The sequence below is a fragment of the Streptomyces tsukubensis genome, from assembly GCF_003932715.1.
GTDB lineage: Bacteria > Actinomycetota > Actinomycetes > Streptomycetales > Streptomycetaceae > Streptomyces > Streptomyces tsukubensis.
Map to the genome: position 1 here is coordinate 6,036,166 of NZ_CP020700.1, position 57,671 is coordinate 6,093,836.

The 57,671-nt window shown below is 68.8% G+C and carries 35 protein-coding genes, 1 tRNA gene and 3 rRNA genes (2 of these 39 only partly in view); 24 read left to right on the forward strand and 15 right to left on the reverse strand.

What is annotated here, in order from left to right; translation table 11 throughout:
* From B7R87_RS25140 to eccE, 8 genes are all read right to left on the reverse strand, one after another.
* Window positions 1-228: the 5' portion of an ABC transporter ATP-binding protein gene (locus B7R87_RS25140; protein ID WP_130585170.1), read on the reverse strand. The gene continues 807 nt to the left of window position 1, outside the view; 228 of the gene's 1,035 nt are visible here — the first part of the coding sequence; the start codon lies at window positions 226-228; its stop codon lies off the left edge, out of view.
* Window positions 225-1,112, reverse strand: a complete 888-nt coding sequence (locus tag B7R87_RS25145) for an ABC transporter permease (protein WP_006346232.1) — start codon at window positions 1,110-1,112, stop codon at window positions 225-227. Before B7R87_RS25145 ends, B7R87_RS25140 begins: the two co-directional genes overlap by 4 nt.
* Entirely contained in the window at window positions 1,109-2,188 is a 1,080-nt protein-coding gene (locus B7R87_RS25150) for an ABC transporter permease (RefSeq protein ID WP_006346231.1), read from the reverse strand. The genes B7R87_RS25145 and B7R87_RS25150 overlap by 4 nt, the downstream gene beginning before the upstream one ends.
* Before the next feature lie 3 nt (window positions 2,189-2,191).
* Entirely contained in the window at window positions 2,192-4,048 is a 1,857-nt protein-coding gene (locus tag B7R87_RS25155; RefSeq protein WP_006346230.1) for an ABC transporter substrate-binding protein, read from the reverse strand.
* A gap of 204 nt (window positions 4,049-4,252) precedes the next feature.
* Window positions 4,253-7,282 carry an SCO5717 family growth-regulating ATPase gene (locus B7R87_RS25160; RefSeq protein WP_130585169.1) on the reverse strand — a complete coding sequence of 1,010 codons (3,030 nt, stop codon included), beginning with the start codon at window positions 7,280-7,282 and terminating at the stop codon, window positions 4,253-4,255.
* 375 nt (window positions 7,283-7,657) lie between these two features.
* Window positions 7,658-7,891 carry a DUF397 domain-containing protein gene (locus B7R87_RS25165; RefSeq protein ID WP_006346227.1) on the reverse strand — a complete coding sequence of 78 codons (234 nt, stop codon included), beginning with the start codon at window positions 7,889-7,891 and terminating at the stop codon, window positions 7,658-7,660.
* 275 nt (window positions 7,892-8,166) lie between these two features.
* Window positions 8,167-8,817, reverse strand: coding sequence for a hypothetical protein (locus tag B7R87_RS25170; protein WP_187144609.1), 651 nt, complete (start codon window positions 8,815-8,817; stop codon window positions 8,167-8,169).
* Window positions 8,818-8,873: 56 nt separating this feature from the next.
* Window positions 8,874-10,235, reverse strand: a complete 1,362-nt coding sequence (gene eccE, locus B7R87_RS25175; protein ID WP_187144530.1) for a type VII secretion protein EccE — start codon at window positions 10,233-10,235, stop codon at window positions 8,874-8,876.
* Between the two features lie 196 nt (window positions 10,236-10,431).
* Between eccE and eccB the strand changes: the two genes are divergently transcribed.
* The 7 genes from eccB to B7R87_RS25210 all read left to right on the forward strand — a co-directional run bounded on the left by eccB (window position 10,432) and on the right by B7R87_RS25210 (window position 17,845).
* The gene (gene eccB / locus B7R87_RS25180) at window positions 10,432-11,952 is read left to right on the forward strand and encodes a type VII secretion protein EccB (protein WP_006346224.1); all 1,521 of its coding nucleotides are present in this window, start codon (window positions 10,432-10,434) and stop codon (window positions 11,950-11,952) included.
* A 14-nt stretch (window positions 11,953-11,966) separates the two neighbouring features.
* Window positions 11,967-13,202 (forward strand): type VII secretion-associated serine protease mycosin, encoded by a 1,236-nt coding sequence (mycP, locus tag B7R87_RS25185; RefSeq protein ID WP_006346223.1) that lies wholly within the window; start codon window positions 11,967-11,969, stop codon window positions 13,200-13,202.
* A gap of 401 nt (window positions 13,203-13,603) precedes the next feature.
* Window positions 13,604-13,984, forward strand: coding sequence for a hypothetical protein (locus B7R87_RS25190; protein WP_233168921.1), 381 nt, complete (start codon window positions 13,604-13,606; stop codon window positions 13,982-13,984).
* Window positions 13,985-13,987: 3 nt separating this feature from the next.
* On the forward strand, window positions 13,988-15,763 hold the full coding sequence (locus tag B7R87_RS25195) for a WXG100 family type VII secretion target (RefSeq protein ID WP_078902104.1): 1,776 nt from the start codon (window positions 13,988-13,990) through the stop codon (window positions 15,761-15,763).
* A gap of 27 nt (window positions 15,764-15,790) precedes the next feature.
* Complete coding sequence (locus tag B7R87_RS25200) at window positions 15,791-17,047, forward strand: S8 family serine peptidase (protein ID WP_006346221.1); 1,257 nt, start codon at window positions 15,791-15,793, stop codon at window positions 17,045-17,047.
* Window positions 17,048-17,114: 67 nt separating this feature from the next.
* Window positions 17,115-17,480, forward strand: a complete 366-nt coding sequence (locus B7R87_RS25205) for a WXG100 family type VII secretion target (RefSeq protein WP_006346220.1) — start codon at window positions 17,115-17,117, stop codon at window positions 17,478-17,480.
* Between the two features lie 65 nt (window positions 17,481-17,545).
* The gene (locus B7R87_RS25210) at window positions 17,546-17,845 is read left to right on the forward strand and encodes a WXG100 family type VII secretion target (protein WP_006346219.1); all 300 of its coding nucleotides are present in this window, start codon (window positions 17,546-17,548) and stop codon (window positions 17,843-17,845) included.
* A 153-nt stretch (window positions 17,846-17,998) separates the two neighbouring features.
* Here the strand turns inward: B7R87_RS25210 and B7R87_RS25215 are convergent, their stop codons facing one another.
* From B7R87_RS25215 to eccCa, 4 genes are all read right to left on the reverse strand, one after another.
* Window positions 17,999-18,667 (reverse strand): hypothetical protein, encoded by a 669-nt coding sequence (locus tag B7R87_RS25215; protein WP_130585168.1) that lies wholly within the window; start codon window positions 18,665-18,667, stop codon window positions 17,999-18,001.
* 6 nt (window positions 18,668-18,673) lie between these two features.
* Window positions 18,674-20,971 carry a DUF6571 family protein gene (locus B7R87_RS25220; RefSeq protein ID WP_006346218.1) on the reverse strand — a complete coding sequence of 766 codons (2,298 nt, stop codon included), beginning with the start codon at window positions 20,969-20,971 and terminating at the stop codon, window positions 18,674-18,676.
* Window positions 20,971-21,540, reverse strand: coding sequence for a hypothetical protein (locus tag B7R87_RS25225; RefSeq protein WP_233168923.1), 570 nt, complete (start codon window positions 21,538-21,540; stop codon window positions 20,971-20,973). The genes B7R87_RS25220 and B7R87_RS25225 overlap by 1 nt, the downstream gene beginning before the upstream one ends.
* Window positions 21,541-21,620: 80 nt before the next feature.
* Window positions 21,621-25,595 (reverse strand): type VII secretion protein EccCa, encoded by a 3,975-nt coding sequence (gene eccCa / locus B7R87_RS25230; protein ID WP_078902103.1) that lies wholly within the window; start codon window positions 25,593-25,595, stop codon window positions 21,621-21,623.
* 601 nt (window positions 25,596-26,196) lie between these two features.
* Between eccCa and eccD the strand changes: the two genes are divergently transcribed.
* From eccD to B7R87_RS25260, 6 genes are all read left to right on the forward strand, one after another.
* Window positions 26,197-27,699, forward strand: a complete 1,503-nt coding sequence (eccD, locus tag B7R87_RS25235) for a type VII secretion integral membrane protein EccD (RefSeq protein WP_040913919.1) — start codon at window positions 26,197-26,199, stop codon at window positions 27,697-27,699.
* A 258-nt stretch (window positions 27,700-27,957) separates the two neighbouring features.
* A complete protein-coding gene (rpsO, locus tag B7R87_RS25240; RefSeq protein ID WP_006346214.1) occupies window positions 27,958-28,248 on the forward strand; it encodes a 30S ribosomal protein S15 in 291 nt (96 codons plus the stop codon).
* Window positions 28,249-28,620: 372 nt separating this feature from the next.
* A complete protein-coding gene (locus B7R87_RS25245; protein ID WP_006346213.1) occupies window positions 28,621-30,846 on the forward strand; it encodes a polyribonucleotide nucleotidyltransferase in 2,226 nt (741 codons plus the stop codon).
* Window positions 30,843-32,222: a M16 family metallopeptidase gene (locus B7R87_RS25250; protein WP_157997802.1), complete on the forward strand. Its 1,380-nt coding sequence runs from the start codon at window positions 30,843-30,845 to the stop codon at window positions 32,220-32,222. The genes B7R87_RS25245 and B7R87_RS25250 overlap by 4 nt, the downstream gene beginning before the upstream one ends.
* 87 nt (window positions 32,223-32,309) lie before the next feature.
* Window positions 32,310-33,083, forward strand: a complete 774-nt coding sequence (gene dapB, locus B7R87_RS25255; RefSeq protein WP_006346211.1) for a 4-hydroxy-tetrahydrodipicolinate reductase — start codon at window positions 32,310-32,312, stop codon at window positions 33,081-33,083.
* A 22-nt stretch (window positions 33,084-33,105) separates the two neighbouring features.
* Window positions 33,106-33,552: a hypothetical protein gene (locus B7R87_RS25260; RefSeq protein WP_006346210.1), complete on the forward strand. Its 447-nt coding sequence runs from the start codon at window positions 33,106-33,108 to the stop codon at window positions 33,550-33,552.
* Window positions 33,553-33,714: 162 nt separating this feature from the next.
* On the opposite strand, the gene B7R87_RS25265 is transcribed toward B7R87_RS25260, so the two are convergent.
* Window positions 33,715-34,278: a hypothetical protein gene (locus B7R87_RS25265; RefSeq protein ID WP_006346209.1), complete on the reverse strand. Its 564-nt coding sequence runs from the start codon at window positions 34,276-34,278 to the stop codon at window positions 33,715-33,717.
* 99 nt (window positions 34,279-34,377) lie between these two features.
* A complete protein-coding gene (locus B7R87_RS25270) occupies window positions 34,378-34,638 on the reverse strand; it encodes a hypothetical protein (RefSeq protein ID WP_006346208.1) in 261 nt (86 codons plus the stop codon).
* 198 nt (window positions 34,639-34,836) lie between these two features.
* Between B7R87_RS25270 and thyX the strand changes: the two genes are divergently transcribed.
* The 7 genes from thyX (at window position 34,837) to B7R87_RS25305 (ending at window position 44,538) form a co-directional block, all read left to right on the forward strand.
* Window positions 34,837-35,577: an FAD-dependent thymidylate synthase gene (gene thyX, locus B7R87_RS25275; RefSeq protein ID WP_006346207.1), complete on the forward strand. Its 741-nt coding sequence runs from the start codon at window positions 34,837-34,839 to the stop codon at window positions 35,575-35,577.
* Window positions 35,578-35,821: 244 nt separating this feature from the next.
* Complete coding sequence (gene dapA / locus B7R87_RS25280) at window positions 35,822-36,721, forward strand: 4-hydroxy-tetrahydrodipicolinate synthase (protein ID WP_006346206.1); 900 nt, start codon at window positions 35,822-35,824, stop codon at window positions 36,719-36,721.
* A 115-nt stretch (window positions 36,722-36,836) separates the two neighbouring features.
* Window positions 36,837-38,522 carry a ribonuclease J gene (locus tag B7R87_RS25285; protein WP_006346205.1) on the forward strand — a complete coding sequence of 562 codons (1,686 nt, stop codon included), beginning with the start codon at window positions 36,837-36,839 and terminating at the stop codon, window positions 38,520-38,522.
* 540 nt (window positions 38,523-39,062) lie between these two features.
* Window positions 39,063-40,593 (forward strand): 16S ribosomal RNA (locus tag B7R87_RS25290).
* A gap of 310 nt (window positions 40,594-40,903) precedes the next feature.
* A 23S ribosomal RNA gene (locus B7R87_RS25295) occupies window positions 40,904-44,029 on the forward strand.
* A gap of 72 nt (window positions 44,030-44,101) precedes the next feature.
* Window positions 44,102-44,218: ribosomal RNA gene (rrf, locus tag B7R87_RS25300) — 5S ribosomal RNA — on the forward strand.
* Together the 16S, 23S and 5S rRNA genes with 1 tRNA gene alongside form the textbook arrangement of a ribosomal RNA operon.
* A 247-nt stretch (window positions 44,219-44,465) precedes the next feature.
* A tRNA-Thr gene (locus B7R87_RS25305) sits at window positions 44,466-44,538 on the forward strand.
* A gap of 64 nt (window positions 44,539-44,602) precedes the next feature.
* Here B7R87_RS25305 and B7R87_RS25310 read toward each other — a convergent pair.
* Complete coding sequence (locus B7R87_RS25310; protein WP_040913916.1) at window positions 44,603-47,254, reverse strand: SpoIIE family protein phosphatase; 2,652 nt, start codon at window positions 47,252-47,254, stop codon at window positions 44,603-44,605.
* 269 nt (window positions 47,255-47,523) lie between these two features.
* Here B7R87_RS25310 and B7R87_RS25315 point away from each other — a divergent pair, with 269 nt between their 5' ends.
* From B7R87_RS25315 to B7R87_RS25330, 4 genes are all read left to right on the forward strand, one after another.
* The gene (locus B7R87_RS25315) at window positions 47,524-53,007 is read left to right on the forward strand and encodes a HAMP domain-containing protein (RefSeq protein ID WP_187144529.1); all 5,484 of its coding nucleotides are present in this window, start codon (window positions 47,524-47,526) and stop codon (window positions 53,005-53,007) included.
* A gap of 332 nt (window positions 53,008-53,339) precedes the next feature.
* Window positions 53,340-54,023 carry a response regulator gene (locus B7R87_RS25320; RefSeq protein ID WP_006346202.1) on the forward strand — a complete coding sequence of 228 codons (684 nt, stop codon included), beginning with the start codon at window positions 53,340-53,342 and terminating at the stop codon, window positions 54,021-54,023.
* A gap of 132 nt (window positions 54,024-54,155) precedes the next feature.
* Window positions 54,156-56,954 (forward strand): DNA translocase FtsK, encoded by a 2,799-nt coding sequence (locus tag B7R87_RS25325; RefSeq protein ID WP_045852839.1) that lies wholly within the window; start codon window positions 54,156-54,158, stop codon window positions 56,952-56,954.
* Window positions 56,955-57,350: 396 nt separating this feature from the next.
* A protein-coding gene (locus tag B7R87_RS25330; RefSeq protein WP_006346200.1) for a helix-turn-helix domain-containing protein crosses the window boundary here: on the forward strand, window positions 57,351-57,671 show its start. It continues 513 nt past the right edge of the window; 321 of the gene's 834 nt are visible here — the first part of the coding sequence; the start codon lies at window positions 57,351-57,353; its stop codon lies beyond the right edge, outside the window.

Genomic DNA, 57,671 nt, shown 5'->3' on the forward strand with positions numbered 1-57,671 from the left:
GTCCTCCCCGTCGAAGAGGACCCGTCCCTCGACCGTCGCCGCCGGGGGCAGCAGTCTCAGCAGTGCCAGGGCCAGGGTCGACTTCCCGCAGCCGGACTCCCCGGCGATACCGAGCTTCTGGCCCGCCGCCAGGTCGAGGTCGACGCCCCGGACGGCCGGGACTGCCGTGTCCCCGGAGCCGTACGTCACGTGCAGATCCCGCACCCGGAGCAGGGGACCGTCCGTCATGAGCCCGCCCCCAGCTTCGGGTTGAGTACGGCTTCGACCGCACGGCCGCACAGGGTGAACGCGAGGGCGACGGCCGCGATCGCCAGCCCGGGCGGGGCCAGGTACCACCAGTGCCCGGCGGAGACGGCGCCCGCTTCCCGGGCGTCCTGGAGCATGCCGCCCCAGGACACCACCGTCGGATCGCCGAGGCCGAGGAAGGCGAGCGTGGCCTCGGTGAGGATGGCCGTGGAGATGCCGAGCGTGGTCTGCGCGAGGACCAGCGGCATCACATTGGGCAGCACATGGCGGCCCATCACATGCCGGTGGCCGCCGCCGAGCGCCCGGGCCCGTTCGATGTAGGGCCGGGATTCGACCGCGATGGTCTGCGCCCGTACCAGCCGGGCCGTCGTCGGCCAGCTCGTCACCCCGATCGCGATCACGACCGTCCACGCGCTGCGCGACATCACCGTCGCCAGCACGATCGCCAGCACCAGTGTCGGCATCACGAGGAACCAGTCGGTGATCCGCATCAGAACGCCCGAGAGGCGGCCGCCGTAATGCCCGGCGACGACCCCGACGAGGGTGCCGATCGCCACCGAGAGGGCCGCCGCCAGCAGACCGACCGTCAGCGAGATCCGCGCCCCCCACACCAGCAGCCCCAGCAGGGACCGCCCGAACTGGTCCGTACCGAGGGGGAACTCGGCGCTCGGCGCCTCCAGCGGGCCGCCCGGCGCCCTGGTGACGCTCTGCACGTCGTCGCCCGTGAGGAGAGGCGCGGCCAGCGCCGTCAGGGCGATGAGGGCCAGCGCGGCGAGACCGGCGAGCCCGGCCCGGTGGGCGCGGTACGCCCGCCAGAAGCGGGCGGCGGACGCCCGGCGGCGGGCTCGTGCCAGGGAGGGGCTCATCGGGCCACCCGGGGGTCCAGAAACGGATGGAGCAGATCGGCCAGCAGGTTCATCAGGATCATCGCCCCCGCGAACACCACGAACAGGCCCTGCACCAGCGGCAGGTCCGGCACGCTCAGCGCCTGGTAGAACAGCCCGCCGAGCCCGGGCCACGAGAACACCGTCTCGACCAGGATCGACCCGGCCGCCACATGGCCCAGATTGATGAAGACCATGGTGACCGTCGGCAGCAGCGCGTTCGGTACGGCGTGCCGCCGCCGGACGGCCGCGTCCCGCAGCCCCTTCGCCCGGGCCGTCGTCAGATAGTCCCCGCCCATCTCGTCCAGCAGCGACGACCGCATGACCAGCAGGGTCTGGGCGTATCCGACGGCGACGAGGGTCAGCACCGGCAGGACCATATGGTGGGCGACGTCGAGGACGTACGCGAAACCACTGGTCCCGCCGGATTCCATGCCACCGCTCGGGAACAGGCCGGGGACCGGACCCGCGCCCACCGAGAAGACGGTGATCAGCAGCAGCCCCAGCCAGAACGACGGCACCGACCACAGCGTCAGCGCCACCCCGGTGTTGAGCCGGTCCCCGAGGCCGCCGTGCCGCCAGGCCGAACGGGTGCCCAGCCAGAGCCCGAGCGCGGAGTACAGCACCACGGCGACCCCGGTGAGCAGCAGCGTCGCGGGCAGCTTCGCCGCGATCAGCTCCCCGACGGGCGCCCGGAACTGGTACGAGGTCCCCAGATCGCCGGTCAGCGCGCCCGTGCAGTACTCGGTGAACTGCCGCCACAGCGGTTCGTCGAGACCGAACTGCCGCCGCAGGGCCGCCAGCTGTTCCGCCGAGGTCGGTGCGCCGTGCGTCATGGCCTTCACCGGGTCGCCGGGCACGATCCGGAACAGGAAGAAGCCGGTCACCAGCACGGCGAGCAGGGAGACGGCCGCCGCGCCCAGCTTCCCCGCCAGATAAGGCAGATACGCCCGGGCGCGGATCCGTAGCCGTGCCCCGCGTGCCTCATGGGTCCGGGCGCCCGTCTCCAGGGCGGCCGCGGGCGTCGTCGCCGAGGGGGAGGTCGAAGGCGAGGTCATGGGCTACTCACGGTCTTCCACGGTCGCGCGGCGCCGCATCACGACCAGTACGCCCAGCACCACCGCGGGCACCAGGGCCGCACCGAGGCCGAGCAGCAGCCCCCGGGCGGCGCCGTCGTCCGGGCCGCCGTCACCGGCCCCGGCGGCCGGCCGTGCCGACCACCAGCTCCAGTAGCCGTCCTGGCCCCAGATATTGCCTCCGGCCTCGGGCATGGTCGTGATCGACTTGATGTGGTCGGTACGGTACGCCTCGACCGCGTTCGGATAGGCGACGACATTCATCCAGCCCGTGTCGTACAGCCGGGACTGGAGCCGTTTCACCAGTTCGGCCCGGGCCGCGGGCTCGTATTCGGCCGACTGGGCGCGGTACAGCTCGTCGTAGCGCCGGTCGCAGATGAAGTTGTCCGTCGAACCGGTCGCCGAGGGGGTGGCGGGCAGCGCGGCGCAGGTGTGGATGGCGAGCGCGAAATCGGGGTCGGGGCTGATCGACCAGCCGTCGAAGGCGAGGTCGTAGTCGCCCTTGAGCCAGGGGTCGGACACATTGTCGAGGCAGTCGACGCGCAGTCCGATGCCCAGTGCGCCCCACCACTCCTGGAGGTATTTGCCGATCGCCCGGTCGTTGGGGTCGGTGGCATGGCACAGGATGCGGAAGGAGAGCGGCCGGCCGTCCTTGCCGAGCCGTTCGCCGCCGGTCTTCCTGCGGTATCCGGCCCGGTCGAGAAGGGCGGCGGCCCGGGCGGGGTCGTAGCCGATCCGCTGTCCGGCGGCCGGTTTCCAGTGGTACGGGGCGTAGCGGGGCGGGATGTAGCCCTCGCCCTCCACGGCGTGGCCGCGGAACACCTTCGTCACCAGCGTGCCGCGGTCGACGGCGTGGAAGAGGGCCCGGCGCACGGCCGGGTCCAGCAGCGCGGGATGGCCGCTGCCGAAGGCCGTTCCGTCGCGGGAGCGGGCGCCGGGGTTGGTGGCCAGGGCGAGGAAGCGGCGGCCGGGGGCGTCGTTGACCCGGATGTCTTTCTTGTTCTTCAGGGCGGCGGCCTGGGCGGGGGTCAGGCCCTGGACGAAGGAGACCTCGCCCTTGCGCAGCGCGGCGACGGCCGCGTCGCCGTCCTTGTAGTACTTCAGCAGCAGCTCGTCGAAGTGCGGGGCGCCCCGCCAGAAGTCCCGGTTGGCCCGCAGCCGGAGATAGCGGTCCACTTTGAAGTCGGTGATGACGAACGGGCCGCTGCCGACGACGGGGAACCGCCGGTCGTTGGTGTAGTCCTTGACGGAGCCGACCTTCTCCCAGATATGCCGGGGGACGATCGGGATGTCGAGGGCGAGCATCGTGGCCTGGGGCTTCTCCAGCTCGACGACCAGGGTCTCCGGGTCGGGAGCGGTCACCCGGCGGAATCCGGCGGTGAAGCTGCCGCTCGCCGTCGCCGCACCCTCGTCCGTCATGATCTTGTTGAAGGTCCAGGCCGCGTCGTCGGCGGTCACCGGTCGGCCGTCGGACCAGCGGGTGCCCTTGCGGATGGTGTAGGTCCAGGTCAGTTTGGACGGCGACGAGGTCCAGGAGGTGGCCAGACCGGGGATCGGCCGCCCGTCCGTCACGTCGTAGTTCGTCAGGTACTCGTAGGCCAGCCGGTGGACGCTGGTCGAGACGAGCCGCTGGGCGAGGAAGGGGTTGAGGGAGTCCACGCTCTGCGATACGGCGATCGTCAGGACCTTCTTCGTCCCGCCGTCGCCGTCCGGATGGGCGGCCGCGGCGGGCAGCGGGGGTACGGCGAGGAGACCGACCGCGGCGCCGAGCGCGTAGGGGCGTAAGCGGCGGCGGCACCGGGGCGGTGGGGCCGTGGAGTGCGACGGGACCGTGGTGACCATGGCGGTGACCTCGCGTCGGCGCTCGCGGGGAGCGGATGGGCGTTCAGGGGGCGCCGGTGGACGGGCGGATGGAACCCGGCGCTGGTTCATACCCCGTAACGCTGCTGTCGTACCCCCCTGTACCCCCGCTGGGCTGCGGCGACGCCATGAGGGCCCGCGGTGCAGAAGCACCGCGGGCCCTCATTGGTCCAGTCCTGTGCCGCCCTACTGCTGAGGGGCCGGCGGTGACTGCGGGGGCTGGGCGGGCCATCCGGCGGGCGGTACGGCACCGCCGGGCTCGGACTGCTCCGACGGATCGCCCGCCGGCTGCTGCGGGGGCAGCGGAACCTGCGGCGGCAGGGGCGCCTGCTGCCCGGGGGGCTGCTGGGGCCAGCCCTGCTGGGCCGGGGGAGCGGTGGGCCCCGGCTGGGGCGGATAGGGCCCCGGGGCCGGCTGCTGTCCTCCGTACGGAGGGAACTGCCCGCCCGGTGCCTGCGGATAGGGCGAGCCGCCCGGCTGCCCCGGATACGGCTGTCCGGGGACCGGCGGTGCCGCGGGCTGTCCCGGCGTCGGCCCGCCCGGATACGCCTGCCCCGCCTGCGGCCCGCCGGGCTGAGGACCGCCGGGATAGGGCTGACCGGGCTGCGGCTGCCCGGCGTACGGCTGACCGGGGTAGGGCAGGCCCGGCTGGGGCTGCCCCGGGTACGGCTGCCCCGGGTTCTGCTGCTCCGGATAGGGCTGTCCCGGCGCCCCGGGCTGCTGGTGTCCCGGCATCGGCGGCGCCATCGTCGGCGGCGGATTGCCGTTCGCCGTCCACAGCCCCTGCTGCTGCTGGGCCCGGGAGAAGTCCTCGGCGATCAGGGCCGACAGATTGAAGTACGCCTCGCGGGTCTTGGGCCGCATCATGTCCAGATCGACCTCGGCGCCCGCGGCCAGATGCTCGTCGAAGGGCACCACGACCACCCCGCGGCAGCGCGTCTGGAAATGCGCGACGATGTCCTCCACTTTGATCATCTTGCCGGTCTCGCGGACACCGGAGATGACGGTGACGGACCGCTGGACCAGCTCCGCGTAGCCGTGCGCCGAGAGCCAGTCGAGCGTGGTGCTGGCACTGCTCGCCCCGTCCACGGACGGTGTGGAGATGATGATGAGCTGGTCGGCCAGGTCGAGCACACCGCGCATGGCGCTGTACAGCAGCCCGGTGCCGGAGTCGGTGAGGATGATCGGATACTGACGGCCCAGCACCTCGATGGCCCGCCGGTAGTCCTCGTCGTTGAACGTCGTCGAGACCGCCGGGTCCACGTCGTTGGCGATGATCTCCAGACCGGACGGCGCCTGGGAGGTGAAACGGCGGATGTCCATGTACGAGTGGAGGTACGGGATCGCCTGCACCAGGTCCCGGATGGTCGCCCCGGTCTCCCGCCGCACCCGGCGCCCCAGCGTCCCGGCGTCCGGGTTGGCGTCGATGGCCAGGATCTTGTCCTGCCGTTCGGTCGCCAGGGTGGAGCCGAGCGCGGTCGTGGTGGTCGTCTTGCCGACCCCGCCCTTGAGGCTGATGACCGCGATCCGGTAGCAGGACAGGACCGGTGTACGGATCAGGTCCAGCTTCCGCTGCCGCTCGGCCTCCTCCTTGCGGCCGCCCAGCTTGAAACGGGAGGACGCGGAGGGGTTCCGGCTGGACCTGGCCTTCTGCTTGTTGCTGCGCAGCAGCCGGTCGGAGGAGAGCTCCACGGCGGCGGTGTAGCCGAGGGGCGCGCCGGGGACGGAGCGCTCGCGCTGGTCGTGGGCGACGGGCGTGGGCCAGCCGCCGCCCGCCCGCGGATCGGTGGGCGGCAGCCCCGGATCCTGCGGGGCGGCCGGGGCCTGGTGGGGGTACGCGTACCCCGGCTGCTGCTGCGGCTGAGCCTGCGGTTGCGCGGGAGGTGCGGCGGGCGGCAGCGGCCCGGGCTGCTGGGGCAGCGGCAGGGGCTGTGCCTGCTGCTCCGGTACGGGGGCGGCGGGCGGAGCCGGGGGCGGGAAGCCGTAGCCGGTGCCGGGCGGCACGGGGGGCACTGCCGGGTGGGCGGCGGGAGGCGGCGGCGGGAAGCCGTACCCCGTACCCGGCTGCGGAACCGGCGGCACGGGATGGGGGTACGCGTACCCCGGCTGCGGCTGCGGCTGCGGCTGTGACGGGGCCGGGGCCGGGGCGGGGGGAACGGGCTGCGGGCCGGTGTGCCCCGGCGCCGCGGCCGGAGGCGGTGCCGACTGGTCGGCCGTCTGCGGGGACACCGGCCACTGCGGGGCGGAGGCCGGGGCGGCCGCGGGCTGGAAGGCGGGCGGCAGCGGCGGCAGTGCACCCCCCTGCGCGGGTCCGGCCGCCCAGGGTGCGGGCGGCGGGACGTCCTGCGGGGCGGGGACGGGCGCGGGCGGCGGGGCGTCCTGCGGCAGGGGTACGGATACGGGTACGGGGACGATGTCCTGCACGGCCTCACCGGACGGCGCTGCGGCACCGGCCGGGGCGGGTTCGGCAGCGGACTCCTCGACGGGCGCCGCGTCCCCGGGCTCCCCGCCCTCGGCGGCCTCCGGCACACCGGCGTCGGCACCGGCATCGGCGTCGGGAGCGGCCGGCCCGTCGGGCGCCGCGTCCGCGGAGCCGCCCGCGCTCTCCTCCGTACCGCCGCCGGATCCGGCAGGAGTGCCGTCGGCCTCCGGGACGGGCCCGGCACCGGACGCCGCGGCCTCGTCGGCCGCACGCCTGGCCGCGTCCCGCTCGGCGATCTCCCGCTGGAGCGCGCCGGGGGAGAAGCGCATCGTGGCACCGCTCTCCAGATCACCGCCGCCGAACGGCTCCGCCGCAGGAACGGCCGGAGCAGCCGGAGCAGCCGGGGTCACGGGCGGCGGGAAGGCACCCTGCGGGCCGGGTACTTCGGGACCGGGACCGGGAGTGGGGACATGGCCGTGCGGAGCGGCGGGCGGCAGACCACCCGTGGGTACGGCAGCAGCGGGCCCGGCCCCCTGCGGCCACCCCGGCCCCGGCTCGGCCTGCGGCGCGAACCCGCTCTCGGCGGGCAGCCCCGGCACCGCCACCGGCGGGCTGCTCGGCGGCGGGGGCGGGGCGGGCGCACCGCCCGGCACCTCACCCGACGCGTTCTGCGTGTACCAGGCGGGCGGGGTGTAGTCGATGGTGAACTCACCCGTCATCTCGGCGGGATCCGCGTCGGACTCGTCGGCGGGAAGGTCCCAGCCCCCGCGGATCCCGTCCCGATCGCTGTTCACTCTGCCTCCTGGTGTGGTCGAGCACCGTCAAGTCCCGGTGCGGATGGGCGACCTGTGCCTTCCGGTCGGCCCGGCCGGTACCGTGACGACGTGGCGTGGTGCTCGTGAGTTCGGTCCGCCACGGTCACCACCCTAAACGCCAGGGGCGACACCCCGGCAGCCCCGGCGCCGCGGCGGGGCCGGCGCCCGCCGTCCCGTACGCCGCAAGGGTTCCCCGGTGCCCCGGGGATGAACTGTCGGCGCGGACGAAGACCGGGCGAAACGGTGCAACCCGCCTGCACGGACCGGTTCACGCAGGCCCCGGCGGGACCCGGGCGAACGGCGGGCGAACACCCGGTGAACACACCCGGGCCGGCCCGCCGCGCCGCCGTCCCGTCAGTGGATGTCGAACTCGCCGTCCCGGGCGCCCAGAACGAACGCCTCCCACTCGGCAGCCGTGTACCGCAGCACCGTGTCCGGGTCCAGCGAAGAACGCATCGCGACCCCGCCGCCCGGGAGATGGGCGATCTCCACCCGCTCCTCGTCCTCACTCGTACCGGGCGCGCTCTGCCACTCGACGCCCGAGATGTCGAGTGCGTACAGCTCGTCCTTCTCCTGTGCGCTGCCCATTGCCACGCTCCCCTTCGTCTGTCCCGGCCGGGCCGGGCGGGACCGCGCGAGGTCCGCGGGTCCGCGTCACTGGAGGGATTTTAGGCTCAACGGCACCCGGTCCCGGGGCCGGTTCCACGGAAGATCCCCACCACCTCCGGACGGACTCCGTGCCGCACCGCATCCGGCCGAACGCCCGTGCGGAGCCGTACGAGTCCGTACGAACGAGACGGTGCGAACGCCCGGCGGGCGCACCGCACTCCGCGGGCCGCCGGGGGAGCGGCCGGGGCGGCCGCTCAGTCCATGCGCCGGGCGACGCCCAGCAGACCCGTCTCGGCGTCCGTACCGCTCGTCATCACCCAGTTCCGCTCGGCGCCCGCGCACCAGAGCGTGACACCGTCCGCCAGGGTCGGCAGCGCACCGCTCTCCCCCTCCGCGAGGCCCAGGATGCGGCCGATCTGCCCGGCCTCCTGCGGCGACACCCGCTGCACACCGACCAGCGTCGCCGACCGCAGCAACCGCGGTGCCACCGGGCTCAGATACGGCAGCAGCGTCAGAACCGACTGCCAGGGCGCCGACACCACGCGTCCGCGCGGCGGGCGCATCCCGCAGTCCCGGATCACCACGACCGGACTGCCGACCGTGGCGCCCATCGGCGGCACCCGGCCCACCTCGTGCAGCGTGATGCAGTCGAGGCCCGCGCCCGCGGCCTGGGCGAGCGTCGTCCACGCCTGGGGGCGGCCGGTCTCCACCGCGACCCGGGCGCCCGTGCCCGCCGCCCGCAGCGCCAGCACCTGGGCCGTCCACAGACCCCCGATCAGCAGGACGTCGTACGGGGTCGACCGGTGGAAGCCCACCATCAGCGGACGGCCCTCGGCGTCGTCGCCGATGACCACACCGTCGTCGCCGACCGGCAGCGACAGCGCGCCAAGATCCACGGCCGCCATCGTGTGGCCCGGGTGGCGGGGCCCGGTCAGCCGCCGCAGCGACCGCGCCGCGGCCCTCACTGCGCACCCCCGAGCGGCAGCGTCGCCAGCGCACCGGGCAACTGCTCGCGGTCCAGCCGGACCAGGGAGACCCGGCCCGTGCGGGCGTGCTGCTCCAGCGTCCGCCGTACCCCGATCAGCTCGGTGTCCGAACCACCCGTCACCCGGACATGACCGGCCATCGACAGCGCTCCCCGGTGCCCGCCCCGCCGCAGGGTGAGGCTGAACGTCGTGGCGTACGCGGGCGCGGCCGTCAGCAGGGCCACCAGCTTGGGCAGCGGCGCCGCGCCGCGGCCCAGTTCGGGCCAGCGGCCCACCGCGTACGTCGTGTGCCAGCGGTCGTCGCAGCGCCACACCCGGGCGGTCTCGGCCGTCCGCTGCTGCGGCACCGCGTCCGGACGGCTGGCCCGGGCCGCCAGCCGCGGACTCGCGCAGGCGGCCGTGGCCAGGGTGGAGTTCAGCTCCTGCTGGTCCAGGACGACCGCGGAGAAACCGGCTCCGGTCACCCGGCTCGCCACATGGTCCGCGACCCGGACCAGACAGCGCTGGGCCCCCTCGACACCGCCGCCGCGCGCTTCGACCGCCTCCCGGCAGCGCTCCGGGTCCAGCTTCACCGCCACCCAGGTCATCCGCAGCGCCGGGGCACCGGTCTTCTCCTGGAGCGGGGCGTACGACAGCCTGGCCACCGACTGCTGCGGCAGATGCGGCGCCGGAGCGGACCGCACCTGCTGCACGAGCTGAACCGACTCGACCACGATGTCGTCGACCTCCAGCGCACCGCCCAGCAGGGCGAGCGGCAGGGCCCTGGCGCCGAACGCGGGCCGCAGCGCGGCACCGCTCGCCTCCACCCGTACCACCGCGGTCAGAAAGCCCCCGTCACCCAGCATGCCGACCGTCCGGCGGTTCTTGTCGACATACGGATACGGGCGCAGGCCCGGTACGCCCTCGACGACCGGGGCCAGCGAGGGATCGGTGTCGGCCTCGGCGGGACCGGCCGCCCGGCGGCGCGAGCGCAGCGCCAGCGCCGTGGTGATCCAGTCCTGGACGGCCTGGCCACGGCGGCGCAGAAAGGCGAGGACGACCAGGACCGCGGCAACCGCCACGGCCGGAACCATCCAGAGGCCCCCGGCGAGCGCGCCGAGCGCGGCAATCACCAGCGCGATTTCCACCAGGACGAGCTGACGCAGCTGCAGCGGACCGAGCCGCCGGGTGCGCGACAGCGGACGCAGGGTCGTCGTCGCGGGCGGGGCCGGCGGGCCGCCGCGCCCCGGGCCGCCCCCGGGGCGTGAACCGGATCCGGTCCGCCCCCGGTCGGTGCGCGCGCCCCCCGCACGTCGTCCGGGCGTCCGCCCATTTCGCGCGCGCGTCGCCGTAGCCATCGCCGCGATGCCCCCTCGTGTCCGTAATTACCAATTTCCGGTATTTCCGGTGGACGTTGACAGGGCGATCACCCTACCTGAGCGGTAAGTCACGAGCCCCAGCAGGCATAGTAGGGGCCGTACGACGGCGGGCCGATTCGGAGAACGACGGCGCAGCGGGCCCGGCCGCCACGTGGGGAGAGGGACAAGCGGACAGATGGCATCACGTCGGGACGAACTCAACGCCTATACCTTCGCGAAGCGACGGTTGATCGCGCAGTTCCTCCAGCCCAATACGACGGGCTCGGAGGAAGGCGCGCCGAAACCCCTGCGTGCGGTCGTCCCCGGGGCCATCATCGGTGTGGTGATTCTCGCCGGATTCGGTGCCTGGGGAATGTTCAAACCGGTGGCGCCCAAAGGCTGGGACAAGCCCCGCGAGAACGTCATCATCGCGAGTAAATCGACCACGCGCTATGTGGTGGTCGAGACCGGCGGAAAGAAGCAGCTTCATCCCGTTCTCAACATGGCCTCCGCAAAACTTCTGCTGAATCTCGACAGAGGGAAGGTCATCAAGGTCGACGAGTCCGTTCTCGACAGCGGAAAGATCCCGCACGGCGCGACCCTCGGAATTCCCTATGCGCCCGACCGGCTGCCGAAGGCGAAGGACGCCGGTTCCGCGAAGCGCTGGGCGGTCTGCGAACGCCCCGGGCAGGGCGGCCGGGCCATCCAGAAGGCGGCGTTCGTCCTAGCCGACCGGGAGAAGGGCAGGGTCGACGGCGAACGGCGGCTGAAGGGCGGTCAACTGCTGTACGTGGAGTCCGGGAAGGACCGCTACATCGTCGACGCGGCCGGTACGGCGTACCCCGTCGACGACGACGAGGTGCTGCTCCGTCAGCTGGTCGGCCAGAACCGGCAGCCCCAGCGGGTCTCCCCCCAGTGGCTGGCGACCCTCCACAAGGGCGACCGGATCACCTTCCCCGACGTCCCCGGCACCGTCGGCGACGACGCCGGGATCCCCGGCAGCCTGGAGCGCGGGGCCAACCGGATCGGCATGATCCTCAAGGCCACGGACGGCACCGAGGAGCAGCATTACGTGGTGCTCGACGGCCGGATCGCGCCCATCACCGACTTCATGGCCAAACTCCTCCTCAACAGCAGCGACCGCAACCTCATCGGCCTCGGCCAGAACGGCCGCGCCACCCAGGTCAGCGCCGGCGCCTTCCAGCCGGGCAAGGCCTTCGGAGAGGACCGTAAGTGGCCCGGTGAGGCCCCCGAGGCCGTCAACAGCCCGGCGCTCGGCGAAGGCAGCCGCAACACCGTCTGCTCGGTGCTGCGGGAGGTGGCCGAGGACGGCCGGACCACCCTCAGCACCTGGGCCGGGACCGACTTCCCGGCCGAACTGCCGACCGGCTCGGCCAGTGCGTACGTCACCCCCGGATCCGGGCTGCTGTTCCGCCAGTTCCAGGGGTCGGCGACCGAGGCCGGGGCCCTGTTCCTGGTCACCGACACCGGACTGCGGTACGCCATGCAGTCCAACAGCGACAGTGCCACCGACGACTCCGGGATCGGGACGACCGAGAAGGAGAAGAAGGAGCAGGAGACCCAGACCCAGCTGGCGCAGCGGCAGCTCGGCTACAAGGACGTGACCCCGGTCCCGGTGCCGGCGGCGTGGTCGGCCCTTCTGCCCACCGGCCCCCGGCTTTCGACGGGCGCGGCCAACGAGCCGCAGGGCTCATGAGGGCGGGTGCGGAGATGACACGGACCGCCCGCGGCCGGGCCCTGGCGTTCTGCGCGGCGACGGCACTGGCCGGTGTCACGGTGCCCGTCGGCGCCGGAACGGCGGCCGCCGAGAGCACCCAGTGCGAGTACCCCAGCAAGCCGTACCAGGGACGCCCCTGGTCGCTCCAGCGGGTACTCCTCGACGAACTGTGGAAGCAGTCCACCGGCAAGGGCGTGAAGGTCGCCGTCATCGACACCGGTGTCGACGCCCGGCACCCCCAGCTCAGGACGGCCGTCGACGTGAAGAACGGCCTCAACCTCCTCCCCGCGAAGAACAAGAAGGGCGAGAAGATCGAACGGGGCGCGGCCAACGGCACCACCGACGAGGTCGGCCACGGCACCAAGGTCGCCGGGATCATCGCCGCCCGGCCCGCGCCCGGGACGGGCTTCGTCGGACTGGCGCCCGGCGCCACCATCATCCCGATCAAACAGAACGACGCCGAGGGCAACGGCGACGCGGCGAGCCTGACCGAGGCCATCGACGAGGCGGTCGACCGAGGCGCCGGAGTCATCAACATCTCCCAGGACACGGCCAACGCCGTGGCGCCCGCCCGGGCGCTGGAGCGCGCGGTCCGAAGGGCCCTGGACGAAGGGGTCGTGGTCGTCGCCTCCGCGGGCAACGACGGCCTGGGCGGCAACGTCAAGAAGACCTACCCCGCCTCGTACGAAGGCGTCCTCGCCGTCGCCTCGTCGGACCGGAACAACGAGCGGGCGGCGTTCTCCCAGTCCGGGGACTTCGTGGGGGTCGCCGCCCCCGGCGTCGACATGGTCACCACGGTCCCGCTCGGCGGCCACTGCGCCGACAACGGCACCAGCTTCTCGGCCCCCTACGTCGCCGCGGTCGCCGCGCTCGTCAAGGCGAAGCACCCGGACTGGACACCCCGTCAGATCGTCGCCCAGATCCAGCAGACGGCGGAGCGCTCCACGCCGGGGCACGACCGTCTGGTCGGCTGGGGGGTCGTCGATCCGGTACGGGCCCTCACGGAGGACGAACGCCCCATCGAGCGGCCGGTTGCGCAGGAGGGCCTGGCCAAGGGCGAGGCCCCGAGCCCCGCCCGGTTCGACCTCGGGGAGACGGCGGACGAGCGCAACTCCCGCCTGGCTACTTACGTGGTGATAGGCGGGGGCGTCCTGGTGGCCACGATCGCGGGAGCGGCGGTCGCCCTCCGGGACGCGCGCCGCAGGTCGAGCCGGGTCGCGGAAGGCTGAGACCCGGTTCTCTCGCTCTCCCTCTCCCCTCCTTCTCTCTTCCCACTCCCCTTTGCCCTTGCCTGATCCGGGTTGGGGGAGATCCGGGGGAGACCCGGTGCCCGGCGGCCCCGGAAAGGCACCGGCATGATGAGATGGTCGCCCCTGTCGTGTCTTCCCCTCGTGGCGAAGCCGACCGGCGAGTAAGCCACTTGGGGCTGTCATAGCCAGTCGTTAGAGTGGTAAGCGGTCTCATTTCTGATGATGACCGCATCACCGTACTGGCAATACGGTGCAGCAGTAGCAAACGGGGAGGAATAGGGCAAGTGGTCTATCCAGCCGATGGCGGGGGCGGAGGCGGGAGCAGGCGCAGAGGTGACTTCGAAAAGGGTTACCTGGCGCTCACGACCTTCCAGAAGCGGGTGAATACCCTGCTCGCCACATTCAACGACAGTGCCGCAGGCAAGTCCAAGGTCTCCGAACAGACGGTCTCGCGCCAGTCCCTCAGCGGATCCGGCGCTCCCTTCGCCGAGGCGGACGGACTCTTCCACCAGTACAACCGCGTCCACCAGGCCCTGATCTCACTCTCGCGGAGCCTGGGCGACCAGATCGACGCCCTCAACATCGCCGTGTACGCGGCGGACGTCGGCACCGACAACGTCGACGAGGAACGCCGCATCCGCTTCGCCCAGATCCAAGCCCGCCTGGACCAGGAGCGCTCCACGGAACGCGAGCGCGAGCGCCCGAAGGCGGGCGAGCCGAAGAACGTCAACGAGAAGAACGCCGGAACGGAGTGGCGGTGACACATGACTGACAACGACAACCAACCGGAGCTCACCCCGGCCCAGCAGCACCAGCAGGACCTCGCCCGGGTCGAACGGCAGCTCGACGTCACCGATGTCGCCCGCAAGGTCACCTCGATCTTCGGCGGCAACGGCTTCTTCGCCCGTACCGATTTCGAGGGACACGAACTCAACATCATGATCGACATGGTGCTGAACGCGAACCCCGCCGATCTCGAAAGCGCCGGCGACAACCTCTGGAACGCCCGCAAGGCCCTCCGCGACGCCGCCGAAGAGCTCCGCACCAACATCAAGGACGTCCACTGGGAGGGCACCTCCGGCGAGGCCTTCCGCGACTTCGGCCGCGCCCTCGCCGACCACGCCGACCAACTGGGCACCTTCGCCGACATCGCCGCCACCCAGATCCGCGTCGCGGGCACGGGCCTCGCCTCGGTCCGCAGCTCGATGCCGGAACGCGACACGCGCATCATCAAGCACAACGCAAAGACGATGCCGCTCCCGGAACGGATCGACACCAACCCGGACTTCGTCGCGGCCAAGAAGGTGGAGAAGAACCGCCAGGAGGCCATCAACCAGATGAACCGCCTGGCGTCGTTCTACGCGGTCTCGGAACAGACCCTGGCGGGCCAGGAACCGCCGAAGTTCAGCAGGGTGCTGAACGCGGACGTACCGCGCCCCACTGGGGAAGTGATTGACGATCCGTCCGTCACCGGAAGGCACTCACGAACTCTGTCGGAGAGCCCGAGGAACGGGACGGTGTCCGAGCGGCGCGAAGGCCCACAGGGGACAGGGGACAGCCGTCGACCGGAAACCGTCGGAGTTCCCCCGGTGGTTACTCCTGAACGAAACCCTTCGTTGGAGCTCGACAGTGTGGCTCCCCCTGCCGTGCCTCCAACCACTCCTAACAGTGTTCCCCCCGTGGCACCTTCTCCGGGACCGATCGGTGGACCTCCGGCGGTGCCGGGTCCGCCGACAGCGCCACCTATGCTCGGCACGCCGCCCGGCAGGTTCGGGCCGGGACCGTCAGCCCCTTCTTCTACCGTCTCCAAAGCGGCGGGTGGCCCGGGGCTGGGCGGCGGAAAGACAATGGCCGGCGGCACTAGTGGTTACCCCGGTACGCAGGGGCGCCCGGGCATTGTGGGTGGCGGCCCCTCGGCAACGGGAGGGCCGACCCCTGCCGGACGGCCCACGGGACCCGTGGGAAGCGGAAGTTCTGCGTCGCCCATGGGCCGCGCCAATCCCCCGGGAATGGGGCCGGCGATGGGCGGGCAGGGGACGATGGCCGGCCGTGGGGGCACGGCAGGACAGCAGATGGCCGGGCGTAGCTCATCTGCGCCGCCCGGCTCGCGTGTCGGCCGTGACGGCATTGTCGGTGGTACGCCCCAGAGGGCTCCGGGCGGCGCGAATGGACCGCGAATCCCCAAGGGGAATGTTGTGGGAGGGGAAGGGCGGACGGCTGCGCGGCCAGTGACAGCCCGGCCCGGCTCGGGAGGTGTCGTCGGCGCAGGACCTGTGACGGGTGTATCCCGGGCGTCCGGTGGCACTCCGAGTAAACACGGGGTCGTCGGCAAGCCCAAGGCCGGGAACGGTTCGAATCCACGGCCAGGGCAAGGAGGCTTCACCACTGGCGGGGCAGGTCTCGTCGGTGGCCGTCCGGGACAAACCCCGTCCGGCAGCGAACGTGACCGTACCGAATCGGCGCGTCCGGACTACCTGGTGGAAGACGAAGAGACGTGGACGGCACAGCGGCGCAATGCTGGGCCGCCGGTGATCGAGTAGGTACAGAGGGAAGGCTCGGAAGTCGGGATGACGGCAGGAATGATCCAGATGCAGAAGCAGAGCATGCCTCGTGCGCTTCGGCAGGGAATGCTGTGCACTCTGGCGGCAGCCTGCGTCTGGGCCGGTGGGGCTCTTGGCGCGGCCCCGGCCGCCGCTGCCGCGGGGCAGCCCGGCCAGTGGTACCTGGACGCCATGGGTGCCGCAGAGATGTGGAAGGTGACCACGGGCAAAGGCATCACTGTTGCGGTCGTCGACACGGGAGTGAACGCCACCACCCCCTCGCTGAGAGGGCAGGTAGTCAAAGGCTTCGATGCAACCGAGGCTGCAGGCACCGAGACCGACGACTACAACGGCCATGGAACGACCATGGCCGAGATGATCGCCGGTACGGGGAAGGGTGGCGGCCTCCAAGGCCTCGCACCTGGGGCGAAGATCATGCCCATGCGCATTGCCAATACCGAGTTCCAGAACGAGAACAAGGTCAATGCTCAGGACTCGGCGGATGCCATTCGGGCTGCAGCGGACAGTGAAGCCAAGATTATCAACGTGTCCTTCGCGAGCGAGTTCTCCACCTCGCAAGAGCGGGCAGCGGTTGAGTATGCTCATGGCAAGGGGAAATTGATCTTCGCGGGTGCGGGAAACAACGCGAGGACCGGCAACAAGCCGCAGTATCCAGCCTCATACCCGGATGCTATTGGTGTTGCCTCGGCCGACAAGAAGGGGACCGTCGCCGAGCACTCTCAGCATGGTGACAACGTCGACATCACAGCACCGGGGACTGACGTTCCGGTCTGGTGTGACGAGTCCTTCCAGAAGTACTGCAAAGGTAGCGGCACAAGTGCTGCCACCGCCATCGCATCGGCTTCGGCGGCCCTTGTCTGGTCCGCTCATCCTGACTGGACCGCCAACCAGGTACTCCGTGCCCTCATCGACACCGCGGGCCGAAGCTGGGCCAAGGGCACCCGGAGCAACTACCTCGGCCACGGTCTGATCCGCCCCGCTCAGATCGTCGTCGACAAGAAGGGCGATCCCGGCGCCCCGGACATCAGCCCCCTTACCAACCAGAAGACCGGCGCTTCCCCCGCCGCCTCCGCGTCTCCCTCTGCACCAGCCTCGTCACAGCAGCCGAAGGGCAATGCCGAAGGCGATACCGCCGTGACAGGCTCCAGTAAGAAGGCCGAGAAGAAAGACAGCAGCAACACCGGCCTCATCATCGGCGGTGTCGCAGCCGTCGTGGTCCTCGCCGGGGGAGCCTTCTTCTTCCTGCGCCGGCGCACCGCCTAGATCCGGTCCCGCGCATACCAACCACTACGCAAGACCCAGAAAGCAACAAGGAAAGGAAGACCGGGATATGTCAGCAGTCCAGAAGGTCGGCGATCAGAGTCTCAAGGATTTCCAGGACGAGATCACCCGGCAGTTCGAGGACATCAAGGGCCAGCTCCAGAGCCTGCAGGGCGTCATCGACAGCCTGGAAGGTTCCTGGAAGGGCATCGGCGCCGGTGCTTTTGATGCGAAGCAGGCCGAGATCAACCAGGGCATGGTGCGCATCGCGAAGCTTCTGCTCAACTTCCAGGAAGCGATCCAGGTCACCCGTACCACCGCCGGCAACACCGAAGACGAGGTCCGTGCCGCTCTTCAGGGCGTCGATGTGACCGCCGGCTTCTCCGGTGACGCCGGGGCGACCCGTGCCGCTACCTCGAACATCGCCGGATACTGACGAGCCTCACGGCTCGGCGCAACACAACCGAATTACTTTCACCCATGGCAGTTGGAGGACGATTCATGGCTCAGGGCAACGACGGCGTCATGCTCGTCACGTACTCGTCGCTGGAGCAGGCGGCGAGCACGATCGAGAAGCAGGCGCAGCGTCTGGACCAGACGCTCGAAGACCTTCAGACCAAGATCCGCAGCGTCTCCGCCACCTTCGAGGGTGACGCCAAGACGGCTGCGGACGCGGCCCACAAAAAGTGGGACAACGAGACGCGTCAGATCCACAACGCCCTGAAGGGCATCGCCCGCGCCGTCCGCGAGGCGGCTCCGGCGTACCAGGCGGGCGACAAGAAGGCCGCCGGCTACTTCTAGGCGCTCGTCCGGTTCTGTCCGGCGCCGGGCCGCTCGTCAGCGGTGAGGTCGGCAATGAGGCAACGCACCAGGGTGGGCATGCGCGGGAGATGCCCACCCTGGTGCTGTCTTCAGCGCATTGCTTCGGGCCGTCGACAGCCCACCGCGCTCACCCTAGTTGCCCGCAGGCAGCGCAGCCGGTACGTGCTGCGGAAGCCCGGAAGCAGCACAACCCAGCCGTTCCGCGACCCTCCGGGAGACCGAGTTGAGGACGGTCATGCGCTCGTCGGCAGTGGACTCCGCGGCCAGCGGGCGTGGTGTCGACAACGAAGACCTCACGAAGGCGGTTTTGCCCTTCTCACCCGTGGTCGGACAGGGGAAGAATATCTGGGCCGATTTATCCCCGTCGACTGCGGCATACTTTCCGACCGGATAGACGGTTCTTTCTCCGTCGCTGCTCTCTGGATTTCCTCGGGGGTAGGAGGTTCGAGGTTCGAAATCTATGGTGAAGAGGGGGATGTCATCCGCGTCATCGCTTGTGTAGACGCGGCAGACGGTGCGCTGTTCGATATCCTTGTGCAGACCTTGGGGCAGGGCTTCGAGAGTGAACTCGTCTCCCGGAACCTCTTCGAACCGATCGAGTTGAGTAGCCTTCTTCAGGGCAGTCTGCGCAGCGGCATCGAGCGTGCCGGCGCAGACCTCTGCCGCAGAAACCCCCGATGGCTCGTTGTCGGCGTCGCCATCGGTGCATCCGGTGGCGACCAAGGCGAAAACCAGGGCCAGAGCGGCCCTGCGGGCCACGGCGTCAAAAACTTTGACAGTGGCCCGAGGGTGGTGGATCATTTCTCATCACCCCTTGTAGGCAGGTCGCCCGCGGAACTCGTTCTGATGTGAGCCAGTTCCCAGATACCCTGCCTCGAAATCTTCCTTCCAGTTTTCCTGATCGGCTTGCTCTCGCACGGAGGGGTTGGCGTTGAGATATGCCTCGTAGCCTTGTGCGATGGAGTTGGCGCCCTCGGAATAGAACTCCCTGCTCGTCATCTGTGCCTGCTCTCCAGGATCCTGCTGAGAACCTTCGGTACCCTTGTCGATCTGCTGTCCGAGGAACGTACTGACCGCGCCACCGACTGTCTCGGCAGCCAGAGGGGCGATGGCTATGGCCGCGCCGGCCGATCCCGGCACGGGAATGGCCGCCACTCCGATGCCGACCACGGCGCCGACCGCAAACTTTCCCCACTCCGCGGAACGGCCGAGTGAGGCGTTGGCGGCCTCCGAGTTTGCACCGTACGTCAGCTCGGCTTGCCGGACCCTTGCGTTATCGAGGATTCCGCGGGCTTCGGCTTCCGCGGAGATGGCGTCGCGTGCCGTGTCAATATTGGTGTCGCTGGTCGCCGGATGGGCATCGAGCATGCTGAGCGTGTACAGATGCTGTGCCGACGTCACGACACTGTGGGAGGTCTCGTGCTGCCCCAGGACACTGAGGAAGTCAATGGCTCCCTGCTCTCCGAAATTCGCCCGGCCTTCGTACTTTTCCGGGAATCCTGCCGTGTCCTTGGCCCCGTCTCCGATTCCCGAGAGGTGGTAGTTGAGGTCGTCGATATAAGCGGCACCCATCTTCCCAAGACTGTCCACCATCTCGGGGCTTCCGTGCAGCATCTTGGGGCCGTCTTCGCCGCCGTAGAGGTACGCGACCTGTTCCATGACATCCGCAGTCTCCGCTGTGCGAAGATCGCCGATCTGGGGTGGAACACCCTTTTCCGTAGTCGGAATGGCGTCATACGCGTATCCGGTGGTGGCAGCCTCCAAGGCGTGGCCGAGTGCGTTGCGTCCTGCTACGACCTTGCTGTCGCCGTCCACGATCGGTGCGTCGGACAGCCAGTTGCGCTCCTTTGCGAGGTAGGCAAGGTTGTCGTTGACCTCCGATGCCTTGTCCACCCGGCCTTCGGCACTCACGGGCTGGGCGAAGAAGTCCGTCGCGGCACCGGGGTTGTGACCGAGGGCCTCCAAGAAGCCCGTCATAGGATCACGGCCGCGGTCGTTCTTGCCCCAGTAGTTGAGATCGCCCTGGTTCCAGTTGTTGATCCAGGGGCTCAGATCCTTGGCGTTGTTCTCCTTGTCGAAGGCGATGAGGCTGTTTCCGTAATGGTTCAGGAACTCGTCGTCATAGTCGCCGAAGCGCATCAGATTGCTCATCACGGCGAAACCCCGAGGATCGTTGGCATCGTCGACCCCGAGGGGGTCCTTCCCCATTTCCACCATCCGCCATTCCCAATTCTTCATGGCGGAACTGCTTGACAGGGTGGCCGTACCCAGGGTGATGCCGAGGTTCTTCTGGAGCTGCTTCGCCTGTTCACCGCGTTTCGGGTCGTAGCGCATGCCTTGAGCAGGATCGGCGATCCCGGCATAGAATTCGAGTGTCCGCTTGGGCCCTGCCTCGATCGCGAACCTCTCGGCGAACAGAGGATCGTTGCTGTAACGGGCCAGCGTACTGTTGAGCCGGGTCAGTTCCTCGTTGGTGACGTCATGAGGATTCTTCTTGAGGATCTGTGCCGCCTCGTCGGCGGCCTTCAAAGCGTCCGCACCACTGTCCCGGTCGGCGTAGGCGGCGGCCGAGAAGCCGACATCGGTCCGGTCGACCAACGCGCGCAGTACCCGGGCGGCGGTGGAGTCACTTTCGGCAGCGCCGTTGAGGACGGTCTGAATCTCGTCGCGCACTGCGAGAGTGTCGTCCGGAGTGTTCTCCGGCACCTTCGTGCCCGGAGCGGCGCGGTCCGGATGAACGATTTTCGTAACGGTGAAGCCGCCGTCGCCCGTGGAGGTCACGGTGAGGTTCTTGCTCCGCGCTCGCTCAAGGGCGTCGTTGAGCTTCCCTTGGAATACCTTCAGCTCATCCCGAGTGTCACGGAGGATGTTGCGGATGGACGTGGCCTGTGTTCTGGCATCGGAGAACTCTCCGGCGGTCTTTCCGATGAACTGACGGGAGACGGTCGCGTTCACCCCCTTCCAGTCGGCTTTCTCCGCTTTGCCCCGTAATCCGGTGCGGGCTTCTTCTTCCAGCTTCTCCAGATTTCCGACGACCTTCGTCCAGTCGCTGACCGCGTCGTCGAGCAGGTCGAACTTCGCGGAGCGCAGTGCGTCTAACTCCATCAGGCCTTCTTCTTCCCCCCGTTGGTTCCGCCGGACCTACCGGCGGGTGTGTCGGATTCGTCGAACCCTCGATCCAGAGTCTGAATGCTGCTCATACTGCGACGGATCCACTCGTCGTCGTCCCTGTGCGTCTTGTTGCTGAGATCCATATGGTTCGAGATGTGGGCACACGCGTCCATGAGGGTGCCCAGCTGTTTGTCCCAACGGGTGGCCACATGCTTCAACGCCGCACCCAGGGCGAACTTCTGGGACGTGAGGCCGTCACCGGCCCTGTCCGTACTGGGAACTACCGCCTGCCGGACCTCCGGCCACAACCGGTTGTACAGCTTGTACGCGTGGTCGCCGACTGCTGCCAGGTCCTTCTGAGTGACCTGCAGATCGCCCGTGCCCACCGCCGGCGGCCGCTCGTCGTCCGGTAGCCCGTTGAGCTGCATCTCCCCCGAGCTGCGCTCCGCGGCCGACGCCTTCAGCTCGTCCCACTCTTCCCACGCCATACGGTTCTTCCCCTTCTCCCGCCCCGCCGAGACGGTGTGCGGAATGTGTTCGGTCGGTGAGTTCAGCAAGCGCATGAGACCAATCGGATGACCGATGACGGCCGGTCGCCGAAACCGAAGGGGCCCGGCGGCACATGTGCCGCCGGGCCCCTCCCTCACTCCACGTCCTCCGGCATCAGCCCCGTCTGCACCAGCGGATTCCCCCGCTGTCGTGAGACGAAGATCCCCCGCCCCGCCGGCATCGGGCGCATGCGCACTCCGCCCAGGATGTCCCCTTCCTGCGGGTCGCCCGAGAGCAGGATTCCCTGGGCGCCGAGTTCCATCATCCGTTGCATGAAGGGTTCGTACGAGGACCTGCTCGCGCCCGCCGCGCTGCGGGCGATGATGAAGCGGACGCCCACGTCCCGGGCGAAGGGCAGGTTCTCGGTCAGCCTGCTCAGCGGGTTGCCGCTGGACGTGGAGACCAGGTCGTAGTCGTCGATCACGACATAGACCGAGGGCCCCCGCCACCAGCTCCGGTCCCGCAGCTGCTGGGCGGTGACGTCCGCCGACGGGGTGCGGCGCTGCATCAGGTCCGCGAGGGCGTCGACGTGGTGTTCCATGGCGTTGGACATCGGGACGTACTCCGCCAGGTGGGTCGCCGGGGTCACGTCCAGCAGCGCCCGCCGGTTGTCGATGACAAAAAACTTCGCGGAGTCGCCGTCGTACCGCTCGGTGAGCTGTTTGATCAGCAGCTTCAGCAGGTTGGACTTGCCGGACTCGCTGTCGCCGAAGACCAGGAAGAACGGGTCGCGTTCGAAGTTGAGCCAGACCGGTTCGAGATTGTTCTCGTCGATACCGAAGGCGACGCCGCGCCCGGGGTCCGCCTGGCCGCCGGGCAGCCTGCCCGCCGGGAGTTCGCGGGGGAGGAGCCGTACGGCCGGCGCGCCGGGCGCGGTCCAGTGGCGGGTGACCTCCTGGGTCATCGCCGCGGTCGCCTCCGACAGATCGCTGTCGGAGTTGATTCCGTCGATCCGCGGCACCGCCGCCATGAAGTGCAGCTTCTCCGGAGTCAGACCCCGCCCCGGCACCCCGGTGGGTACGTTCGCGGCGACCCTGCGGTCCAGTTCGGAGTCCATCGTGTCACCGAGCCGCAGCTCCAGCCGGTTCATCAGGAGGTCCTTGAGGTTGGCCCGGACCTCCATCGAGCGGCCGGCGGTGAGCACGATGTGGATGCCGTAGCCCAGGCCCCGCGCGGCGATGTCGAGGACCGCGGGCTCCAGTGCCTCGTAGTCCGTACGGAAGTTGCCCCAGCCGTCGACGACCAGGAAGACATCGCCCCAGGGCTGGTCCGTCACCGAGATGTCGCCGCGGGCCCGCATGGTGCGGAAGGTCGCGATGGAGTCGATCCCCGCGCTGCGGAAGTACTCCTCGCGCCGGGTGAGGATGCCGTATACCTCGGCCACGGTGCGCCGCACCCGCTCCGGGTCGAGCCGGGAGGCGATCCCGCCGACGTGCGGCAGCCCGGCGACCGCGGACATGCCGCCACCACCGAAGTCGAGGCCGTAGAACTGCACCTCGTGCGGGGTGTGGGTAAGGGCGAACGCCGAGATCAGCGCCCGCAGCAGAGTCGACTTGCCGGACTGCGGGCCGCCGATGATCTGCATATGGCCCGCCGCGCCCGAGAAGTCGCGGTAGAGCGTGTCCCGTCGCTGCTCGAAGGGCTTGTCGACCACGCCGAGGGGGACGACGAGCCGTCCGGCCCCTTCGTACCCGGGCTGGGTGAGCCCCCGGCCCGGTACGTTCGCCAGCCCCGGAACGATCTCGTCCAGCGACGGCGGATTGTCCAGCGGCGGCAGCCACACCTGATGGGCCTCCGCGCCCCGCCCCTCCAGCCGCCGCACGATCACATCGAGGACGGTGTCGGCGAGCGCGTCGTCCTCCGGCGGCCGGGCGTCGGGTACGGCCGGCCGGGCCGCGGGCTGTGCGTAGCGCACCGGCACCGGCGCGGCCGTGAAGTGCACCGGGCGTCGGTCCACCGGCAGCGGACCGCCCGCGGCGGCCACCCGGTTGCCGCCCTCCCGGTAGACCCCGGAGACGTACGCCGCCTTGAACCGCACCATCTCGTCCGTACCGAACTTCAGATAGCCGGAGCCCGGCACGTTCGGCAGCGTGTACGCGTCGGGCACACCGATGGCCGCCCGCGATTCGGCCGCGGAGAAGGTACGGAGACCGATCCGGTACGAGAGGTACGTCTCCAGACCCCGCAGCCGCCCCTCCTCCAGGCGCTGCGACGCCAGCAGCAGATGCACACCCAGGGAGCGGCCGATCCGCCCGATCTGCACGAACATCTCGATGAAGTCCGGCATCGCCGTCAGCAACTCGCTGAACTCGTCGATCACCAGGACCAGCGAAGGGATCGGCTGGAGCGGGGCACCGGCGGCCCGCGCCTTCTCGTAGTCGTGGATATTGGCGTAGTTGCCCGCGTCGCGCAGCAGCTCCTGCCGCCGGTTGAGTTCGCCGCGGATGGAGTCGCCCATCCGGTCCACCAGCGTCAGATCGTCCGCCAGGTTGGTGATCACGGCCGCGACGTGCGGCATCTGCGACATTCCGGCGAAGGTCGCACCACCCTTGAAGTCCGCGAGGACGAAGTTCAGGGTTTCGGAGGAGTGGGTGACGGCCAGTCCGAGGACCAGCGTCCGCAGCAGCTCCGACTTACCGGAACCGGTGGCTCCGACGCAGAGTCCGTGCGGGCCCATGCCCTCCTGTGCCGCCTCCTTCAGGTCGAGCATGACGGGGATCCCGTCCTCGCCCACGCCGATGGGGACGCGCAGCCGCTCCGACTGGGAGCGCGGCCGCCAGGTGCGGCTGACGTCGACGGAGGCCGCGTCGCCCAGGTTCAGCAGATCGGTGAAGTCGAGATTGGCGAGCAGCGGTTCGTCGTCGTCCCCGCCGCTGGCCATCCGCAGCGGCGCGAGCTGGCGGGCCAGCGCCTCGGCCGCCTCCGTACCGAGCAGATCGGGCACACCGTCGTACACCATGCCGTGCCCGGACTCCAGCCGCAGCGAGTCGGGGGTGACGATCACCGCGAGCCCGCCGCGCGGCCCGCTGAGCTCGCCCGGTACGACCTCGATGACGGTGACGCCCTGAATGCCCTCGGGCGCGGCCAGCGGCGAGGTCGGGGTGACCGACTGGCCGTCGAGCACCACCACCACGTGCGGCTGGTCGAGCAGCGGCTGCCCGCCGCCCTGGAAGCGGGGCCGGCCGTCGATCCGGGCCGCGAGCAGTTCGTCGAGCTCCCGCGGATCGACGGTGATCAGCCGGCGGCTGCCGGCGCCGTCGCCCTCACCCCCCGCCTGGAGGTGCGGCAGCCACTTCGCCCATTCCCAGTGGTCCACGGAGTCCCGGCTCGCGGCGATCACCACGGTGAGGTCGTCGGGGGAGTGCAGCGAGGCCAGCGACGCGATCACGGAACGGGCCGCGGAGCGTACGGAATCGGGGCGTCCGCCTATGGTCAGGTGGTAGAAGGCGCGCAGCGAGACCGCCAGCGGCAGCCCGTCGAGCGTGCTGTGCGCGGCGAGGAACTGCCGCATCGCGCTCGCCGTCAGCGGCTCCAGATCGTCGACCGGCGCGGTCTCGGGCGCCAGGATCGGGGTGGCGAGCTGCTGGCTGCCCAGACCGATCCGCACCTGGCCGAAGTCGGGGTCGCCGATCCGCCGCTCCCAGACCCGGCTGCCCTCGGCGACCAGCGCCCACAGCTGTTCGGGCGACGGATGCAGGTAGTACTGGGCGTCCCGCTGGAGCCGTGCCGTCCGCTGGACCCGACGCCGAGTCTGGTTCAGGTACTTCAGATAGTCGCGCCGCAGATCCGCGAGCTCCCCCTGGGTCCCGCGCCGATAGCGGACCAGCATCGCGATGGCCATGGCGATCGTCGACGCGATCATGATCATGCCCATGATCCGCATGATGGGGTTCGGCGTCATGAAGAAGAACACCACCGAACCGCCCATGCCCAGCATCGGCAGCAGCTGCATCAGCGCGCCCTCCTGCTGCCCGCGGGGCAGTTCCGGAGGAGGCTGCAACTGAAGGGGGTCGCCGGGCACCTCGGAAGGCAGGGCCCGTGGTGGGCGCTTGACGACGATCTGACTCACAAGCTCACCAATTCCCTTGCCGGACGGAAATGTTCCTGTCGGCGCCCCCGTGGCGACCGCCCCGTCCGCGGTGAGGGATCCTACTTGCGCGGCGCGTACGGGGTGCGGGGTAGGGTGACGCGATCGGTTTGCGCACCCGTTCCGCCCGCGCGGATCACCCGGGAATCACCCGCGGATCACCGGGGAATCACCCGGAGAAAACGGGTGATTCGGAGTGCGGTGCCGGTCCGGTGGAAAATGGCCCGGATGAAATGAATACGGACCGAGGGTGCGAATTCGGGCCGTCCGGGTGGGGTGCAAAGCCGGACCTATCGCACGCGGGGTCGACAGGGGCGGCGCGTATCCACCGTATGGAGGCGAAGTGTGAAGTCTTCGTACGGAGTCGGTGTACGTGCCGGACGGGCCCGCGGCCGGACGCGTACGAACAGCGTACGCACAGCGGGCCGCGGCGGACCGGGGCCGTAGAGCCGCAACACGGAACACAGGACACGGCCCGCCGAACAGCAGCACCGGAACGACGGCACCCGGAACAACAGCACCCGGAGCAGCAGGGGCCCGAGCCGGTGCAGGTGAACATCACGAGGGGATGCAGCAGGTGAGTATGGTGACCTCAGCGGCGGCGCACGGGCCCGGCCAGCCGGGATCGGTGGCCCCGTCCAGCAGCGGAACCGGTTTCTGCCGGGTGACGGTCGTCGCGCCGGACGGACGCGTCGACGTCGCCCTCCCCGAGGACATCGCCGTCGCGGACCTCTACCCCGAGATCCTCCGCCTCTCCGGCCAGAGCCCCGAGCCCGGCGCCCCCGTCGGCTACCACCTCGTACGCCGCGACGGCACCGTCCTCGACAGCGCCCGCTCCCTCGGCACCCAGCGCATCCTCGACGGCGAACTGCTCTCCCTGCGCCCCTTCGCCGAATCGCTGCCCCCGGCCGTCTTCGACGACGTCTCCGACGCCGTCGCCACTGCCGTCGCCAGGGACCGCACCCTCTGGAGCGACGCCCTGATGCGCGGCGCCGGCCTCTTCGGCGGCTCCGTCCTGCTGCTCCTCCTCGCCTTCGTGCTCTGGACCTCCGACCCCCGCAACGACATGCACGGCCTGCCGGGCGTGCTCGCCGGGGTCGCCGCGCTCCTCCTGCTCGCCCTCGCCGGTATCCGCGCCCGCGTCTACGACGACCGGGCCTCCGCCGTCGCCCTCGGCCTCGGCGCCATGGCCAACGCCGGCATCGGCGGCAGCGGACTCCTGCCGCCCGCCGACGGCCAGGGCATCGGCAAGCTGCAGTTCCTGCTCGCCTGCGCCGCCGTCCTCGTCGTCGCGGTCATCCTCACCATCGTCGCCCCCGGCGGCGACGGCCCCTTCGTCGCCTTCGTCTTCGCCGCCGTGATCGGTGTGCTCGCCACCTTCGTCGCGATCCTCCAGGAGCTGACCCCGGTCGAGACGGCCGCGATGTGCGCCCCGCTCGCCGTCGGCGCCCTCGCCTTCCTGCCCGGCCTGTCCACCCGCTTCGCCCGGCTCCCGATCGGCTTCGACCCGCCCCGTACCACCGTCGGCGACTACGGCTCCGACGACGAGCCCGCCGGACCGGTCGACGGCGAGCGCATCGCCGCCCGGGCCCGCCGCGGCCACGAACTGCTCGTCGGCCTCGTCGGCGGCTGCGCCCTGGTCACCGTGGGCGCCGGCGCGGTCCTCGGCTTCTCCGACAACGTCTGGGGCCAGCTGCTCGCCCTGGCCACCGGAATCGCCATGCTGATGCGCGCCCACCTCTTCCGCTACACCGCGCAGGTCGGCTGCGCCCTCGCCGCCGGTCTGGGCTGCCTCGTCCTCCTCGGCCTCGGTCTGGCGATCAACCCGCCCGCCGAGCTGATGCTGGACGCCTTCCGGGGCGACACCACCGCCCTCGACATCCGCACCGTCTGGCTGGCCGCCGCCGTCGCCGGGGTCGCCGCGCTGATCATCGCCATCGGCCTGATCGTCCCGCGCACCGGAGTCACCCCCTTCTGGGGCCGCTTCCTGGAGATCGCGGAGACCTTCGTCCTGCTGACGCTGCTGCCGCTCTGCCTGGCGGTCTTCGACGTCTACCACTCCATCCGCGCCCTCACCTCGGACTGACCCGCCACCGAGGCCGGCCCCCGGCCGCCGACCCCCGGCCCCGGGTCCCCGCCCCCCGGACCGGCGCCCCTCCCCGGGGCTGGTACGCTGGCTGACGGCCGTTTGTGTACGCCCTCCCGGAATCCCCGGAGCCCCTCGCGGGCCCCGTCGGAGCTGGGAGGAGCGCTCATCGGACCTCCGCCCCCGAGTCACCGAAGCTCCCCTGAGAAAACGCCAGGGGCACTCGCGGGCGCTTCGAACACCATCTGAGGAGTACGTGTGTCTCTCGACGCCGCCACGAAGAAGCAGATCATGGCCGAGTTCGGCACCAAGGAGGGCGACACCGGCTCCCCCGAGGTCCAGGTCGCGATGCTCTCCCGCCGCATCTCGGACCTGACCGAGCACCTCAAGACCCACAAGCACGACCACCACTCCCGCCGTGGTCTGCTGATCCTGGTGGGCCAGCGCCGCCGTCTGCTGCAGTACCTGGCCAAGAAGGACATCCAGCGCTTCCGTACGCTGGTCGACCGCCTCGGCATCCGCCGCGGTGCGGCCGGCGGCGCCAAGTAAGACGCTGTGAAGGGGAGCGGTTCCCGCCTGACGGGACCGCTCCCCTTCGGCTTTTTGCCGATCTTTTGCCGATCTGCGGTATGCATGGACGGTACGTACCGGTTCTTTGACCGGACGTGACCGCTGTACGTGCGCGACGTACCGCACGGCATTTAGTCTGGACGCATGACACAGCGCCGGTCCCACCGGACCGGAGCGCATCCAAGGAGAGGCCGGCTCGCCCCCGCCGGTCCTCGGTAGTGGCTCCCGGGAGACTCGAACCCCGGCAGCTTCGATCGAAGACCGGCCCAGTACGAGCGCTTCTCCACCTGTCCCCGCGCCACACGGGCACGAGGACGAAAGACGTAACGAAACGTAACGGAGAACACGCTAGTGGAGAACGAGACCCACTACGCCGAGGCCGTCATTGACAACGGCACCTTCGGCACCCGCACCATCCGCTTCGAGACCGGCCGTCTGGCCCGTCAGGCCGCCGGCTCCGCCGTGGCCTACCTGGACGACGACACCATGGTGCTGTCGGCCACCACCGCCTCGAAGAAGCCCAAGGACCAGCTCGACTTCTTCCCCCTGACGGTCGACGTCGAGGAGCGGATGTACGCCGCCGGGAAGATCCCCGGCTCCTTCTTCCGCCGCGAGGGCCGCCCCTCCGAGGACGCCGTCCTCACCTGCCGGCTGATCGACCGCCCGCTGCGCCCCTCCTTCAAGAAGGGCCTGCGCAACGAGATCCAGATCGTCGAGACGATCATGGCGCTCAACCCCGACCACCTCTACGACGTGGTCGCCATCAACGCCGCCTCCTGCTCCACGCAGCTGGCCGGCCTGCCCTTCTCCGGCCCGATCGGCGGCACCCGCGTCGCGCTGATCAAGGGCCAGTGGGTCGCCTTCCCGACCCACACCGAGCTGGAGGACGCCGTCTTCGACATGGTCGTCGCCGGCCGGGTCCTGGAGGACGGCGACGTCGCGATCATGATGGTCGAGGCGGAGGCCACCGAGAAGACCGTCCAGCTGGTGAAGGACGGCGCCGAGGCCCCCACCGAGGAGCTCGTCGCCGCCGGCCTGGAGGCCGCGAAGCCCTTCATCAAGGCGCTCTGCAAGGCCCAGTCCGAGCTGGCCGCCAAGGCCGCCAAGCCCGAGGGCGAGTTCCCGGTCTTCCTGGACTACCAGGACGACGTGTACGAGGCCCTGGCCTCCGCCGTCAAGGGCGAGCTGGCCCAGGCGCTCACCATCGCGGGCAAGCAGGAGCGCGAGACCGAGCTGGACCGCGTCAAGGAGCTGGCCGCCGAGAAGCTCCTCCCGGCCTTCGAGGGCCGCGAGAAGGAGATCTCCGCCGCTTACCGCTCGCTGACCAAGAACCTGGTCCGCGAGCGCGTGATCAAGGAGAAGGTCCGCATCGACGGCCGCGGTGTCACCGACATCCGCACCCTGGCCGCCGAGGTCGAGGCCATCCCGCGGGTCCACGGCTCCGCCCTCTTCGAGCGTGGCGAGACCCAGATCCTGGGCGTCACCACCCTCAACATGCTCCGCATGGAGCAGCAGCTGGACACCCTCTCCCCGGTGACCCGCAAGCGCTACATGCACAACTACAACTTCCCGCCGTACTCCGTCGGCGAGACCGGCCGCGTCGGCTCCCCGAAGCGCCGCGAGATCGGCCACGGCGCGCTCGCCGAGCGCGCGATCGTGCCGGTGCTCCCGAGCCGCGAGGAGTTCCCGTACGCGATCCGTCAGGTCTCCGAGGCCCTCGGCTCCAACGGCTCCACCTCCATGGGTTCGGTCTGCGCCTCCACCATGTCGCTGCTGAACGCCGGTGTGCCGCTGAAGGCCCCGGTCGCCGGTATCGCCATGGGTCTGATCTCCCAGGAGATCGACGGCCAGACGCACTACGTCACCCTCACCGACATCCTCGGTGCGGAGGACGCCTTCGGCGACATGGACTTCAAGGTCGCCGGTACGAAGGAGTTCGTCACCGCCCTCCAGCTCGACACCAAGCTGGACGGCATCCCGGCCTCCGTCCTGGCCGCGGCCCTGAAGCAGGCCCGTGACGCCCGCCTCCACATCCTCGACGTGATGATGGAAGCGATCGACACCCCGGACGAGATGTCCCCGAACGCCCCGCGGATCATCACCGTCAAGATCCCCGTGGACAAGATCGGTGAGGTCATCGGCCCGAAGGGCAAGATGATCAACCAGATCCAGGAGGACACCGGCGCCGAGATCACCATCGAGGACGACGGCACGATCTACATCGGTGCCGCCGACGGTCCGGCCGCCGAGGCCGCCCGCGCCACGATCAACGGCATCGCCAACCCGACGATGCCCGAGGTCGGCGAGCGCTACCTGGGCACGGTCGTCAAGACCACCACCTTCGGTGCCTTCGTCTCCCTGCTCCCCGGCAAGGACGGACTGCTGCACATCTCGCAGATCCGCAAGCTGGCCGGCGGCAAGCGCGTGGAGAACGTCGAGGACGTCCTCGGTGTCGGCGCCAAGGTCCAGGTCGAGATCGCCGAGATCGACTCCCGCGGCAAGCTCTCCCTCATCCCCGTGATCGAGGGCGAGGACGGCGACGACGCGGCGGACAAGAAGGACGACGCTGCCAAGTGACGTCGCGCGGCTTCAAGGCGACGGCCCGCACCTCCTCGGAGGTGCGGGCCGTCGCCCGTACCCAAACGCTTCTCAAGGGCACGAACGGCATCGGCACGGTCCGGCGCACCACCCTCCCCGGGGGGCTGCGGATCGTCACCGAAACCCTGCCGTCCGTACGCTCCGCCACCTTCGGGATCTGGGCGCACGTCGGCTCCCGTGACGAGACCCCGGCGCTCAACGGCGCCACCCACTATCTGGAGCACCTCCTCTTCAAGGGCACCCGGCGACGGTCCGCCCTCGACATCTCCTCCGCCGTCGACGCGGTCGGCGGCGAGATGAACGCCTTCACGGCGAAGGAGTACACCTGCTACTACGCACGGGTCCTCGACACCGATCTGCCGCTCGCCATCGACGTCGTCTGCGACATGCTCACCGGCTCGCTGATCGAGCAGGAGGACGTCGACGCCGAGCGCGGGGTCATCCTCGAAGAGATCGCGATGACCGAGGACGACCCCGGCGACTGTGTGCACGACCTCTTCGCGCACACCATGTTCGGGGACACCCCCCTCGGCCGCCCCGTCCTCGGCACGGTCGACACGGTCAACGCGCTCACCGCCGACCGGATCCGCCGCTTCTACAAGAAGCACTACGACCCCACCCACCTGGTGGTCGCAGCGGCGGGCAACGTCGACCACGCCACCGTGGTACGCCAGGTCCGCCGCGCCTTCGAACGGGCCGGCGCCCTCACCCGTACCGACGCGGTCCCGCTCGCCCCCCGCGACGGAGGACGTACGGTCCGCACCGCGGGCCGGGTCGAACTGCTCGGCCGGAAGACCGAGCAGGCCCATATCGTCCTCGGCATGCCCGGCCTGGCCAGGACCGACGACCGCCGCTGGGCCCTCGGCGTACTGAACACCGCCCTCGGCGGCGGTATGTCCTCCCGGCTCTTCCAGGAGGTTCGGGAGAAGCGCGGTCTGGCCTACAGCGTGTACTCGTACACCTCGGGCTTCGCCGACTGCGGACTCTTCGGCGTGTACGCGGGCTGCCGCCCCGCCCAGGTCCACGACGTCCTCAAGATCTGCCGGGACGAACTGGACCGGGTCGCCTCCGACGGTCTCACCGACGACGAGATCGGCCGGGCCGTCGGGCAGCTGTCCGGCTCCACGGTCCTCGGTCTGGAGGACACCGGGGCGCTGATGAACCGTATCGGCAAGAGCGAACTGTGCTGGGGCTCCCAGATGTCCGTCGACGAGATGCTGGGCCGGATAGCGGCCGTCACCCCCGACGAGGTGCGCGAGGTCGCCGCCGAGGTACTCGGCCACCGCCCGTCGCTCGCGGTCATCGGCCCGCTGAAGGACCGGCAGGCCGACCGGCTCCACGAATCGGTTTCTTAAGGCTCGGGCCGTGTCCGGGCCGGGTCCCGGGCACGGCCTAGGCTTGGACCGACGACCTGAGAAGTGCCTTCCGGAGGAAAGAGACTGATGAGCAAGTTGCGCGTGGCGGTCATCGGAGCCCGGGGCCGGATCGGCTCCGAGGCGGTCCGGGCCGTGGAGGGCGCCGGAGATCTGGAGCTGGTCGCGGCCCTGGGCCGGGGCGACAAGCTGGAGACGCTGGTCGACGCGGGCGCCCAGGTGGTGGTCGAGCTGACCACCCCCGCGTCCGTGATGGGCAATCTCGACTTCTGTGTACGCCACGGCATCCACGCCGTCGTCGGCACCACCGGCTGGACCGACGATCGGCTCGCACAGCTCGGCACCAGCCTCGACGCGTCCCCCGGGACCGGCGTCCTGATCGCCCCGAACTTCTCCATCGGCGCGGTCCTCACGATGAAGTTCGCGCAGGCGGCGGCGCGCTGGTTCGAATCGGCCGAGGTCGTGGAGCTGCACCACCCCAACAAGGCCGACGCCCCCAGCGGCACCGCCACCCGTACCGCCCAGCTCATCGCCGCGGCCCGTGCCGACGCCGGGCTCGGCGCCCAGCCGGACGCCACGGCCACCGCCCTGGACGGCGCCCGCGGCGCCGATGTCGACGGTGTGCCGGTGCATGCGGTACGGCTCCGGGGGCTCCTCGCCCACCAGGAGGTCCTCCTCGGCGGCGAGGGGGAGACCCTCACCATCCGGCACGATTCGCTGCACCACAGCAGCTTTATGCCCGGGATCCTGCTCGGGGTCCGCCGGATCGGCTCCGTACCCGGTCTGACCATGGGCCTGGAGCACTTCCTCGACCTCGGCCTCGACCGGCCCGCAGCCCACTGACCGACTGATCGAACTGATCGACATGCGCGCGAAAATCACCTACTTCGTCACGGCCGCCGTCCTGGTCGTCTACTTCGTCCTGGTCGGCAGCCGCGGTCTGCTCCTCATCCAGCAGGGCACCTGGCTGACCGTCGCCTTCGGCATCTCCGTACTGGCCCTGCCGGTCATCGGGGTCTGGTTCCTCTGGAAGAACACCCGCTTCGTCACCCGGGCCAACCGGCTGGCGGCCGAGCTGGAGGCCGAGGGCGGACTGCCCGTCGACGATCTCGCCCGGACCCCGAGCGGACGCATCGACCGGGATGCCGCGGACGAGGTGTTCGCGCGGCGCCGGGCCGAGACCGAGGACGCCCCGGACGACTGGCGCTGCTGGTTCCGGCTGGCGATCGCCTACCACGACGCCCGGGACACCCCGCGGGCGCGCAAGGCCATGCAGCGCGCCATCGCCCTGCACGAGACCGCCGGGGCCTGAGAAACCCCCGAGCGGGTGCAGCAGACGGAACCGCGCCGGACCCGACGGGGTCCGGCGCGGTTCTGTGCGGTTCCGTGCGTACGGATACGCGGCTACGGCGCAGGGGAGCGTACGGTGCCCCGCACCGCCCGCCCCGCGGCCGCGGGGCGGGCGGTGGAACGGTCAGTCCGCCGGCCCGTACTCCGCCGCCCAGGCCTCCACCGTGTCCGCCGCCCGGTCGAAGGCCTCGACCCGGGAGAGGAAGTCCGCGTTGTGGTCGGTCAGCAGCTCCAGCGGCTCGTTCCGGCCGCGGCGGTTCAGGTGCAGCGCCTGACCCTGCACGGTCCGCGGCAGCCCCAGCCAGCGCACCGGCTGCTGCACCGTCTGGACCCGGGTCACATCCGACCAGCGGAGCGTCGACGTGGTGAAGAAGCCGACCCGGCGCAGCCCGTGGCGGCTCACCCAGACGCCCGACCGCAGCAGGCGCAGGGCCAGGGCGATCATCACCAGGCCCACCGAGAGGCAGAGACCGGCCGCGGACATGGCGCCCGCGGCGGCAACGATCACGGCCGCGATCATCACGAACGACGTCAGCAGCAGAAGCAGGGCCGCGGCCCCCACCCGCCAGGGACCGGGGCGGTACGGCCGCCGCCACTGGTCGTGATCGTCGAAGGGCAGGGCGACGTCCGCGGAGTCCTCCGCCGGGGCGCCGAACGCGCGGTCGGCCGTCAGAAAGGTCAGGGGCACGACTGTTCTCCACTCACCAGCACACTCGAATTGTGGGGGCTGTGACGGGTGAGGCTACCGAGGCGCTCCGGGGCCGACTACCCCAGGGGGCCGTGCGGCTCACCGACGCTCGGCCGCCTCACTCTGCTGTGCGGTCTCGGGTGAGCTGCCGGACTCCAGCGCGGGGACGCCGAAGAGCAGAGACCCCACCAGCCCGGCGACGATGCTCAGTCCGATCAGCGTACGACCGGTGAGCTGGGAGACCGTGGGACGCTCGCGCGGCGGAGGAGTGACGTTACTGCGGAAGCGCTCGGCATCCTCTTCGGCCCGGGTGGCCTCGGCGACGAACGAGAACGGGACGGCTTCCCGCCGGCGAAACATCGGATCACGCTCCTGGTGGAGTTCGGTGTGACTACTGGAAGGGCTGTTACCCAGAGAGACGTACGGAACGGCGATTCGGTGCCGGATCCGTGCGAATCGGTCCGGGAAACATCGGCGAAGCGTGAAGGGGGGACGGGATTGAGGGTGGACTAAGGTGGTTGCCGCCCCCCACCCGCCCCCAGGAGAGGACCCCTCCAGGTGACCGACACCCCCGCCGATTCCGCGCCCCCCACCTTCCGCAGCGATGTCACCGTCGAGCTGGTGAAGCACTCCGCCGCGGACTCCGACGTCCTGTGGGCGGCCCGGGTCTCCACGGCCGGAGAGCAGTCCCTGGACGAGCTGAAGAAGGACCCGGAGCGGTCGAAGGGGCTCATCAACTTCCTGATGCGCGACCGGCACGGCAGCCCGTTCGAGCACAACTCCATGACCTTCTTCATCAGCGCCCCGATCCTGGTCTTCCGCGAGTTCATGCGGCACCGCGCGGGCTGGTCGTACAACGAGGAATCCGGCCGCTACCGGGAGCTCCAGCCGGTCTTCTACGTCCCCGGACAGGACCGCAAGCTGGTCCAGGAGGGCCGCCCGGGCAAGTACGTCTTCATCGACGGCAGCCCCGAGCAGCACAAGATCGTCTCCGAGGCGATGGAGGACTCCTACCGCCGGTCGTACGAGACCTACCAGGAGATGCTGGCCGCGGGCATCGCCCGGGAAATCGCCCGTTCGGTCCTGCCCGTCGGTCTCTTCTCCTCCATGTACGCCACCTGCAACGCCCGCTCGCTGATGCACTTCCTCGGTCTGCGCACCCAGCACGAGCAGGCGAAGGTCCCGTCCTTCCCGCAGCGCGAGATCGAAATGGTCGGCGAGCAGATGGAGCGGCACTGGGCGCAGTTGATGCCGCTGACGTACGAGGCGTTCAACGCCAACGGCCGAATCGCGCCCTGAACCGTCCGGAGCCGCCGGACCACCCCCGATCCCGTCCCCCGGTCGGGCAGCGGCGGTACAGATGTACGGATTCTCCGGGTGGAATGTCCGCATTGCGGTGTTTCATGAAGTTCATCTAGGCTGATCAAACGGACCCGGCACTGCTTGAACCCCCGAGCAGGCAGTGCCGGGCTCCGCATCCCACGTCGTACGTCACGTCCCCTCAAGGGCCACACCGCACTGAGCAGCGAGTAGCGTGTTACCCATGGCTCCGATCCCCACTCCGCAGACCCCCTTCGGGCGGGTCCTCACCGCCATGGTCACGCCGTTCACCCCGGACGGCGCACTCGACGTCGACGGCGCCCAGCGCCTGGCGGCCCATCTGGTGGACGCAGGCAACGACGGCCTGATCGTCAGCGGCACCACCGGCGAGTCGCCCACCACCAGCGACGCGGAGAAAGACCGGCTCCTGCGGGCCGTACTGGAGGCCGTCGGGGACCGAGCCCTGATCGTCGCCGGAATCGGCACCAACGACACCCGCCACAGCATCGAACTCGCCCGCGCCGCCGAAAGCGCCGGCGCCCACGGTCTGCTCGCCGTCACGCCGTACTACAACAAGCCCCCGCAGGAGGGCCTGTTCCGGCACTTCTCGGCGATCGCCGACGCCACCGAACTGCCCGTGATGCTGTACGACATCCCCGGCCGCAGCGGTGTCCCCATCGACACCGAGACCATCGTCCGGCTCGCCGAGCACCCCCGGATCGTCGCCAACAAGGACGCCAAGGGCGACCTCGGCCGGGCGAGCTGGGCCATCGCCCGCTCCGGCCTCGCCTGGTACTCCGGCGACGACATGCTCAACCTCCCCCTGCTCTCGGTCGGCGCCGTCGGCTTCGTCTCCGTGGTGGGCCATGTGGTCACCCCGGAGCTGCGCGCCCTGCTCGACGCCCACCTCAGCGGCGACGTCCAGAAGGCCACCGAGATCCACCAGCGGCTGCTTCCGGTCTTCACCGGAATGTTCCGCACCCAGGGCGTGATCACCACCAAGGCCGCCCTCGCCCTCCAGGGCCTGCCCGCGGGCCCCCTGCGACTTCCCATGGTCGAGCTGACCCCCGACGAGACCGCACAGCTGAAGGCGGACCTCGCGGCCGGAGGCGTCCAGCTCTGACCCCGGACCTGGCAAGACCCGACAACTGCATAGGTACGACACAGCACGTGCAAGAAGCTCATGCCCGCCGGGCCCTCGCGAGAGGGTGGCCGGCGCGCATGGTGAGGAGAGTCTTTTGAGTCATCCGCATCCCGAACTCGGCCGTCCGCCGAAGCTCCCGAAGGGCGGCCTGCGGGTCACCCCGCTCGGCGGCCTCGGTGAAATCGGCCGGAACATGACGGTCTTCGAATTCGACGGCCGACTGCTCATCGTCGACTGCGGCGTCCTCTTCCCCGAGGAGGAGCAGCCCGGTGTCGACCTCATCCTGCCCGACTTCACCACCATCAGGGACCGCCTCGACGACGTCGAGGGGATCGTGCTCACGCACGGCCACGAGGACCACATCGGCGGTGTCCCCTATCTGCTGAGGCTGAAGCCGGACATCCCGCTGATCGGTTCCAAGCTCACCCTCGCCCTGATCGAGGCCAAGCTCCAGGAACACCGCATCCGGCCCTACACCCTCGAAGTCACCGAGGGACAGCGCGAGCGGATCGGCCCCTTCGACTGCGAGTTCATCGCGGTCAACCACTCCATCCCGGACGCGCTGGCCGTCGCGATCCGGACCCCCGCGGGCATGGTCGTCCACACCGGCGACTTCAAGATGGACCAGCTGCCGCTGGACCGCCGGCTCACGGATCTGCACGCCTTCGCCCGGCTCAGCGAGGAGGGCATCGACCTCCTCCTCTCGGACTCCACCAATGCCGAGGTCCCCGGCTTCGTCCCGCCCGAGCGCGATATCTCGAACGTGCTCCGCCAGGTCTTCGCCGGCGCCCAGAAGCGGATCATCGTCGCCAGCTTCGCCAGCCATGTGCACCGCATCCAGCAGATCCTGGACGCGGCGCACGAGTACGGCAGGCGGGTGGCCTTCGTCGGACGCTCGATGGTCCGCAATATGGGCATCGCCCGTGACCTCGGCTATCTGCGGGTCCCGCCGGGGCTGGTCGTCGACGTCAAGACCCTCGACGATCTGCCCGACCACGAGGTCGTCCTGGTCTGTACCGGCTCCCAGGGCGAGCCGATGGCCGCCCTGTCCCGGATGGCCAACCGCGATCACCAGATCCGGATCGTCCAGGGCGACACCGTGATCCTGGCGTCCTCCCTGATCCCGGGCAACGAGAACGCGGTCTACCGGGTGATCAACGGCCTCACCCGCTGGGGTGCGAACGTCATCCACAAGGGGAACGCCAAGGTCCATGTCTCGGGCCATGCCTCGGCCGGCGAGCTGCTGTACTTCTACAACATCTGCCGCCCGAAGAACCTGATGCCGGTCCACGGCGAATGGCGCCATCTGCGCGCCAACGCGGAACTGGGTGCACTCACCGGAGTCCCCAAGGACCACATCGTCATCGCCGAGGACGGCGTCGTCGTCGACCTCGTCGACGGCAGGGCCCGCATCGTGGGCAAGGTCCAGGCCGGTTATGTGTACGTGGACGGCCTCTCGGTCGGAGATGTCACGGAGGCCTCCCTCAAGGACCGCCGGATCCTCGGTGACGAGGGCTTCATCTCGGTCTTCGTCGTGGTGGACTCCACCACGGGCAAGGTCGTCGGCGGCCCCCATGTCCAGGCCCGGGGATCCGGTATCGACGACGCGGTCTTCACCGCGGTGGTCCCCAAGATCGAAGAGGCCATCGCCAAGTCGGCCGCGGACGGGGTCGCCGAACCCCACCAGCTCCAGCAGCTGGTCCGCAGGATCGTGGGCCGCTGGGTCTCCGACACCTACCGTCGCCGCCCGATGATCCTCCCGGTCGTCGTCGAGGTCTGACGCCGCCGCCGGTTCCCCGGCCCGACGTCGCACTTCATGGAGCGGGGCGCCTCGATTTGCATCGGGGCGCCCCGCTCCAGTACGTTGACGTCTCCGCCCGAACGAGAACCCCGAACGGCATGCGCCGTACGGAACAGGATCTCGGGGGGCCGGAAAATCCGACTCAGAATCTCTGATAAAGTCGGCACCGCCGAAAGGCAAAGTCGAAAGACAAAAGGCCGCTTCAACAGGCCGCTGGATTTGAAACTCCGGACCGGAAACGGAACGGGAAAAGGATCTGGTAAGGTTGGAAACGCAAGATCGAAGGGAAAAGCCCGGAGGGCCTGGTGAAAAGGGCCTGAAGGAAGCGTCCGTTCCTTGAGAACTCAACAGCGTGCCAAAAATCAACGCCAGATTAGTTGATACCCCGTTCCCGGGCCCTTGTGGCTGGGGGATGAGGTTCCTTTGAAGAAACACATACAGCGAGGACGCTGTGGACGGTCGGATTATTCCTCCGGCTGTCCCGCTCTCGTGATGTGTGGACCCGATTACGGGTAAACATTCACGGAGAGTTTGATCCTGGCTCAGGACGAACGCTGGCGGCGTGCTTAACACATGCAAGTCGAACGATGAAGCCGCTTCGGTGGTGGATTAGTGGCGAACGGGTGAGTAACACGTGGGCAATCTGCCCTGCACTCTGGGACAAGCCCTGGAAACGGGGTCTAATACCGGATAATACCTTCGGGGGCATCCTTGAAGGTTGAAAGCTCCGGCGGTGCAGGATGAGCCCGCGGCCTATCAGCTTGTTGGTGGGGTGATGGCCTACCAAGGCGACGACGGGTAGCCGGCCTGAGAGGGCGACCGGCCACACTGGGACTGAGACACGGCCCAGACTCCTACGGGAGGCAGCAGTGGGGAATATTGCACAATGGGCGAAAGCCTGATGCAGCGACGCCGCGTGAGGGATGACGGCCTTCGGGTTGTAAACCTCTTTCAGCAGGGAAGAAGCGAGAGTGACGGTACCTGCAGAAGAAGCGCCGGCTAACTACGTGCCAGCAGCCGCGGTAATACGTAGGGCGCAAGCGTTGTCCGGAATTATTGGGCGTAAAGAGCTCGTAGGCGGCTTGTCACGTCGGGTGTGAAAGCCCGGGGCTTAACCCCGGGTCTGCATTCGATACGGGCAGGCTAGAGTGTGGTAGGGGAGATCGGAATTCCTGGTGTAGCGGTGAAATGCGCAGATATCAGGAGGAACACCGGTGGCGAAGGCGGATCTCTGGGCCATTACTGACGCTGAGGAGCGAAAGCGTGGGGAGCGAACAGGATTAGATACCCTGGTAGTCCACGCCGTAAACGTTGGGAACTAGGTGTTGGCGACATTCCACGTCGTCGGTGCCGCAGCTAACGCATTAAGTTCCCCGCCTGGGGAGTACGGCCGCAAGGCTAAAACTCAAAGGAATTGACGGGGGCCCGCACAAGCAGCGGAGCATGTGGCTTAATTCGACGCAACGCGAAGAACCTTACCAAGGCTTGACATACACCGGAAAGCATTAGAGATAGTGCCCCCCTTGTGGTCGGTGTACAGGTGGTGCATGGCTGTCGTCAGCTCGTGTCGTGAGATGTTGGGTTAAGTCCCGCAACGAGCGCAACCCTTGTCCCGTGTTGCCAGCAAGCCCCCTTGTGGGGTGTTGGGGACTCACGGGAGACCGCCGGGGTCAACTCGGAGGAAGGTGGGGACGACGTCAAGTCATCATGCCCCTTATGTCTTGGGCTGCACACGTGCTACAATGGCCGGTACAAAGAGCTGCGATGCCGTGAGGCGGAGCGAATCTCAAAAAGCCGGTCTCAGTTCGGATTGGGGTCTGCAACTCGACCCCATGAAGTCGGAGTTGCTAGTAATCGCAGATCAGCATTGCTGCGGTGAATACGTTCCCGGGCCTTGTACACACCGCCCGTCACGTCACGAAAGTCGGTAACACCCGAAGCCGGTGGCCCAACCCCTTGTGGGAGGGAGCTGTCGAAGGTGGGACTGGCGATTGGGACGAAGTCGTAACAAGGTAGCCGTACCGGAAGGTGCGGCTGGATCACCTCCTTTCTAAGGAGCACTTCTTGCCGGTTTTTGCCGGTCAGGGGCCAGTACACCGGCGAGTGTCCGGTGCTGGTTGCTCATGGGTGGAACGTTGATTATTCGGCACACGGTCATGGTTGACAGAGTGAGTACTGCTTCGGCGTGGAAAGCTTCTGGAGACAATGGTCGGGTGTTGGGCGCGCTGTTGGGTGTCTGAGGGCACGGACGAGAGTCTGTTGGTCTTCGGTGCCGGCCCCGGTGTTCCTGCCACGTTGGTGGTGGGGTGACGGGTGGCTGGTCGTTGTTTGAGAACTGCACAGTGGACGCGAGCATCTGTGGCCAAGTTTTTAAGGGCGCACGGTGGATGCCTTGGCACCAGGAACCGATGAAGGACGTGGGAGGCCACGATAGTCCCCGGGGAGTCGTCAACCAGGCTTTGATCCGGGGGTTTCCGAATGGGGAAACCCGGCAGTCGTCATGGGCTGTCACCCGCTGCTGAACACATAGGCAGTGTGGAGGGAACGAGGGGAAGTGAAACATCTCAGTACCCTCAGGAAGAGAAAACAACCGTGATTCCGGGAGTAGTGGCGAGCGAAACCGGATGAGGCCAAACCGTATGCGTGTGATACCCGGCAGGGGTTGCGTATGCGGGGTTGTGGGATCTCTTTTCTGCGGTCTGCCGGCCGTGGGACGAGTCAGAAACCGTATGGATAGGCGAAGGGCATGCGAAAGGCCCGGCGTAGAGGGTAAGACCCCCGTAGCTGAAATTCATGCGGCTCGTTTAAGAGACACCCAAGTAGCACGGGGCCCGAGAAATCCCGTGTGAATCTGGCGGGACCACCCGTTAAGCCTAAATATTCCCTGGTGACCGATAGCGGATAGTACCGTGAGGGAATGGTGAAAAGTACCGCGGGAGCGGAGTGAAATAGTACCTGAAACCGTGTGCCTACAAGCCGTGGGAGCGTCGGGGGTCGGACTTGTCCGGCTCCTCGTGACTGCGTGCCTTTTGAAGAATGAGCCTGCGAGTTTGCGGTGTGTTGCGAGGTTAACCCGTGTGGGGAAGCCGTAGCGAAAGCGAGTCCGAATAGGGCGATTTAGTAGCGCGCTCAAGACCCGAAGCGGAGTGATCTAGCCATGGGCAGGTTGAAGCGGCTGTAAGAGGTCGTGGAGGACCGAACCCACCAGGGTTGAAAACCTGGGGGATGACCTGTGGTTAGGGGTGAAAGGCCAATCAAACTCCGTGATAGCTGGTTCTCCCCGAAATGCATTTAGGTGCAGCGTCGTGTGTTTCTTGCCGGAGGTAGAGCACTGGATAGGCGATGGGCCCTACCGGGTTACTGACCTTAGCCAAACTCCGAATGCCGGTAAGTGAGAGCGCGGCAGTGAGACTGTGGGGGATAAGCTCCATGGTCGAGAGGGAAACAGCCCAGAGCATCGACTAAGGCCCCTAAGCGTACGCTAAGTGGGAAAGGATGTGGAGTCGCAGAGACAACCAGGAGGTTGGCTTAGAAGCAGCCACCCTTGAAAGAGTGCGTAATAGCTCACTGGTCAAGTGATTCCGCGCCGACAATGTAGCGGGGCTCAAGCGTACCGCCGAAGTCGTGTCAATCCAGCAATAGGGCCAACGCCCGTTGGGTTGGGTAGGGGAGCGTCGTGTGCCGGGTGAAGCCGCCGCGTAAGCGAGTGGTGGATGGTACACGAGTGAGAATGCAGGCATGAGTAGCGATACACACGTGGGAAACGTGTGCGCCGATTGACTAAGGGTTCCTGGGTCAAGCTGATCTGCCCAGGGTAAGTCGGGACCTAAGGCGAGGCCGACAGGCGTAGTCGATGGACAACCGGTTGATATTCCGGTACCCGCTTTGAAGCGCCCAGTATCGAATCCTCTGATGCTAAGGCCGTGAAGCCGCCTTTGATCTCTTCGGAGTGATGGGGAGTGGTGGAGCCGCTGAACCGAGGTGGTAGTAGGTAAGTGATGGGGTGACGCAGGAAGGTAGTCCAGCCCGGGCGGTGGTTGTCCCGGGGTAAGGGTGTAGCCCGTGTGGTAGGTAAATCCGTCACACATTAAGGGTGAGACCTGATGCCGAGCCGATTGTGGTGAAGTGGATGATCCTATGCTGTCGAGAAAAGCCTCTAGCGAGTTTCAAGGCGGCCCGTACCCTAAACCGACTCAGGTGGTCAGGTAGAGAATACCGAGGCGTTCGGGTGAACTATGGTTAAGGAACTCGGCAAAATGCCCCCGTAACTTCGGGAGAAGGGGGGCCATTCCTGGTGATCGTCTTTACGATGTGAGCTGGGGGTGGCCGCAGAGACCAGCGAGAAGCGACTGTTTACTAAAAACACAGGTCCGTGCGAAGCCGTAAGGCGATGTATACGGACTGACGCCTGCCCGGTGCTGGAACGTTAAGGGGACCGGTTAGTGACCTTTCGGGGTTGCGAAGCTGAGAACTTAAGCGCCAGTAAACGGCGGTGGTAACTATAACCATCCTAAGGTAGCGAAATTCCTTGTCGGGTAAGTTCCGACCTGCACGAATGGCGTAACGACTTCTCGACTGTCTCAACCATAGGCCCGGTGAAATTGCACTACGAGTAAAGATGCTCGTTTCGCGCAGCAGGACGGAAAGACCCCGGGACCTTTACTACAGTTTGATATTGGTGTTCGGTTCGGCTTGTGTAGGATAGGTGGGAGACTTTGAAGCGGCCACGCCAGTGGTTGTGGAGTCGTTGTTGAAATACCACTCTGGTCGTGCTGGATGTCTAACCTGGGTCCGTGATCCGGATCAGGGACAGTGTCTGATGGGTAGTTTAACTGGGGCGGTTGCCTCCTAAAGAGTAACGGAGGCGCCCAAAGGTTCCCTCAGCCTGGTTGGTAATCAGGTGTTGAGTGTAAGTGCACAAGGGAGCTTGACTGTGAGACCGACGGGTCGAGCAGGGACGAAAGTCGGGACTAGTGATCCGGCGGTGGCTTGTGGAAGCGCCGTCGCTCAACGGATAAAAGGTACCCCGGGGATAACAGGCTGATCTTCCCCAAGAGTCCATATCGACGGGATGGTTTGGCACCTCGATGTCGGCTCGTCGCATCCTGGGGCTGGAGTCGGTCCCAAGGGTTGGGCTGTTCGCCCATTAAAGCGGTACGCGAGCTGGGTTTAGAACGTCGTGAGACAGTTCGGTCCCTATCCGCTGTGCGCGTAGGAGTCTTGAGAAGGGCTGTCCCTAGTACGAGAGGACCGGGACGGACGAACCTCTGGTGTGCCAGTTGTCCTGCCAAGGGCATGGCTGGTTGGCTACGTTCGGAAAGGATAACCGCTGAAAGCATCTAAGCGGGAAGCCTGCTTCGAGATGAGGACTCCCACCCCCTTTGAGGGGTTAAGGCTCCCAGTAGACGACTGGGTTGATAGGCCGGATCTGGAAGCCAGGTAACTGGTGGAGGTGACCGGTACTAATAGGCCGAGGGCTTGTCCATATTTGCTCGCGTCCACTGTGTTAGTTCTGAGGCAACGACCGTGTTGATTCCGGTTTGTTTGTTTCATAGTGTTTCGGTGGTTATTGCGTTAGGGAAACGCCCGGTTACATTCCGAACCCGGAAGCTAAGCCTTTCAGCGCCGATGGTACTGCAGGGGGGACCCTGTGGGAGAGTAGGACGCCGCCGAACAATTTTTGATGGGAAGGCCCCGCACACTGTGCGGGGCCTTTCTGTATTTCCAGGGCAGAAAGATTGACCGCGAGGAGCTGCCTGCGGGGCGTCGGCCGGCCGCGCGCGCCGGGACGGGCCCGCGCAGCCGAGCCCGGCAAGGGCCGGCGGAGAGACCCGGGGACAGGTTCGGTGATCTTCCTGCGCCGGATGGTTCGGAGCACCCCCAACTCAGGGTATGATTTACCTCGTTGCCGCAGCGCAGCAGGCCCCAATAGCTCAGTCGGTAGAGCGTCTCCATGGTAAGGAGAAGGTCTACGGTTCGATTCCGTATTGGGGCTCAGTACAAGGAAGGCCCCCGCCTGATGGCGGGGGCCTTCCTCGTTTCCGTGGTGCCGCTGCACCTCAGGGCTGCCGGGGCTCCGGGATACGGAGAGCCAGGATGGCCATATCGTCGGACGCGGGCTCGGCGGCGAAGCGTTCCACCGCGCGCATGACCCGGGAGGCCACCGCGCCGGCCGTCAGGCCCGTACAGCCCGTCAGAACGTCCGCAAGGCCGTCGTCGCCCAGCATGCGGCTGCCCTCGCGGCGTTCGGTGATGCCGTCGGTGACACAGAGCAGCACATCGCCGGGAGACAGGGTCACCGACTCCTCGTACAGCTCCAGATCCTCGATGACCCCCAGCAGCGGCTGCGGCTCGGCGGGGGAGTCCACCGTGCCGTCAGGGCGGAGCCGGAGCGGCAGGGGATGGCCCGCACAGACCACCTTCAGACGCGCGCTGCCGTCCTCCTGCGGCCACAGCTCGCCGTACAGCAGAGTGAGGAAGCGGCTGCGGGTGCCCTCGTCGAGGATGGCGGCATTCAGCCGCTCCAGGACCGCGGGGCCGCCGAAGCCCTCGCGTGCCAGCAGCCGCAGGGCGTGCCGGGCCAGACCGGTGACCGCGGCGGCCTCCGGGCCCGTACCGCAGACGTCACCGATGGCGAAGCCGTAGGCACCGTCCCGGATGGGGAAGACGTCGTAGAAGTCGCCGCCGACCTCGTTGCCCTCGCCCGCGGCCCGGTAGATGACCTCCACCTCGACCCCGGGGATCTGCGGCGACTCCGGCGGCAGCAGGCTGCGCTGCAGGGACTGGCTGATGGCGACCCGCTCCGAGTACAGACGGGCGTTGTCGAGGGCCAGAGCGGCCCGCCGGGACAGGTCCTCGGCCAGCTCCAGGATCTCCTGGCGGAAATGCTCGTCCGTCGGCTTGCCGAGAATGAGCATGCCGATCGCCCGGTTGCGGGCGAACAGCGGCAGGACGACGGTCTCGCCGCCGACCGCAGCCGCCGTCGCGAGGGTGCTCCCGATACCCGAGGAGACCGGAGAGGAAGAGCCCAGCCCCAGCTCGCGTTTCGAAGTCTCCAGCGCCGCCTGCTGGGCCGCCTTCGCCGGGGCGGTCCAGGCGCTGACGCCCGGTGTGGAGACCGGGCCGGGCGGGGCGATCTTGGAGAGCAGGGCCTTCAGCCCGTCGATGCGGTCCTCGTCCTCGTGCAGGACATAACTCAGATAGGGGGCGGACGCCTGGTCGGCGATCGTGTAGACGGCGCACCAGGTGGCCAGGGTCGGGACCGTCATCTGGGCCATCAGAGCCAGCGTCTGATCCTTGTCGAGCGTGCCCGCGAGCAGGTCGGAGGCCTCGACCAGGAAGGAAAGGGAACCGCGGCGCAGCCGTTCCAGCTCACCGAGGCGGGCCGATTCGACGGCGAGGGCGATCCGGTCGGCCGCGAACTGGAGCCGCAGGGCCTCCTCGTTGGTGTAGCGGCCGGCGGACTCCGCGGCGACACCGATGGACCCGGTGAGACGGCCCTCGACCTTGAGCGGGACGGTGACCACGGACCGCATACCGGTGGTGTTGAGCAGGGGGACCGCGCCGGGGACCGACGTGAGGTCGTCGTGGACCGCGGGCATCCGGGCGGAGCCGTACCGTCCGGTGCCGGCCTCGACGGGGACCCGGGCGAAACGCTGGCGGGCGGAGGGAAGACCGGTGGTGGCCCGGACCTCCAGCTCGGTCTCGTCGTCCGTGGCCAGCAGGAGGAAGGCGGCGTCGCCGTCGAGCATGTCGCGGGCGCGTTCGACGGTGCGCTGGAGCAGTCCGTCGAGGTCGTCGGGGGCGGGGGAGCCGATGAAGACCTCGAACGGATCCGCGGAGTGCGATTCGGTTCCGCTGTCGGCGACGGGGATCCGGGTCGGGGTCTGGAGGACGGCGCGCTCGTCGTCCCGTACCAGCAGACAGACCGTGGACGGTTCGCCGTGGGTATCGCGGACCCGCAGATGGGAGGCGTAGACGGGGATGACACGGCCCTCGGTGTCACGGATGCCGTAGCTGCCCTCCCAGCGGGAGAGCTGGAGGGCCTCGGCGATTCCGGTGCCGATGCCGGGGGTGTGCGGCCAGGCGGCGAAGTCGGCGAGCGGTTTGCCGATGACCTGGTCGGCGGCGTAACCGAAGAGATGCTCCGCGTCCTCGTTCCAGACGGAGATGGAGCCGGTGCGGTCGATCTGGGCCACGGCGACACGGACCCGTTCGTCGGCGACGGGGAGCAGGGCGGTCGGCAGGGCGGGGCCCGCGGAGCGCGTACCGACAGGGCGCTGGGGAAGGTCGAGCTGGAACCAGACCTGTTTGAACGTGGCGGTGTACTCGACGCCCCAGCGGGAGGCGAGGGCGGAGCACAGCTGGAGTCCGCGGCCGTTCTCGCTGTCGAGCGGGGCGAGGACATGGCTGCCCTGGAGGGGGATCTCGCGCTCGGGGTAGCGGTCGGCCACCTCGATCCGGACGTGCTCGTCGGTGCGCAGGCACAGGACATCGGCCGAGGTCCCCGCGTGGACAATGGCGTTGGTGACGAGTTCGCTGGTCAGGACCACCGCGTCGTCGATGATGTCGGAGTGGCCCCAGCCCTGGAGGGTGTCGCGGACAAAGGCACGGGCGGTCGCCACGGACCTGCCGACGGGGTCGAAGGAAGCGGCTGCCCGAGCGGTGATCACTGAACTCCTCGTACGCGTCTCGACACCCGGCTCTGCCATGATCGGCCCGTCCCTCCCGGTGCCCGGTCCTTGTGCTTGCGCCCGAGTCGCCCCGGCCGGGCGGACCGGGGCGGTTGGACAGCCGGATGCCAGGTTACTTACCTTCGCAGTCCGAGCGGGTGCCGGTCGCCGTTGTTTCCGCCCTGTGGGGGCGGGGACGTTGTGCGAAGCTGCCGAACTGTTATGGCCTGGTTCGGCACGGGTGAAACACTGGACACTCACCCGATACGAGCTCGGATAGTACGGTCAACCCCTGCGGGAGGGACACGGTGGAGTCTGGCGTGGCGGCGCGGGCGAAAAACACGCGCGCAAAAGGCGGACGGTCCCGGAGCAATGGGACGACCGAGGTGGATTCGGTCGCCCTGAACCGGCTGCTGGCCGCGCTCACGTCGATGCGGGACGGGAACTTCCGCAAGCGGCTGACCGTGTCGGGCGACGATGTGATGGCCGAGATCGCGGCCGTCTACAACGAGGTCGCGGACCGGAATCTGCACCTCACGGGTGAGCTGGCGCGCGTCCGCAGGGTCGTCGGACGGGAGGGCAAGCTCACCGAGCGGCTGGAGACCGGGGCCTGTGAAGGGTCCTGGGCGGCCGCGATCGACGCGTCGAACGCGCTGGTGGACGAGTTGGCGCGGCCGGTGTCCGAGGTGGGCCGGGTCCTGTCGGCGGTGGCCGACGGCGATCTCGAACAGCGGATGGAGCTGCGGTCCCAGGGCACGGACGGGGTGGTACGGCCGCTGCGCGGGGAGTTCCTCAAGGTGGCGCGGACGGTCAACAGCCTGGTGGACCAGCTGTCCGCGTTCACGGACGAGGTGACGCGGGTCGCACTCGAAGTGGGTACGGAGGGCAAGCTCGGCGGCCAGGCCCAGGCCCGCGGAATGTCGGGATCCTGGAAGGACCTGACGGACTCGGTCAACACGATGGCGCAGCGGCTGACCGCGCAGGTGCGTGACATCGCGCTGGTCACCACGGCGGTCGCCAAGGGCGATCTGTCGCAGAAGGTCACGGTGCACGTGGCCGGGGAGATGCTGGAGCTGAAGAACACCGTCAACACGATGGTGGACCAGCTGCAGTCGCTGGGGTCGGAGGTCACCCGGGTCTCCCGCGAGGTGGGCACCGAGGGGCTGCTGGGCGGTCAGGCCGAGGTGCCCGGGGTGGCGGGCGTCTGGAAGGACCTGACGGACTCCGTCAACACGATGGCGGGGAACCTGACGTCGCAGGTGCGGGCGATCGCCGAGGTGACGACGGCCGTCGCGAGCGGTGATCTGTCGCAGAAGGTGACGGTGAACGCGCGCGGTGAGATCGCCCAGCTCGCCGAGACCGTGAACCAGATGACGGAGACGCTGCGGACCTTCGCGGACGAGGTGACGCGGGTCGCCAGCGAGGTCGGCGGGGAGGGCATGCTCGGCGGTCAGGCGCAGGTGCCCGGGGCGGCGGGGACCTGGAAGGACCTCACCGACTCGGTGAACACGGTCTTCCGCAACCTCACCACGCAGGTGCGGGACATCGCGCAGGTGACGACTGCGGTCGCGAACGGTGATCTGTCGCAGAAGGTCACGGTCAACGTGGCCGGGGAGATGCTGGAGCTGAAGAACACCGTCAACACGATGGTGGACCAGCTGCAGTCCTTCGGCTCCGAGGTGACCCGGGTGGCCCGGGAGGTCGGCATCGAGGGCCGGCTGGGCGGTCAGGCGCGGGTGCCGGGGGCGGCGGGGACGTGGAAGGACCTCACCGACTCGGTGAACACCGCGTTCCGCAATCTGACCGGCCAGGTGCGGGACATCGCGCAGGTGACGACTGCGGTCGCGAACGGTGATCTGTCGCAGAAGGTCACCGTCGACGTGGCGGGGGAGATGCTGGAGCTGAAGAACACCGTCAACACGATGGTGGCGCAGCTCTCCTCCTTCGCGGACCAGGTCACCCGGATGGCGCGGGACGTGGGCACCGAGGGCCGGCTGGGCGGTCAGGCACGGGTCGACGGCGTCAGCGGCACCTGGAAGGAGCTGACGGACTCCGTCAACTTCATGGCCGGGAACCTGACCTGGCAGGTGCGGCAGATCGCGCAGGTGACGACGGCGGTCGCGCGGGGCGATCTGTCGCAGAAGATCGACGTGGACGCCCGGGGCGAGATCCTGGAGCTGAAGAACACCATCAACACGATGGTCGACCAGCTGTCGGCCTTCGCCGACCAGGTGACGCGGGTCGCCCGCGAAGTGGGTACGGAGGGCCGGCTCGGCGGCCAGGCCCAGGTGCCGGGCGTGGCCGGGGTCTGGCGCGATCTGACGGACTCCGTGAACGGCATGGCGGGCAATCTGACCGACCAGGTCCGCAATATCGCCCAGGTCGCCACAGCGGTCGCGCGCGGTGATCTGTCGCAGAAGATCGAAGTCGACGCGCGGGGCGAGATCCTGGAGCTGAAGAACACCATCAACACGATGGTCGACCAGCTGTCCGATTTCGCCGAGCAGGTCACCATGGTGGCCCGTGAGGTCGGTACGGAGGGCATGCTCGGCGGCCAGGCCGAGGTGCAGGGCGTCTCCGGCACCTGGAAGGACCTCACCCAGTCCGTCAACTCGATGGCGAACAATCTGACGTCCCAGGTGCGGAGCATCGCGGAGGTCACCACGGCGGTCGCCAAGGGCGATCTGTCGAAGAAGATCACCGTGGATGCCAAGGGCGAGATCCTCGAACTGGTGACGACCGTCAACACGATGGTGGACCAGCTGTCGGACTTCGCGGACGAGGTGACCCGGGTCGCCCGCGAGGTCGGCACGGAGGGCGTCCTCGGCGGACAGGCCAGGGTGCGGGGCGTCACCGGCATCTGGAAGGACCTCAGCGACAACGTCAATCTGATGGCGAACAACCTGACCAACCAGGTGCGGAACATCGCCCGGGTGTCGGCGGCGGTCGCCAACGGGGATCTGACGAAGAAGGTGACGGTCGAGGCGCGCGGGGAGTTCGCGGAGCTGGCGGAGACCGTCAACACGATGGTGACGACCCTGTCGTCGTTCGCGGACGAGGTGACCCGGGTGGCCCGCGAGGTGGGCACCGAGGGCGAGCTGGGCGGTCAGGCGCAGGTCCCGGGGGTGTCGGGGACCTGGAAGGACCTGACCGAGTCGGTGAACTCGATGGCCTCCAATCTGACCTGGCAGGTGCGGCAGATCGCCACGGTCACCACGGCCATCGCCAAGGGCGATCTGACCCGCAAGATCGACATCGACGCCCGGGGGGAGATCCTCGAACTGAAGACGACCATCAACACGATGGTCGACCAGCTGTCGGCGTTCGCGGGCGAGGTCACCCGGGTGGCCCGTGAGGTGGGCACGGACGGTCAGCTCGGCGGTCAGGCCCGGGTCCGGGACGTGGACGGCACCTGGCGGGATCTGACGGAGTCGGTGAACGAGATGGCCGGGAACCTGACCCGGCAGGTGCGGGCGATCGCGGCGGTGGCGACCGCCGTGACGCGCGGGGATCTGAACCTGAAGGTCGACGTGGACGCGGCCGGGGAGATCCAGGTCCTCCAGGACAACATCAACACGATGATCGCCAATCTGCGGGACACCACCCTCGCCAACGAGGAACAGGACTGGCTGAAGGGCAACCTGGCCCGGATCTCGGGTCTGATGCAGGGCCGGCGCGATCTGGACGACGTCGCGTCGCTGATCATGAGCGAGCTGACGCCGGTGGTGTCGGCGCAGCACGGAGCGTTCTTCCTGGCGATGCCCACGGGCGGCAGTTCGGACGTGTCGGGCGAGGAGGAGACCTCGTACGAACTCCAGATGCGGGCGAGCTACGGCTATTCGGCGGGGCTGATGCCGACCTCGTTCCGGCCGGGCGAGACGCTGATCGGCACGGCCGCCGAGGAGAAGCGGACGATCCAGGTCAATGTGCCGCCGGGCTATCTGAAGATCTCCTCGGGGCTCGGGGAGGCCTCGCCCGCCTATGTGATCGTGCTGCCGGTGCTCTTCGAGGGCAAGGTCCTCGGGGTGATCGAACTGGCCTCGTTCCAGCCGTTCACCCATATCCAGCGGGACTTCCTCAACCAGATCGCCGAGATGATCGCCACGAGCGTCAACACGATCAGCGTGAATACCAAGACGGAAGTCCTGCTCAAGCAGTCCCAGGAGCTGACCGAGCAGCTGCGGGAGCGGTCTGCGGAGCTGGAGAACCGGCAGAAGGCGCTCCAGGCGTCCAATGCCGAACTGGAGGAGAAGGCCGAGCTGCTGGCGCAGCAGAACCGCGATATCGAGGTGAAGAACACCGAGATCGAGGAGGCCCGGCAGGTGCTGGAGGAGCGGGCCGAGCAGCTCGCGGTCTCGATGCGCTACAAGTCGGAGTTCCTCGCGAACATGTCGCACGAGCTGCGCACCCCGCTGAACTCCCTGCTGATCCTGGCGAAGCTGCTGGCGGACAACGCGGAGGGCAATCTCTCGCCGAAGCAGGTGGAGTTCGCCGAGACGATCCACGGCGCGGGCTCCGATCTGCTCCAGCTGATCAACGACATCCTCGACCTGTCGAAGGTCGAGGCGGGGAAGATGGACGTCAGTCCGACCCGGATCGCGCTGGTGCAGCTGGTGGACTATGTGGAAGCCACGTTCCGGCCGCTGACCGCGGAGAAGGGGCTCGACTTCTCGGTCCGGGTCTCGCCGGAGCTGCCCGCGACGCTCCACACCGACGAGCAGCGGCTGCTGCAGGTGCTGCGCAATCTCCTGTCGAACGCGGTGAAGTTCACCGATTCGGGGGCGGTGGAGCTCGTGATCCGGCCCGCGGGGACCGATGTGCCGGCGTCGATCCGGGAGCAGTTGCTGGAGGGCGGTTCGCTGCGGGACCCGGACGCGGAGCTGATCGCGTTCTCCGTCACCGATACGGGCATCGGCATCGCCGCCGGGAAGATGCGGGTCATCTTCGAGGCGTTCAAGCAGGCCGACGGGACGACGAGCCGGAAGTACGGCGGTACGGGGCTCGGGCTGTCGATCAGCCGGGAGATCGCGCGGCTGCTGGGCGGGGAGATCCACGCGGCGAGCGAGCCGGGCCGCGGTTCGACGTTCACGCTCTATCTGCCGCTGCACCCGGTGGCGACGGCTGCCCAGTCCGGGGGTGCGGGAGACGGTACGGCGCTGGAGGCCGGTGCGCCGCAGGAGCGGCCGGAGCGGATGATTCCGGGCGACCCGGGGCCCGCGGCGCTGTTCCGGCGGCGCCGGAAGGCGCTGGGCGGTCTGCCGCAGAACCCGGCACTGCCCGCCGCGCCCGCCGGCGGGGCCGGAGACGGGGCTCAGGGGCCCGTCGCGCCGGGTGAGGTGGTGCAGGCCGTCGGGGAGCAGCTTCCGGCGTACGCGGATGCCGACGCGTCGGCGGAGCCGCGCCGGGTCTTCGCCTTCGACAACGAGAAGGTGCTGATCGTCGACGACGACATCCGCAATGTCTTCGCGCTGACCAGTGTGCTGGAGCAGCACGGTCTCTCGGTGCTCTACGCGGAGAACGGCCGGGAGGGCATCGAGGTGCTGGAGCAGCACGACGATGTGACGGTCGTGTTGATGGACATCATGATGCCGGAGATGGACGGCTATGCGACGACGACGGCGATCCGGCGGATGCCGCAGTTCGCGGGGCTGCCGATCATCGCGCTGACGGCGAAGGCGATGAAGGGCGACCGGGAGAAGGCGATCGAGTCGGGAGCTTCCGACTATGTGACCAAGCCGGTTGATCCCGATCATCTGCTGTCGGTGATGGAGCAGTGGATGAGGCAGGGGTGACCGGTGAATCGTGCGCGGGGAGTGAGCGGCAACCGTTACGGAGTTGGCCGACCGACCGGTAAACCCGATCATTTATCTGTCAGTTACTGACTGAGTCTGCCTGAAGGTGTGTGGGACAGTGGTTTTCGGGGAACCTTCTGGTCTCCCGGGACGTTTCTGCTCTGTGCGCAGTGACATCCCGGTGACAGGGTGTGGCGGTGGGCGGGGTGCGGCTACCATGACCGGCACAAGGGCGGGCGGCGCAAGGGAGCCGTTCCCTGGGGCGGCGCCCGGTGCGTTCCCCGCGCTCACGAGGCCGGGGAGACGCCCATCCGGGGCGAGGAGGACGGGGCATGGTGCAGAAGGCCAAGATCCTCCTGGTCGATGACCGGCCGGAGAATCTGCTGGCGCTGGAGGCCATTCTCTCCGCGCTCGATCAGACACTGGTCCGGGCATCGTCCGGGGAGGAAGCGCTCAAGGCGCTGTTGACGGACGATTTCGCAGTCATCCTGCTGGATGTCCAGATGCCCGGCATGGACGGATTCGAGACGGCCGCGCACATCAAGCGGCGGGAGCGGACCCGCGATATTCCGATCATCTTCCTGACCGCTATCAACCATGGTCCGCACCACACGTTCCGCGGCTATGCGGCGGGCGCAGTCGACTACATCTCCAAGCCGTTCGACCCCTGGGTGCTGCGGGCCAAGGTCTCCGTCTTCGTCGACCTGTACATGAAGAACTGCCAACTGCGCGAGCAGGCCGCACTGCTGCGGCTCCAGCTCGAAAGCGGCGGCCGGGCCGTGCCCGACTCGCCGGGCAAGGAGGCGGTGGGGCTGCTCGCGGAGCTGTCCGCCCGGCTCGCCGCCGTCGAGGAGCAGGCGGAGGCGCTCTCCAAGCAGCTCGACGACGAGTCCGCCGATGCCGCGGCCGTCGCCACCGCCGCCCATCTGGAGCGCAAACTGACCGGGCTGCGCCGGGCGCTGGACGCGCTGGAGCCGGGAGCGGGCACCACGTCGGCGGTGCCCTCGCAGAACTGAGCAGGCCGGATCGGCGGGCCCGGAGCCCGCCGCTGATCCGGCGTCACCTTTGTGCCTCCCGGCGGACGACACGTTGGGGTGAAGCGCCGGGCACACGTGTCGACCGCCGCTCGCACCGGTAACCTCACCCCCATGGCCTCACGTACGTCCGGCAAGGGTTCCCAGGACACAGCGGGCACCGCGAAGCCGCGCCCCGGCCGTACGAGCGGTGCGCCCGCGGCCAAGAAGGCGGCGCCCGCGAAGAAGGCCGCGGCGGCCAGGAAGGCACCCGTCAAGAAGGCACCGGCCAAGAAGCCCGCGGCACGGAAACCGGCGCCCAAGAAGGCGCCTTCGCCGACCGGGGGCGTGTACCGGCTGGCGCGCGCCCTCTGGATGGGGTCCGCCCGCGGCGTCGGAGCGGTGTTCCGCGGTATAGGGCGCGGGGCCAAGGGGCTCGACCCGGCCCACCGCAAGGACGGGCTGGCCCTGCTGCTGCTCGGGATCGCGCTGATCGTCGCCGCCGGCACCTGGTCGCATCTCAGCGGCCCGGTCGGTGACCTCGTCGAGATGCTGGTCACCGGCACCTTCGGCCGGCTCGACCTGATCGTGCCGATACTGCTCGGGGTGATCGCCGTACGGCTGATCCTCTATCCGCAGAAGCCCGATGCCAACGGACGGGTCGTGATCGGGCTCTCCGCGCTCGTCGTGGGCGTCCTCGGGCAGGTCCACATCGCCTGCGGATCGCCCGGCCGGGACGAGGGCAGCGGCGCCCTCCAGGACGCGGGCGGTCTCGTCGGCTGGGCCGCGTCCAAACCGCTGATCTTCATGATGGGCGAGGTCCTCGCCGTACCCATGCTGGTGCTGCTGACCGTCTTCGGACTGCTGGTCACCACCGCGACGCCGGTCAACGCCATTCCCCAGCGGCTGAGGCTGCTCGGGGTCAGGCTGGGGCTGGTCCGGCCCGTACCGGAGCCCGGCGCCTTCGGCGAGGCGGAGGACGACGACCGGCGCTACGACGAGCAGTGGCGTGATTCCGTATCCGGCTCCGGCGGACGGCCGCGGCGGACGTCCGCCCGGCGCGGCAGCGAGACGGCGTACGACCCCGACGGGGCCGAACCGTCGGAGCCGGCGCAGCGGCGCACCCCCCGCCGGGGCTCGGTACAGCCCGCCCTGCACCGGCCCATGGATGCCGTCGACGTGGCGGCAGCCGCGGCCGCGGCGCTCGACGGAGCCGTGTACAATGGCCTTCCCCCGTCGCCGCTGGTCGCCGATCTGACCAAGGACGTCACCGCCGATCTGCGGCGCGCCGGGACACCGGTGCCGCCCGCACGGGACGCGGACCGGCCGGAGGACCCCGCGCCCGCGAAGCCGCGGTCCGCAGCCAAGGCCGCGGGATCCCCCGTACCCGATCTGACGAAACCGGCGCCCGAGCCCTCCCCGCTGCCCGCACGGGCCGAGCAGCTCCAGCTGGCCGGGGACATCACGTACTCCCTGCCCTCCCTCGAACTGCTGGAGCGCGGCGGCCCCGGCAAGACGCGCAGCGCCGCCAACGACACCGTCGTGGCCTCGCTGACCAACGTCTTCCGGGAGTTCAAGGTCGACGCCGCCGTCACCGGGTTCACCCGCGGACCGACGGTCACCCGGTACGAGGTGGAGCTGGGCCCGGCGGTGAAGGTCGAGCGGATCACGGCGCTGACCAAGAACATCGCCTATGCCGTCGCCAGCCCGGACGTCCGCATCATCTCGCCGATCCCCGGCAAGTCCGCGGTCGGCATCGAGATCCCCAACACCGACCGGGAGATGGTCAACGTCGGGGACGTCCTGCGGCTCGCGGACGCCGCGGAGGACGACCATCCGATGCTGGTCGCGCTCGGCAAGGACGTCGAGGGCGGCTATGTGATGGCCAACCTCGCCAAGATGCCGCACATCCTGGTGGCGGGCGCGACCGGCTCCGGCAAGTCGTCCTGCATCAACTGCCTGATCACCTCGGTGATGATAAGGGCGACCCCCGACGACGTCCGGATGGTGCTGGTCGACCCCAAGCGGGTCGAACTGACGGCGTACGAGGGCATCCCGCATCTGATCACCCCCATCATCACCAACCCCAAGCGGGCCGCCGAGGCACTCCAGTGGGTCGTCCGTGAGATGGACCTGCGCTACGACGACCTCGCGGCCTTCGGATTCCGGCATATCGACGACTTCAACGAGGCGATCCGGGCCGGGAAGGTGAAGCTGCCCGAAGGCAGCGAGCGGGAGCTGTCGCCGTATCCGTATCTGCTGGTCATCGTGGACGAGCTGGCGGATCTGATGATGGTCGCGCCCCGCGATGTGGAGGACGCGATCGTCCGGATCACCCAGCTCGCGCGCGCGGCCGGGATCCATCTGGTGCTCGCCACCCAGCGGCCGTCCGTCGACGTCGTCACCGGGCTCATCAAGGCGAACGTACCCTCGCGGCTGGCGTTCGCCACCTCGTCACTGGCCGACAGCCGGGTCATCCTCGACCAGCCGGGCGCGGAGAAGCTGATCGGCAAGGGCGACGGGCTGTTCCTGCCGATGGGCGCCAACAAGCCCGTCCGGATGCAGGGCGCCTTCGTCACCGAGGACGAGGTCGCCGCGGTCGTCCGGCACTGCAAGGAACAGATGGCGCCGGTCTTCCGGGACGACGTCACCGTCGGCGGCAAGCAGAAGAAGGAGATCGACGAGGACATCGGCGACGATCTCGACCTGCTGTGCCAGGCGGCGGAGCTGGTGGTCTCCACCCAGTTCGGGTCGACGTCCATGCTCCAGCGGAAACTGCGGGTCGGCTTCGCGAAGGCCGGACGGCTGATGGACCTGATGGAGTCGCGGAACATCGTCGGCCCCAGCGAAGGCTCCAAGGCCCGCGACGTCCTGATCAAGCCGGACGAACTGGACGAGGTGCTGGCGGTGATCCGCGGGGAGTCCGCGCCGTGACCCGGCGGGCCGTGACCGGGCACCGGGCGGTACGGCTCGCGGCGCTCAGGCCCGGCGCACGGCGGGCGGTACGGGCCGGGGCACGGAGCCGGCCGCCCGTATCGCCTGCCGTGGTGCGCCCGGCGCGACACGCCCAGGGGGCGGACGCGCCGGAGCGCGTCCCGGCCGCCGTGCGGGACGGGTGGGACGTTCGCACCCCCGCGGGACGAGGGAGCAACCGTTTCCCTTGCCCGGACGTCAAGTTGGAGAGAGAGGCAGTGGAAACTCTCCTCGACACCCTCGGTGCACCGGCCCTTCGGATGGCGTACAGACTCCTTCCGCCCGGTTGCCCCACCCTTTCGTACCACCCGTAGACTGAACCTCCAGCAGGTGGTTACACGCTCGAAAGGCGCCCCCGTGTCCATCGGCAACTCCCCCGAAGACGACCGGCCTTCCGTCCCGGAGGACCGGCCTTCCATCGGCCGTGTGCTGCAGCAGGCCCGTATCGCGTCCGGACTGACCGTCGACGAGATCAGCGCCACCACCCGCGTCCGCGTGCCGATCGTCCAGGCGATCGAACAGGACGACTTCACCCGCAGCGGCGGCGACGTCTACGCCCGTGGCCATATCCGGATGATCGCCGGGGCCGTGGGGCTCGACCCCGTACCCCTGGTCGCCCAGTACGACTCCGAACACGGCGGGCGGCCGGCGCCGACCCCCGCCGCACCGCTGTTCGAG

Coding starts and splice junctions, on each gene's coding strand:
- B7R87_RS25145 (WP_006346232.1), bottom strand. CDS start 1,112: ATGAGCCCCTCCCTGGCACGAGCCCGCCGCCGGGCGTCCGCCGCCCGC.
- B7R87_RS25150 (WP_006346231.1), bottom strand. CDS start 2,188: ATGACCTCGCCTTCGACCTCCCCCTCGGCGACGACGCCCGCGGCCGCC.
- B7R87_RS25155 (WP_006346230.1), bottom strand. CDS start 4,048: ATGGTCACCACGGTCCCGTCGCACTCCACGGCCCCACCGCCCCGGTGC.
- B7R87_RS25165 (WP_006346227.1), bottom strand. CDS start 7,891: ATGGGCAGCGCACAGGAGAAGGACGAGCTGTACGCACTCGACATCTCG.
- B7R87_RS25170 (WP_187144609.1), bottom strand. CDS start 8,817: ATGGCGGCCGTGGATCTTGGCGCGCTGTCGCTGCCGGTCGGCGACGAC.
- eccE (WP_187144530.1), bottom strand. CDS start 10,235: ATGGCTACGGCGACGCGCGCGCGAAATGGGCGGACGCCCGGACGACGT.
- eccB (WP_006346224.1), top strand. CDS start 10,432: ATGGCATCACGTCGGGACGAACTCAACGCCTATACCTTCGCGAAGCGA.
- mycP (WP_006346223.1), top strand. CDS start 11,967: ATGACACGGACCGCCCGCGGCCGGGCCCTGGCGTTCTGCGCGGCGACG.
- B7R87_RS25195 (WP_078902104.1), top strand. CDS start 13,988: ATGACTGACAACGACAACCAACCGGAGCTCACCCCGGCCCAGCAGCAC.
- B7R87_RS25200 (WP_006346221.1), top strand. CDS start 15,791: ATGACGGCAGGAATGATCCAGATGCAGAAGCAGAGCATGCCTCGTGCG.
- B7R87_RS25205 (WP_006346220.1), top strand. CDS start 17,115: ATGTCAGCAGTCCAGAAGGTCGGCGATCAGAGTCTCAAGGATTTCCAG.
- B7R87_RS25210 (WP_006346219.1), top strand. CDS start 17,546: ATGGCTCAGGGCAACGACGGCGTCATGCTCGTCACGTACTCGTCGCTG.
- B7R87_RS25215 (WP_130585168.1), bottom strand. CDS start 18,667: ATGATCCACCACCCTCGGGCCACTGTCAAAGTTTTTGACGCCGTGGCC.
- B7R87_RS25220 (WP_006346218.1), bottom strand. CDS start 20,971: ATGGAGTTAGACGCACTGCGCTCCGCGAAGTTCGACCTGCTCGACGAC.
- B7R87_RS25225 (WP_233168923.1), bottom strand. CDS start 21,540: ATGCGCTTGCTGAACTCACCGACCGAACACATTCCGCACACCGTCTCG.
- eccD (WP_040913919.1), top strand. CDS start 26,197: ATGGTGACCTCAGCGGCGGCGCACGGGCCCGGCCAGCCGGGATCGGTG.
- dapB (WP_006346211.1), top strand. CDS start 32,310: ATGAGCAAGTTGCGCGTGGCGGTCATCGGAGCCCGGGGCCGGATCGGC.
- B7R87_RS25260 (WP_006346210.1), top strand. CDS start 33,106: ATGCGCGCGAAAATCACCTACTTCGTCACGGCCGCCGTCCTGGTCGTC.
- B7R87_RS25270 (WP_006346208.1), bottom strand. CDS start 34,638: ATGTTTCGCCGGCGGGAAGCCGTCCCGTTCTCGTTCGTCGCCGAGGCC.
- dapA (WP_006346206.1), top strand. CDS start 35,822: ATGGCTCCGATCCCCACTCCGCAGACCCCCTTCGGGCGGGTCCTCACC.
- B7R87_RS25310 (WP_040913916.1), bottom strand. CDS start 47,254: ATGGCAGAGCCGGGTGTCGAGACGCGTACGAGGAGTTCAGTGATCACC.
- B7R87_RS25320 (WP_006346202.1), top strand. CDS start 53,340: ATGGTGCAGAAGGCCAAGATCCTCCTGGTCGATGACCGGCCGGAGAAT.
- B7R87_RS25325 (WP_045852839.1), top strand. CDS start 54,156: ATGGCCTCACGTACGTCCGGCAAGGGTTCCCAGGACACAGCGGGCACC.